This is a genomic window from Nitrospirota bacterium (genome assembly GCA_035873375.1).
In the GTDB taxonomy this organism is placed as follows: Bacteria; Nitrospirota; Thermodesulfovibrionia; order Thermodesulfovibrionales; family JdFR-85; genus BMS3Bbin07.
Genome location: JAYWMQ010000043.1, coordinates 57,672 through 115,342, shown reverse-complemented (window position 1 = coordinate 115,342; position 57,671 = coordinate 57,672). Strand labels below are relative to the sequence as shown.

The window sequence follows — 57,671 nt, the reverse complement described above, 5'->3', positions numbered from 1 at the left end:
AGACGATCAAAGGCCTTGACCTCCTGATAGTTCAGGACATAAGGATTTCAGAGACGGCAAAATTAGCTGATGTAATCCTGCCTGCTGCAAGCTGGGCAGAGAAGGAAGGAACATTTATAAACTCGGAGGGTCTGCCCCAGCCTGTACCAAAGGTGGTTGCAGCCACAGGGGATTCCATAGCTGACTGGATGATACTGCGCAACCTTGCAAGGCTTATGGGAGAGGACCTTGGAAGCATAGACCTTAAAACCATCCAGGAAGAGATAAGCAAAATGCCCGTTGATACCGGGACCCAGAAATGGAGATTCGCCAGCCCTGAGTGGGAACTCAAGGAGAGACCTGATGAGGAGCACCCTATTGTCCTGGTGACAGGCAATATCATGCAGCACTCAGGTGCCCTCTCTGTCATGTCAAAGAGCCTCAGCCATGTACTTTCCGATGCCTTTGTGCAGATAAGCCCTGAGGATGCTGACAAGTTCAGCGTTGAGGACGGTGAGTTCATCAGGATAGTATCAAGGAGGGACTCGGTATATATAAAGGCACGTATATCTGACGAGATACCCGAAGGAATGCTCTTTGTCCCTGTACACTTTGCCCACGCAAGGGTGAATTCCCTGACATTTGCGTCCCCGGAGGGCTCAGCCCATCTGACAGCGGTAAGAATAGAGCCAAAAACATAAGGGGTTTTAAAATCAAACAGGATCGCGAAAGGGCATTGGTTCGTTTACAGCAAACCAATGCCCTTTTGTAGTTTGCGTTTAACTATCGTTTAACCACCGCTTAACAAAAGCCGATGGGGAATTCGATCGATGTGGGACGGTCATTTTTCTTTTTAAACTATGCAACTGTTAACTTCTCTTCGTTTTGAATAATTATCCTGGGATTGGGATTCGGCGGAGGGACTGGCAAGCCTTGTTCTTTTAACAGCTGAACATGTTCCTTCATTCCCCATTTTGCCTTATAGATACAATCTTCAATAGAATGTCCTATCCCTGAAAAACCTTCCAGGTCCGGAGAATAAAACCCAAAATAGTCAGGTTCTTCTGTTGCCTCGATTATTAATGAGTATTCTAACTCAATCATTATAAATGCTTTCCCCTGGAGGGATTTCCAATTTTGCATTTCTTACGTAGAAGGTTGTTCCCACTTTTGTTCGGCTACATTTGCCTTCGACTTTCACACATGTTATCTTTAAGTTATTAAACGCCATTTTCAGCCTCTTTCATATTTGGTTATTCATACGCCTAACGCCTGAATGACTGACAAGCGTTTCTTTGAAAACAGTAACAAAAAATAAAAAAATGAACTATGATCGACTTGAAAAAGGGAGCTGAGATAACCTGTTCAAGTCCATTCCATTATTATGTTTTAATTTCTTTTAATTCCTTACCACCTTCAATAACTTCTCGTGTTGGCTTCTCAATAACAGCTGGATCTCCTGCCTCAATTGGCTGAATCAGTTTAGGTGCTGAAGGCTCCCACTTATACAGATACTGAATAATGCCACTATAAAAATCAATTAGCATGTGTTCTATTAGCTCAACAAATTTCTTAGATGATGCAAATTGTTTGCCGAAATCTTTTATGAGAACAATTTTAAATTCTTTGATTTCTTTGTTTTTAAGGATATCTATCATTTCATCAAAATTTAGAATACTCATCCGCTCAGCTTTGTGACTGTTTTTAATTTTGGTCTCAATTAATACTCCTTTTTTGAGTTTCTCAAAAATGGCTTCATTCTTTTTCTTACAATTTTCAATCTGACGTTTGATCCATCCCAACTGTCCCCTTAATGTTTTGTCATGTGGTGCTTTTAGGCTTACGAACATCTCAACACTTCTTTTTTCTAACAAACCCATAATCTTAATATCAGATACAGCATCCTTAACTCGCAGCGTAGATACAAGCTGTTTTTTGTTGATTAAGGATTTTTTATCATCTTCCAGTCTTGCCTTTAAATTACTTTTATACTTCGTCTCACCTGAGTCAACTAATACTCCGAGATGCCGGCTTAAAATTAATGCCATATCTTTTTCTTCTTGTTGCCAACTATAAACAGCATCACATACATAAGGATCATTAATTTTAAGGTTGGCACCAGCATTTATTTTCTCAATGGTTTCGCTCCAACCTGCTTTCATATGGTTTAAACCAAAAACTCCTGATTTATCATATTCCAAGTAGTTCACAACTTCACGCATTATTTCAACCTGATCCGCATCTTCGATATTAGCGTCATTTTTGAATAACAACACATGAGCTATAGTTAAAAGATAAGACCAAGAGAAATGAAATATATCAACGTTCTTTATAGTTTTAATGTTTACAGGACATTGTGTTGGTTCAGAAACAAATTGATTTGAAATTGTTACAAGCTTTGGAATTGAATATGCTTTAGCAACTTCTTGATAGTGCTCGATTTGTTCTTTATTGAGTATATCGTTCCCATTCTTCATCTCAAATATTGCGGCATCTTTAATTATCCCGCTCTTAACAATTAGCAACAGGCCATCTACTCTATATTCTGGAAACTGAGGAAAAGACACTTCTGTGAAAACGTATATCTGACCGCCACCCATCAATTTACAGTCAGAGAATATTTTTTTTCTAAACTCATTTATCAATCTTATTGAAGATAATATTACCGATGTCAAAGCCATTTCATCCCCAGGCTTGAAAAATGGAAGTAATCGAGCTTTCCTTAGTTTCAGCTCTCCACTTGAAATAAATTCATCAAAGTCATCTTTTTTCAGGCCAACAATTTTTGTTAGTTTTTTGTCCATTTTCCTCTCCCCATAATTTTATATAAGCTTAATTTATTCTTACACAACGTCCAACTTAACTATCGGCAAAATACGGAACGCACCACAGCTTTTTGCCGTCCATGTTGAAGCTGTTGTTAGAAGCTTTATTCATCTTACTCTTGATCCTTCCGATACTCATTTATTTTTTTCAACATTTCTTCTTTATCACTTGGCAAGTTCACATATTTGTCTCCAATGTGGAGGCTGATAGTTACATTCGTGTTTTCCTGACCATCTCGTTTCTTTAGATCAAATATTTTATCAATTAGCTTAGCCAGAACATGGGTTGTCACTCCAGTAATTACTCCTATCCCTATTGTAATCATCACTGTTGTTTCTGGAGGAGCAGAAAACAAACGGGATATCATAAAATATGCCCCTTGTTCTTCAAATTGTAGGGAAAATTCCTTTTCCAAATCTATATAATATTTCCCTTGGGGGCCTAATACCCTTATTTCAACTATATTATCCAGATCCATCATGTCTCTTTTGTTTTATTTGCTTCTAACGGCACGGTATTGGCTCGGCTGAATTTGCATTGTTAGGCATATTTTCCAATCAAGTCTGAAAGCTCTGATGTAACTTTAGACTTATATTCTGCTGATCTGGATAACAGATCATCCATTTGGTTTTCTGTTACCACAAAATCACAATATGGGATTGCAGCCCCCACATAGCACCAATCATTCAAGTCGGATTTTTTGGGTATTAACCCTCCATTTCTGGCCCATTGGTCTCTCAACCACATATCTACTTTCCGGGTGGGCATCATATCAATAAGCCTCTTCATCCCTTCTTCTCCAATACCTACAAATTGTTCTGTAGAAATCCCCAGCTCAACGGTTTTTGAAAAAATGGAATCAAATATATCTTGATATGTAATTGCGTAGATTTGCCGACTCAATTCTTCCTCAGTGGCGGATGAAGCACATCCCTTCCACGTCATAAGGTGATCACAAAACTTAATATCTGCAGATAAATCCATTTTAGGAAATAGATGCTCCACAGATGAACCCTTTATCACACCGCTTAGTAAGGCATTTTCCGCAACTTCAAAAATATCATTTTCTATTTTTTGTTTTATATCTTCCGGCACTTTCTCTGGATTTGGCCATTCTAACCTCATGTTTAGAGATCGTCCAAAGGTATGTTCAAAGCCTTTACCTATGTATGAAACAGGGAGCACTTCGTGATTTAAACTGAACATAGCTACTAATGCCAACTCAATTTCAGAATTAACGATATTCCTTAGTGCACTAACTGTGTACCCACGGGAAAGTTGCCTCATAACTTGAGCGAGTCGTTGTCGCCTTCCTGGATCAGATTGTTTTAGAGTTTCATAATAGTGAGAAATTGATAAAGGAAAAATAGCAATATCCTTTTTACTTAACCCTAATATGTGATTGAGCGCTTCATCGGTTCCTTCTTTCGTATGGTTACCATTTATATGTTTAGCAATTTCAATCCAATGAAGCTGATCTAAATATATTATTTTCAATCTATGGAACCCCGATTTTATAGATGCCTAACGATGTGCTAAGCCAGCCCAGGCACAGACTATAATATAAGTCAGGAACGTTGTTGCATACAATGCATAACTTGTACTTTTTATGAGTTCCTCCCTTCGTGCAATTGGACGTGTGCGAGGCTCCTGATACGTCTAATCCTGGCTGTCATAGCATGATATAAATCCTACAACTTTATCAACTTTATTTTCTTGCCCGTCAAGAATTTTGCATAGTGTGCAACAATGTCACCCATTCTATAATCTGTCTGTTAACTCAAAAAGTCGACCGTCTTTATATCGAGATGCCTTGCTATCAGTTTAAAATGCCTGTCGTGATGAAGGAGCGTGCAGTCATGCGCTTTAGCAAGAGAGGCGATTATTATATCCACCGATGGAACCGTAATGCCTTTCTTCCTGAGGCTATACCCCGCACTGTAACCCATCTCCCAAACGTCTTCGTTAAGAGGCATCAGCTCAAGTGCCTCCAGCCTTGACCGCATTTTTTTATATTCCATGTCATCGCGACACCCCTGAAGAAGTTCCATGGTGATGATATTTGTTGTTACCGCTGACAGGGAATTCAGGGCAGCCACAACTTGCTGTTTCAGCTTCTCATTACCCGATTTCCTGAAACTGACTATCCAGGCGGATGTATCTATCAGAACCCTATCTTTCATCCCGCATCTTCTTCAGGTCGCTTAATGTCAGATCGAAGGCGTCGTAATTACCGACCAGTTCTTTCAGTTCCTCAATTTTTTTGAATCTCAGATAAGCCTTCATGGCCGTTACAATTGCCTCTTTCTTGGTCTTTACTCCAGCCTTTTTCATAACCTCATTAATGAGGTCTTCATTTATATCAATTGTCGTACGCATATTCATCCTCCATTTATGCACAATAATACGTGCTGATTATATATACCATTTTACCATATATCATGCATTAATGTCCTTAACCTTAACCTGACCTTTCATGTTATGAGGTTCTGAAAGAGTGATTTAAGGGATGAGAGTTTGTTTTGTTCGGATTCGATCTTACGGTCTATCCTTATAAAGATATTGCATATCGTTTCTTGTTCCGGGAGAGCAGGTAATGATATTGAAAACCCTTCTCAGGTCTAATCCAGGCTGTCTTAGCATGATATAATCCTGCAATTTTATCAACATTATTTTCTTCTAACCCGTCAATAGTTTTGCATAGTGTGCAACAACATCCCCAAAGTTGCGTTATTTGGTGTTTCCGACAAAGCATTGGGAGTTGAAGTAATAGAAAATGATAGAGAGTAACTGGTAAAAGTTAGAATTATGACAAATACGGCAAAAGAGATTAAGTTTTTCATTTTATATCTTCATGTATAACGCCATAAATCAACGGAGGCAAAAAGCAGAGCTGAAAAACGAGCGGTGCTTTTTACCATCCGAGTGCGTTTGCCTTGTAAGGAAACCTTCAGTAAAACCATGCACTTAGTCAGCAAATAATCTCTCTGTATTTAGATGCACGTTTAAAAATAACGTTTTTTTATTAAGTGGTTAATAGAATTAACTAATCCAAAAGCAACAACACCTTCAATCTTTTTCCCAAATCGCGCACTCGGATGGCAATAGTCGATAACATAAGTATATTTCCTATTACTATCATCCTCCCTATTAACCTTCCAATATCCCACACCATGCGGGGTATAATTTAAAGGCGATCTACCGGAAAATATTATTTTATAAACTATTTCACCAACACCACAGCAAACAATAAAATCAGGGTGATAAATAGCAATCTGCTCCTTTATCTCAAGACTATCCTCTTTGGCAACATCCCACAATGTCCCCGCATTTACAGACCCACCACCAGCGTTCTTCTTTAACTGCATGAACGAAAATGGGGCCAAAGATTCAGCAACATCTTTTTTCTTAACCTCGTCCCACTCTATACGTGGATTAAGTAAGAAAGCACACCAATTCCTGACTCTATTCCACCAGACATGTGGGTTTTTCTCCAAATCCTTTCGTTGATCGTAAGAGGAATCATCGAAGTTTCCAATTTCTTTATCTTCGTCATTTATACCAAAATTCGCATCTTTCAGAATGAACAGAATTCTTGTTTTAGATTTTGAGTATTCATCAGGTGACGGTGAACCATCTTTAATAAATGGCTTTCGGCCTTCTTTTTTCATCCACTTCTCAAAAAGGTTATTTTCTTTATCTCTAATATTCATAAATATTCATAAAAATTCGTTGCAATTCGAACAGCGCTGCTCAGAGGCCGCACAGTTTCAGCGGTTTCTTGCAGCAGCATGGTTATACGTCTTTTTTTATATTTCAGTAACCCATTTAGCGATACGTTCTGGGTATTTTTTCAGAAAATCGATAGTTGGCAACTCTTCATCGGTTAATTCCGAAGCAAGTCCCTCAACCAAGATATCGCCTTCCGCTAATAAGAGGCAAAGATTGTAGAGACGATCAATTCTTTCTTTTAATATTTTCTCTGTTATAGCGTCTATTTGTCCATCTATTCCAAGTGTAATCTCATGTGCAACTTCATTTCTGGCTATTCGTGCTTTGTTTAGAGTATCCCAAGGCTCTGCACCCTTTGTTGTTAAATTGTTAATGTGATCCCATAATTTTTGCTTGGTGATTCTATTAGCAAATTTTTTTAGAACCTTTTCCGATTCAAGAATCTCAGGGGCGTTCTTTATCCCAACCAGTATTCCCAAGGTACGACATCCTGTATCAAAGCGTGTGGCAATAGTAAGTGCCCGTCCAAAGATTGCGAAATATGCATCTGAAATTTCTGTTCTTTCTAAATTTGTGATTAATCTATGTTGGTTGCACATGTTTTTTATGCGTATAACGCCTGAGTGACTGACGAGTACCACTGAATCTTATTAACATGCCTAAAACTGATTTGCATGTCTTAAAATATAGCTATCTAAAAAAACGTCCTGTGGTACTCGTTCAAGTCCACTTTGTTGTTAGCCATTGATTGTGTTAAATTTAAGTCCCATTGATAATGCCTGCTTATTAGAAAGCCACTTGTCGAATTTTCCACAACACGAACAAAACCAACCGTATCGTTCAATTTTCTTGTCAGATTTTTTAACTATATATTCTGGATGTCCGCATATATATGGATGTTCATCTTTAACCTTATGTTCCTGCACGTTAATAAGATAATCATCAAGAGTCATCTTCTTTAAATTCTTATAGTCAAAAATAAATCGATCACTGCAATATCCAGAGCTTCCTTTTGCATGTTTTTGTTTAAATGATGGGAGAGTTACATTCTCTCCATCAAGGTAACACCCAATAACAGAATCACGGTATGACTTGTTGTGAAATATCTTTTTTTCTATTTCTTTTAATGAGAAGATATTCTTTTTTACTTCATTTAAGAAGTCATCCCCGATAAATATATAAACAGTTAAAAGTCTTCTAGCGGAATAGCAATTAATCTTTTGTTCATATTTTGCAAAGCTATAATTTGTTGCCTGTACTTCAAAAGCTATATCACGCTTATTTTCGCGTTTCAAATATATGTCAGCACGTTTGCATCCTAAAAGATACTCCGGACATACTTGTCCTAATTTTAGTTCTTCCAATTTTATAGCAACTAAATCTTTATAATATTCATGTTCTTCGGTCTCTGGCTCATCACCACAATCAGAAGCCACCTGATGTCTGAAATGTTTGACTTTTAATTGAGCATCTACAAAGCTTAAGGGATTCCCACAATCTTCACACGAAAAGTTGAGATTCCTATTTTCTACTTGAGAGGCTCGAATTCTATCTCCATTATGATCAAGTGCAAATAACGCCATATTTTTTTGGATAACCAGTTAGTATACAGTTTTCTGTATAATACCAAAATCACCATAAAAAAACGTCAAACCATAAAAGTCAACAGGCAGGCGGAGACAATAGATTTTTCTTGAAGCTTCGGAAACGTTGTTGCATACTATGCAAAACTATTGACATGCAGGAAAATAAAGTTGCACACCTTGATCACATCAGGACCGATAGTCAAGTCTGACCACCCTGTCGTTCGTATTCAGATTGTCTTATCATGTACAGTGCAGTGCATCCCGTCAGGATTTATTCAAGTTCTTTAATGGCTTTTTCAATCAAAGGTTTGACAGGGGGAATATCCTGTTTTATCGTTTGCCATAAAACTTCCAAATCAACTCCAAAATATTCGTGGATAAACTTATCTCGCATTCCTGCCATTTTCTTCCACGGAACATCGGGATGCTGGTCTCGCAAAGACTGAGGAATGTTCTTGGATGCTTCTCCAATGACCTCAAGGCTTCTTATAACCGCATTTACTGTTTTCTTGTCAAGAAGGAAGTTTTCAAATGACATGCCCCTGACAAAGTCATCAGTCTCAATAATAGAATCAAGAATGTCCTGAAGATAATCTCTGTAGTCTTTTCCGGTCAAACCTGTATCATCTCTTGCAGAATATATTTACCTATTCCGGGTTTTAAAGCCCTTTTTGATACAAGGTCTACCTTTATTCCGAGTATCTCCGTCAGATATTCTTCAAGCTCCAGGAATGTGAAGAAACCAACAGGTTCATAAAACGCAACGAGTATATCAATATCGCTAATCTCTTTCTGCTCCTCTCTGACAAAAGAACCGAAGATGGCAATTTCTCTAACTTTAAATTGTTTTTCAATGATTGACTTGTGTTGCTCAAGAATTTTTTTTATTTCTTCAAGGCTCTTCATCTTTAATCTCCAGAGTTATCTCCAATGAGTTTACTTACTCTATTATACTTAATTTTGAGCGATCCTTACCTCTATATAGGACTCTCTCCCGTCTTCCCCATCAGCCTCCTCAACAGGGCAGGCAGGTCCTCTATCTCCTTGATATCCGACTGACACAGCGATCTCAGCCTGTTCCTTAAGAGGGAAAACTCCTCATAATGTCCTTTCAGATGAGAGGAAAGGCTCTTCTGGAGTGCCTCTCCCCTTTCATCCCAGTCAAGGAGCAGGATAAACCTCTCGTGGAGCTTCAGAATATCTTCGCAGAATTCATAAATTGTCTTTCCACCATGAAGAAGGATGACCTCTCCGGTTATACCGAGGCTCCTCAGGGCCCTGCGGTCCCTTTTACCCTCGACAATGATGGGGACAAACTTATTCACCTCATAGAGGGCCCTTATGACATCAAGTATCTGTCCTGCCCTCCTGTCTTCGATCTCCAAACGCTATGTCCCCTCCGGCAATAACCGGGGCTATTTCACTCAACCGCTATAAATGTTTCCGTCCTTGTTATGCCCCTGATCTTCCTTACCTTCTTCAGGATTCTCGTGAATATCTCATTAATATCATTGGCCTCAAGGACCGCAACAAGATCAAACTGTCCTGTAATAACATCTGCGTTCACCACTCCGTTGATACCCCTTAAGGTATCCCGAATGTCCCTGTCCTTGCCGGGAAGGACATTTGCAAGCATGTATACCCTTGCCATGGTCTCCTCCTTTGGGGCTTGAGCCCCTTATTGACTTTATACACAGACTATAAATAAAGCATACCAGATAATAGCCTTCATGACAACAAATTCCATGTCCAACGTAGTCAATCTGTTGACACCTTGTGTCTATATACTGTAAATTAACTGTATCATGCAGAGTATTCTTGTAATAGAAGACGATATTACTGTAAGAGATGTCCTTAACGAATACTTAATTTCGGAAAAATACAGTGTTGCCCTGGAAGAAAACGGCCTGGACGGACTTGAAAGATTAAGGAAAGAGAGCTTTGATCTTATCTTCCTTGACCTCTCCATGCCTGTAATGGGGGGAATGGATGTCCTGAAGGCAATGAAAGACACCCCGAACTCCGACACCCCTTGCATCATTATTACTGCCTACGGAACAGTAAAAAACGCCGTTGAAGCCATGAGGGCAGGGGCATTCGATTACGTCACAAAACCCTTCAGACTCGATGAACTGGGAATCATCATCAAAAAAGCACTCGAGGTGGCAAAACTCAAGAAAGAGAATATCCGGCTCAAGAGAGAACTCAGGAAGCGTTACGAATTTCACGGTCTTATAGGCTCATCACCAGAGATGCAGCGGGTTTATGACCTGATAGAGAAGATAGCTGATACGGACAGCACTGTCCTCATTACAGGTGGGAGCGGTACAGGAAAAGAGCTTATTGCAAAGGTAATCCATTACAACAGTTACCGCTCCGGCAAGAATTTTGTTCCCCTCAATTGTGCAGCCATACCAAAAGACCTCCTGGAGTCAGAGCTCTTCGGACATGAAAAGGGGGCATTCACCGGCGCCATAAACACGCGCATCGGAAGGTTTGAACTTGCAAGCGGAGGCACGCTCTTTCTTGATGAGATTGGTGAACTCGACCCCTCGTTGCAGGTCAAGTTGTTACGGGTACTTCAGGAGAGGGAATTTGAAAGAATCGGGAGCACAAAGACAATAAAGGTCGACGTGAGGATTTTGGCAGCCACTAACAGGAACCTTGAAGAACGCACAAGAGAGGGCAGGTTCAGGGAGGACCTCTATTACAGATTAAACGTAATACCCGTTCACATTCCCCCGTTGAAGGACAGGAAAGAAGACATACCGGTCTTAATCGAACACTTCCTTGAAAAACATGCAAAAGCAAAGAAGAGGCAATCCCCTGAGATATCAAAACAGTTAATGGATGTCCTTCTTAGATACGGATGGCCCGGGAATGTCCGTGAACTGGCAAACCTGATTGAACGACTTACGATACTCAACCCCGGGCAGCGCATTACCATTAATGACCTGCCGGAAAGGTTTCAAACCCTTGCTACTGCTACTGATAAGCCCAAACCCTCTATTTATTCTACTGAGGATTTATCCCTTCCACCTGAAGGCATAAACCTCAATAACATCATTGATACCATCGAAAGAAAACTCATAACCGAGGCCCTGGAAAAATCCAACGGGATAAAGAGTAAGGCCGCCACACTCCTTGGCCTGAACAGGACAACCCTTGTTGAAAAGATGAAGAAAAAGGGAATCACAACAACGTCAAAAGTCTAACATCCACTTCCCCCTGCCTTTTATTTTTTCCTTGATATTCAAAGAGTTACATTCTGGCATATTAGTTGCTATTTCTCTCCACTAATGAAGCTAACCGTCATATTCCCAACAAATATTATTCAGTGGGTTGTTGTTGCAGGCGTTGTCCTGACACTCTCCCTCACCTGCACAGAGGTTTACGGCTCGGAACCCTTACAAAAGGCTTTTGAGGCAATTGATGAAGGGAGAAACTATGAGGCCATGAGACTACTCTCCCAATACAGGCCTTCTAAAAAGGAACTCCCCCGCTACTACTACCTCAAGGGAAGGGCACTTGAGGGGGCAAAGAGGCACCGTAAGGCCATCGGGTACCTGAACAGGGCCTACATAACAGCAAAGGATACGACCCTTAAGGAAGAGGCACTCTTTGAACGGGGAGTGGCATACCTGATGAGTGGATTCCATTATGAAGCTGCTTCCAATTTCAGACTCTTTATAAACCTCTACCCTGATTCCACACTAATACAAAGGGCATATCTCAATTATGCCCAGGCCTCCCAGAAGACAGGCAATTACGTAGAGGCACTTGCCTATTTCAGAAAGGTGAGTGATACGCCAGAGGCGATCTTCGGCAAGGCAGAGGTATTTCAGAGGCTTGGGCTCTTCAGCGCTGCCCATGAACTCTACAATACCGGTCTGATAAGTTATAAGGACTACATCGAAAAGCATCCGGACATCCTTTACTACTACGCAGAAAACCTCAGGATTATCGGCAAGACCGAACAGGCAAAGTCCCTCTTCTACCTGCTGATGGATACCTATCTCAGGGAGAGGGCATACCTCGGGCTTGGACTGATTGAATATACGAGGAACGACATGGAATCTGCCGGGATGTACCTCAAAAAGGCATCTGAGTCCCCTGACAGGGTAATAAGGAGACAAGCCCTCCTGAATCTCGGTAAGACATCAATAGCAACAGACCAGAAAAACCGTGCCATTGAATACCTCAAGGTCCTCCGGCGAGATTATCCCTACACTCCGGAGTCGGAAGAGGCGCTTTTACTCCTCGCCGGATTGATGCGGGAAAGGAAGGATTATCTTCAGGCAGAAAAATACCTGCGAGAGATACTGTTTGGCAGAAAACCCATGAAGGCGGCACTGAATGAGCTTGAGATCCTGATAAATGAGAGTATAGATAACGATACAAGGGCCTTCAGGAAAATATGGAACAACAGTGGACAATGGCTCTATGCACCATCGAGAGAAGATACACTTCTTAACGTTGCAGAGGCGCTCAGGAATTCAGGTGGTGACTTTATCAGGGTATACACATACCTGATAAAACATGGCTCCAAGAGAATAAGGGCAAAGTCCCTGAGTCAGCTCGCAATCTTCTTCAGCCGCCTTTCGGATGTTGAAAGGGTGGAAGATCTGGTCACGAGCCTTGAAATGCTGAAACCCAAGGGTGATGAAATCCTCAGGGCAAGGGCCTGGCTCGATTACCTCAAAGGAAAGAAAAAGCTTGCCTATTCCGAAATAACAAGGATATCCCAACCTGTTAATGACGACATTGACCTCCTCTGGAGGGTAAAGGAAGGCTCACCTTCTGTAAAGGGTTTCATTAAAAACTATAAATTTATGTCCAGGGCAACCGGGGAACCTCTCAGATACACGGAAACAGGAGAATTACTTGCAGCTAAAGGAATGAAAAAAAATGCCGCAAAATACTTTAACCTTGCCCTGAAGGTTAACCCGGATGATGTGCGGGCAATGTTTATGCTTGCCAGGATCACCAGCAGCGCCACCCTCATGCAGAGCCTCTCAGAAAAAAAGGGACTTTATGGCTCTATGGCAAAGGTGATGATAAAAGAGCAGAAAATAAAAAAACATATCCTGGAGATGTGAAATGGAAGAGCTTAAAAAACTGAACGAAGCATTCATGACCTTTAACCTGGCCTCGGAAACGCTGAGGGAATATTATCAAAATCTCCAGCAACAGGTGACATACCTCTCAGAGGAGGTACAAAGAAAAAACGCAGAACTTCAGAGGACTCTCAGCTTTCTCAATTCCGTCCTGCAGGGGATCAGGGAGGCAATAGTTGTACTGGACAGTGACGGAAAGATATTGATGATGAACAGGGCCGCGGAAGACCTCCTCATGATGGACCTCTCTGCATCAACAGGTCACAGGCCGGAGGAATACGGTTATAACTTCAGCCGGATCGATCAGAACAATCAGGAGATTGAGATAGAGACAGAAGGGGGAAGGAAAAACCTCTTTGTAAGTCTCTCTGATGTGCTCAACGGCGGAGACGGGTTGATAGGATTTGTAATCCTACTGAGGGACATAACCGCCCAAAAAGAGATTGAAGCAGAGAAGGAAAGGAACAAGAGACTCATTGCCATGGGAGAGATGATGGCCAGCATTGTTCATGAATTGAGGAATCCGCTGTGTAGCATCGAACTTTACGCATCAATGTTATACAAGGAATTAGACGATACCCCGCATGCATCCCTTGCAATGGGTGTTTCAACAGGCGTAAGAAACCTGAATAATTCCCTCTCAAACATGCTCTATTTTGCCCGGCCCCGGAATCCGAAGACAACACCCTGCGACATAAGGACACTAACAGACGATGCCCTTGCATTGATCAAGCCCGTCATTGAATCACGGGGCATTGTCGTTGAAAAACAAATCACCAACGCCTCGATAAACGGAGATTCGGGACTCGTAAAACAGGTAATTCTCAATATCCTGCTTAATGCAGTCCAGGCAATGGGAGCAGGCGGCATACTCACCATATATACTGAAACGGACAGCAAAGGGCTCCACCTCAACATCTCCGACACCGGCAATGGAATCACCTCAGAACATATAGAGAGGATATTTGACCCCTTCTTCACTACCAGGGACGAAGGCACAGGGCTTGGCCTCTCCATATCCCTGAAGATAATGCAGGCCCATGGTGGAACAATAAGGGCAAAGAGCCTGCCTGGTTCAGGCAGTGTATTCGTTCTATGCTTTCCTCATAAGCACCTCCTCCCCGAAGCCTCCGGAGACAGGACGGACAGTACGGCCTGCCTGTCTCCGGAGCAATTTTTACAAAAAGACTCCGGCGGGCAGGGGACAGGGGATTCAGACGGGAAAAAGAGCACATCCCGTCTCAAAACACTTAAAACTCAAAAACATCAAACCTGTTAATGGAGGCCGATAATGCAACCCATTGTCGTTGTTGATGACGATCCGGAGATGAGAAACGCCCTTGAAGAGGCCGTAAAGAGGTTCGGTTTTGATGTAATGGTAGCAGAAAGGGCTGCTGAGGGAATAGAGGTGCTTAAAAACCATGATTGCTCTCTGGTTATAACGGATATGAAGATGCCGGGAATGAATGGTCTGGAATTCATCAGACATGTACGAAAGCTTTCCACCACCCTGCCCGTCCTTGTAATCACAGGGTTTGGTACGGTTGAAAACGCAGTTGAGTGCATGAAACTCGGAGCCTCCGACTATCTTATGAAACCCTTCTCTTTTGATAACCTCAGGCAGGCAATAACCGGCCTTATTGAGCCGGGGCCTGCAAATGGCGAGATCATTACCGAAGATGAGTCAATGAAGAGACTCCTCAGGATTGCTTACGAGGTGGCGAGGACAGACACCACAATCCTCATAACCGGAGAGAGCGGCACCGGCAAGGAGCTGATTGCAAGGTATATACACAGGCAGAGCCTGAGGAGGGAAAAACCCTTCGTTGCCGTTAACTGCGCTGCAATACCCGAAAACCTGCTTGAATCCGAACTCTTTGGTCATGAGAGAGGCGCCTTCACAGGTGCATTGGAGAAAAAGATTGGAAAATTTGAAATAGCAGACGGAGGCACATTCCTGCTTGATGAAATCGGCGAGATGCCGCTCCCGCTTCAGGCCAAGCTCCTGAGGGTCCTGCAGGAAAGGGAGATAGACAGGATTGGCAGCAAAAAATCCCTGTCCGTAAACATCAGGGTGATAACAACCACAAACAGGGACCTTGCCGAAGAGGTCGAAAAGGGAAACTTCAGGGAAGATCTCTTCTACAGGATAAGCGTCTTTCCCCTTGAGCTGCCGCCCCTCAGAGAACGGACCGGTGATGTGCGTATTCTTTCAGAATTCTTTCTGAAAAAACATGCATCTCAATACGGAAAGTACATCTCGGGATTCTCGGAAGATGCCTTTAATTATCTTTATACCCAGGCCTGGAAGGGAAACATCCGGGAACTGGAAAATGTTATCCAGAGGGCAGTGCTACTCAGCCGTTCAGACTTTATAGAGAGCGGGGACTTTATGATTGAAAAGAGCAGAAACGTCAGACAGGACAGCAAGACCATCAAGAATATGGAAAAAGAACTCATACTCAGAACACTCAGGGCAACCAACGGAAACAGGACAAGGACGGCAGAGTGCCTGGGAATAACCGTCAGGACATTGAGAAACAAGCTGAATGAATACAGGCTTAATGCCTGATTCCGGAGGGAGGAAAAAATTTCCTCTCCGGGTAAAAATCAGCTCTACCCTGACACAGAGATAACGTAGAGCAAAGGATAATTGCCACGGCATGAAACTTGCTGCTCTAATCAGGTTAAAGATAACAGGAGGTTACTATGGACTTCACACTTAAGAGACTTGAGGAGATGATAAAGTTCACCATGCAGAGGCACAGTGTACTCCTGAGCAATCTCGCAAACAGCGACACACCGCAGTACAGGGCTAAGGACATAAAATTCGAGTCCGTTTTTGACGAGGAGAGGCTGAGGCTTAAAAACACATCTCCTACCCACATCAGGGCACTTGAGATCAGGGGGGATACCGAGCTGACGATGGATACCGAATCTCCATGGCTTGACGGAAATAATGTAGAGGAGGATGTCGAGATGGCAAAGATTACTGAAAACGCCCTCCTCTACCAGACGACCCTTAGACTTATCAATGACAGGTTTAAAATGTATAGAAATCTTATTAGCGGGAGGTAGACCATGAATATCCTGAAGGCATTTGATGTGAGTGCATCAGCACTCGTTGCACAGAAGCAAAGAATGAATACCATTGCCTCCAATATGGCAAATCTGAACACCACAAGAACACCCGAGGGTGGTCCTTACAGGAGGAGGGATGTGGTCTTCAGCTCCTACATGCTTGATGAGGAGGGAAGGCTCGAAGGTGTCGGGATATCCGATGTTGTGACCTCCAACACGCCGCCCAAGGCAGTTTACGACCCCAGCCACCCGGATGCAGATGATAAGGGCTATGTGCTTATGCCTGATATAAACCTGATTGAGGAGATGGTTAACATGATGATGGCAACGAGGGTGTATGAAGCTAATGTAAATGCCTTCAACATAACAAAATCAATGTATCTGAAGGCACTTGAATTGGGGAGATAAGCGTCTAACAATGAATGATGAATCCGGAGGTATAAAAAATGTCAGTTAATCCAGTCAACGGAAGCCCCCCGGGGGCGGAAGGAATAGGCAATATAGCAGGAAATCTTAAACCTTCCGGCGAAGACAAGACCGGAGGGAGTTTTGAAATCCTTCTTGATGAGACCATCGGGAAGGTGGCCTCCCTGCAGAAAGAGACGGAGAAGGCAATTGCAGAGATCGGCAATGGAGGAGGAGACATAGTCGAAACCATGGTTGCCATGCAAAAGGCTGATCTCTCTTTTCAGGTGATGCTCGAGGTGAGAAACAAGCTTGTGACAGCCTATGAAGAGATAATGCGGATGCAGGTCTGAGATACATGGCGAATATACTGGATATTGTCAACAAGTGGGATACAAAGAGGAAGATTACATTGTCCATCCTCCTTGTACTCACAATTGCCTCAATAGTGCTACTGATCACATGGGCACAAAAACCAGAGTACCAGATGCTTTATTCAAACCTCCGGGCAGAGGATGCCGGACTCATGGTGCAAAAACTGAAGGAGATGAAGATACCTTACAAGACAACCCCCTCAGGCATCCTTGTACCCTCCGACAAGGTTTACGAAGTGAGGATCCAGCTCGCTGCCATGGGGTTACCTCAGGGTGGAAGCATGGGATACGAGATATTTGATAAAACGGGGCTCGGCACAACCGAATTTGTCCAGAAGGTGAACCTGAAAAGGGCCTTGCAGGGAGAGCTCTCAAGGACCATACGGTCTCTGCAGGAGGTCTCCGACTGCAGGGTGCACCTCTCCATGCCGGAAAGATCAATATTTACCAGCACAGACGAGCAACCAAAGGCATCTGTCCTACTCAAGCTCCGTCCCGGTGTAACTTTGAGCAGGTCTCAGATTCGGGGAATTGTACACCTTGTTTCAGGCAGCGTGGAATCGCTCACTCCGAACAACGTAACTATTGTGGACAACAGGGGCAACGTTCTCACCACCGAAGAGGACGAAGGCCTTCAGATTAACAATACCCAGCGTGATTACCAAAAAGGGCTTGAGATGGACATGGAGAAGAGAATTATCAGCATCATCGAACCCGTTGTGGGCAAGGACAAGGTAAAGGCAAAGGCGAGTATGAGCATAGACTTTACAAGGACGGAAGAGACTCAGGAGACCTATGACCCTGATGGACAGGTTGTCAGAAGTCAGCAAAAATTAACGGAACAAAAGACCGGAGGGATGGTTGCCGGGGTGCCGGGGGTACAGTCAAACCTGCCCAACAAACGTGTTGGAAGGTCCGCTGCCAACAAAACGGGATTGAGAAAACAGACGGAAACAGTAAACTATGAAATCAGCAAGACTGTAAGTCATGTTATAAAACCCACAGGGACAATAAAACGCCTGACGGTTGCAGTTCTGGTCGACGGAACATACCTTAAGGACGAGAAATCAGGGGAGATAAAATATGTGGCCCGGTCAGAAGAGGACCTTAAGAGTTACGAAGAGATTATCAAGAAGACCGTAGGATATTCAGAGGAGAGGGGTGACGAGGTGAAGGTTATAAATATGCCCTTTCATGCACAACCGGAGGTCCTTGAAACACCGGAGCAGGTGGATTATACAAAATACATTATGCCGGCAGCACGTTACGGCACAATACTTATACTGTCGATCCTTGTCTTACTGTTCCTCATAAGACCTCTGCTTGCCTATCTCAAACAGCAATCCACTCCTCCTCCATCATCCCCCACCCAGACCCTCACACCGGAACTCGAGGGGAAACCGGCTCTCAGGGAGATACCCCGGGACGAGATAGTTGAATGGGCCAGAAACAATCCCCAACAGGCTGCTACACTCATAAAAAAATGGACGGGAAGCAAATAAATGCCTACCCTGAAAGGTCATGAAAAGGCAGCTATCATGCTCAGCTATGTAGGAGAGGAAACAGCGTCCGAGATACTCAAGGCACTTGACAAGAAGACTATCGAAAAAATAACCTCTGCACTTTCAGAGTTAAAAACACTGAAGAAAGAAGAGATGCAGACAGTGCTGGATGAGATAAAGAAGAGTATCGATGAAAAGGTTGTCGCCATAGGAGGAGAGGATTATGTAAAAAGAATCCTCTACAGGGGGTTGGGTGATGAAAATGCAGAAGAAGTCATTGAGTCTGCCAGGCGTGCCAATCCCATAGAGAAGCTCAACACGGTAGATACGCGCCTTATTGTGAAATTCCTCTCCGGTGAGCATCCCCAGACCACGGCCTTTGTATTGTCACTGCTTGAACCAAAAAAGTCGGCGGAGGTGCTTTCAGAATTGCCGGAGCACCTTAAGGGTGACGTTGCAATGAGGATTGCAAACCTGGAAAAAATACCTGAAGAGGCTTTAAAGGAGATCGAAGAGGTTCTGAAAACACAGCTCAGCATTGGTGAATCCAGGGGAAGAAAGGTTGACGGAGTAAAAACAGTGGCAGACATCCTCAATAATGCCGCCAAGGAGACGGAACAGACGATCCTGGAGCTGATAGAAGAACAGGAACCCTCAAGGGCTGAATCCATAAGGTCCCTGATGTTTGTATTTGATGACCTTGCCTCGATTGATGACAGGGGTATGCAGGCAATACTCAAGGAGATCAGCACAAATGACCTTGCACTCGCACTGAAAACCGCATCAGACGAAGTCAAAGGCAAGATTTTCGGGAATATGTCCAAACGGGCAGTACAGATACTTAAAGAAGAGATCGAATCCATGGGACCTGTAAGGGTCTCGGATGTTGAAACAGCCCAGCAGAACATTGTAAAGGCGGCACGGAAACTGGAAGAGGAAGGCAAGATTATTATTGCCGGCAAGGGAGAGGAGGAACTCATTGTCTAAAGCCAAAGTCCTTCGGGATCGGAACATCACGGAATTCGGCATGCCGTCCCTTGAGCATAAACACCGCGGCATCACAGAGGAGAATTTCAACCAGGACATAGCTGTGATTGAAAGAACTGCATATGAAAAAGGTTTCAGTGCAGGTGAACAGGCCGGCTACACAGTTGGAGAGGAAAAGGCATTGATGCTTCTGGAGAGGCTTGAGGATATCCTCACAGAGATGACGGAGCTGAAAAAAAAGGTCATGACGGAAGCACAACCACAGGTCTTTGCCCTGTCAGTGGCTATGGCAAAAAAGATACTCAGGGATGAAATCAGACAAAACCCTGAAATAATAATCAACCTCATAAAGGCTGCAATGGAAAAAATAGAGAGAACAGGGACAATAACAATAAAGATAAACCCTGCCCTTAAAGAACTCATCTCAAATCACAAACCTGAACTGCTTGCCATACACCCCGAGATAAGATTTAACACAGACCCGTCCATACCACTGGCCAGCCCTTTGGTGGTTGGACCTGAAGAAGAGGTAATCACTGACTTTGAATCACAATTAACAAACCTGGTTGAGGACCTTGGAGAAGAGATTGGAAACAGTAACGCTTGAGAGATATATAAACGGCCTCGAGAGTATTGACCCGATGCGGGTCTATGGCAGGGTGGTTGAAATCACCGGTGTTATCCTCAAGGCCACAGGCATGAAGGCAAGTATCGGAGAGGCCTGCAAGGTATACTCTGAAGGGGGGGCAATAGTTGATGCTGAGGTAGTGGGTTTTAAGGACGACAAGGCTCTGCTTATGGCCGTCGGTGATATACAGGGGATAAAATCGGGCAGCAGGGTGCTGCCGGTGGGCAGGAAGCTCTCTGTAAATGTATCGCCCCACCTCGTTGGCAGGGTGATAGATGCACTCGGAAACCCCATAGACGGAAAAGGAAGGATTGAAGGCCGGATGTATCCGCTCTTTGGAAGACATATCAACCCGCTTGAAAGGAAGAGGATATCAGAACCAATCGACCTCGGTATCAGGGCCATAAACGGACTGCTCACCTGCGGAAAGGGTCAGAGGGTGGGAATCATGGCGGGAACCGGAGTTGGCAAGAGCGTGCTGCTTGGCATGATTGCAAGATACACCGAGGCAACGGTGAATGTAATAGGTCTTATCGGTGAAAGGAGCAGGGAGGTAAGGGAGTTTATAGAGAGAGACCTTGGAGAGGAGGGGCTGAGGAAGTCAGTGGTGATAGTCTGTACAGCCCAGGAGCCTCCCCTGGCAAAGGTGAGGGCTGCCTTCACCACAACGGCCATTGCAGAGTATTTCAGGGACCAGGAGATGGATGTGCTCCTGATGATGGACTCTCTGACAAGGGTCTCAATGGCACAGAGGGAGGTGGGCCTTGCCATTGGCGAACCACCTACTACCAAGGGGTACACTCCTTCGGTCTTTACCCTGATGCCAAGGCTGCTTGAAAGGGCCGGAACCTCTTCAGACAACGGGAGCATCACAGGACTCTATACCGTGCTCGTTGAAGGCGATGACCTTACCGACCCTGTGGCAGACGCTTCCATGTCGGTCCTTGACGGACATATAGTCCTGTCAAGGGAACTTGCAATGGAGGGCGTTTACCCTGCAATTGATATATTAAGGAGTGTCAGCAGGGTAATGCTGGACATAGTAGACGAAAGACACAGGGAGCTTGCAATGATGTTTATTGAAAACCTCTCCACGTACAAGAAATATGAAGACCTCATAAGTATCGGTGCATACAAGGAGGGCACAAACCCGAAGGTTGACAGGGCCATAAAGATGATAGACAGACTGCGTGGCTACCTGAAACAGGGAATAAATGACAGACGTGACATGGGAGACAGCCTTCAGGGGCTATATCTCCTGTTTGAGACAGAAGAACTATGAAATCGGATTCATTAAACAACCTCCTGAAATTAAAGGAGTGGCGGAAGGAAGAGATCGAAATGGAGATAAACCGTCTCCAGGGCATCATTAATCAGGAAGAGGCACGCCTGAAAACCATGGAAACAGAACTTTCCGGTAATCTTGAAACCTTTAAAAACCATCAGGTACAGGATATCATAGATCCCGGCTCCCTCAAGACCTTCCATTCCTATTTCTCACAGATGAATATAAGAATGGGCCAACAGAGGGAGGCAATTATAAAAAAAATAGCAGAGCTTGAAGAAACGCAGAAGCTGCTGATAGAGGCATACAAGGAGAAGATGCTCGTTGAAAACCTCAGGGGAAAGCTCTGTTTGAATGAGACAAGGGAGAATAACCGCAAGGAACAGAAAGAATTCGACTTCATATTCACCACAAGGATTAAGAGATGAAAAAAGCTGGATTCGTCCTGATATCATTGCTGATTATAATTATTGCAACGCCCTCCCCTGTTTATTCACAGGATGATCTCCTTCAATATCTTCAAACCAAGGGGGCTGAACTTGATCAGAAGGAGCAGCTGCTGCAGAGAAGGGAGAAGGCACTTCAGGAACTGGAAAAAGATATCATGGCAAGGATAAAGGAATACGAATCCATCCTTGAGAGAGTTGAAAAGATTCTTGCAGAGATAGACAACACAAAAGAAGAAAAAATTCAGCATGTGGTAAAGACATACGAGAAGATGCAGCCGGAAGAGGCGGCAATAAGGCTGGAAGAGCTTGATGAAAAGACGGCCGTAAAGGTCCTTGCATTTATGAAACCGAGAAAGGCCGCAAATATCCTCTCCATGATGGCCCCGCGAAAGGCTGCAAGGCTGACCAAGAAGATCACGGAGATCCCAGGACTTGAAAAATTGATTGCAAAGATGAAAAAGAGACGATAAAGAACACCCCCCCTGAGAAAAAAATTCCCCTCCAAAGGAAAAATCTTCTTATACCGGCAATACCGTAACCCTGAAGACATTGAAAAGACAGGGTTTTATCCGGCCGGAAGGTCTGCCCGGGCCTGGCATATCACTTGCTATACATAACGACGTAATGCTGCTTCCATCGATAAACATAGTCCCGGGCACGTCGGACACTGAAAAGAAAGGCCCCTCCTCCGGAGAGAAAGGCGTGGATTCAGCAACAGCCTTCTCCGTATTTCTGCCCTTTTTTATGTCCACTATCTCCACCCCGAACCCAGAAAACGCTCTGGGAGGCCGGAACAGTGCTGAATCAGGGGGGATAGCTCTAACCCCGGACACCACTGGGCAGCAGCAAACCGGTATCAGAGAAAAACAATCGCCGGTACTGTCAGATATTATTAAAGCTGCCCTCGGTGCTGATGCAACCCAAGGCCGGGAAAACTCTCAGGACAAAACAGGGGTTACGGATACCCCAAACCCGGCAAACATTATAGGCAAGGCCGGGAATAAGGCACAGGAAACCTCAGCTGAAACAACTACTGAGGACGGCAAGGCAACCACAACTACATCGCTTCCGACACAGAAAGAACTCCCAGGCACGAACGCCTCTAATGCAATCTATAAGCTTAAACCTGCAAACCCTGAGGAACCAGCCCTTATCAACAATACCACAGGCCGGCAAAGAACACCTCCGAAAACAGAAGTAGAAGTACCCGGCAAAAACAATGCAACACCGGGAAAAGCGGCCTCGGTCAATCCAATGCTAAATGGCAAAACACCTGAAGATGCTTCCGGGCTTGAACCAGGACTTCACCAGAACAGGAAAGATACAGATATATCCTCCCGGACGGAGAACAGACCTAACAATGAAAACTCTTTCCTTTTTCAAAAAATTGATATTCCTGAAACAGAATCCCAACACTTAAACCGTAACTCCAGCCCCCACAAAACAGGAGAGACCATCCTTTCGGAAAAACTCCCGGAAACGTCCGGCACGCAGATAAACAAGGCAACTCCTACTCATAAAAACCCCTCCATTGAACTCACCATAGAGCCCGAAGGCCTCGGGAAGATAGATATCGAGGTCTCTGTACATGACGGCGAGGTAAGGGCTGAGTTGGGAGTTGAGAAGCTAAAGAGTCTGATGGATTTGCAGAACAACATGCCCCAGCTCTTTGACAGCCTTGCAAAAGTGGGGTTAACTCCCGGAGGCTTTTCACTCTTCCTGAAAAACAGGGGCAACAAAAAATGGATGAAGGCCCAGTATAACCAGAAGACTATAAAGGATATAGCAATAAATCCACAGAAATCAAATCATGGTAACCAGAGTCTGTACACGGTCAGTATCCGCGTATAGACGAGGACAGAAGGAGGCAGATAATGAATCCAGTGACAGGAACAGTTGGAAAGGACGATTTCCTAAGGTTATTTACTACCCAACTGAGATACCAGAGCCCGCTAAACCCTATGGACAGCACCGACTTTACTGCACAACTTGCACAGTTCAGTTCACTTGAACAACTTATAAGTATGGGAGACACCCTTGATGGCATCCTCTCTTATCAGGACTCCCTTAATAATGCCCTTGCCACAAACCTTATGGGTAAAATGGTAAGGGTAGAGGGCAATCGTGTAAACCTGAAGGGTTCTGCGGCGATCTCCTATCAGGTCTCACAGAACGTGGAAAAGATGACCCTGAACATCAACAACTCCTCTGGTGAGGTAGTCAAAACCATCGAATTCGGGAAACAGCCTGCCGGTGACAATAAATATACCTGGGACGGAACGGACAACAACGGCAATCCCCTCCCCGACGGCTTCTATACGGTAAACTTCACTGCCGCTGACGGTAACGGCAATTCCGTGCCTGTCTCCACAGAGACACTGTCAATGGTTACAGGCATCAGCTTTGAGGACGGTATCACTTATCTTGAACTTGACAACGACTCGAGGGTTTCCCTCGGTGAGATTAAAGAAATATGGGAAGGAGGTGTTTAAAAATGTTAACCGCCCTTTTTTCAGCAATAAGCGGACTTAATGCAAACGGGACTTCTTTATCGGTAATAGGTGACAATGTTGCAAACATGAACACAATTGGTTTCAAGGCAAGCAGGGTAGCCTTTGGTGATGTCCTGAGCCAGACCATTACAGGGACCTCAGGCAACTCACAGATTGGAAGAGGCGTAATAGTGAGTGATATCTCCCCCCTCTTCACACAGGGTTCTTTTGAGGCAACGGCAAGTGCACTTGACATGGCAATTGACGGCGATGGGTTCTTCATGGTCAAGGAGGATAATACAAACTTTTACACAAGGGCCGGTCAGTTCACCCTTGACAAGGATGGATATCTCGTAACAACCGATAATCTGAGGGTTCAGGGTTACCTCTATGACGCAGGAGGCAGTGCTACAGGTGTGGTAGGTGACATCTCGGTTGCGTCCCTCAACAGTGCACCACAGCCAACAGCTAACGCCGAATTCTCGGTAAACCTCGACTCAAGGGATGCAGTGACAGGCCCCTTTGACCTTACGAACACGGCCGACACATCCAACTTCTCCACCTCCCTGACGATCTACGACAGCCTCGGCAATGACCATCTACTGACCACATATTTCACGAAAACAGCCGCAAACCAGTGGGAGACAAACGTTGTTACAGTTACCGACCCGGCAACCGATCCCCCTACATACTCCATAGTTGAGACACAGGCCCTTCAGTTTGACGATACCGGGGGCCTCATAATCCCCGACCCGCCGGAATTTACAGCCACCTTTGACTTTTCTCCCTGGGGTGCAACCGGCGCACAGAGCGTCACGTTTGACATAGCCGACATGAGCCAGTATGGTTCCACCTCTGCCACGGTCTTTCTCAGTCAGGACGGCTTCACTGCCGGTTCACTCAAGACACTCAGCGTATCAGAGGACGGCACCATCACAGGGATATTTACAAACGGACAGACAAAACCGGTAGCCCGTCTTTCCCTCGCAAAGTTTACTGCCCCAACGGAATTGACCAAGATAGGCAGAAACCTCTACGCCGAATCCTTTTCATCAGGACAGCCGATAATAGGAGAGCCCGGCACAGCCGGAATCGGCAGGGTACTGAGTGCCTCTCTTGAGCTGAGCAATGTTGACCTTGCAGAGGAGTTTATAAAAATGATAGCTGCACAGAGGGGTTTTCAGGCAAACTCAAGGATAATCACGACCACTGACGACCTCCTTCAGGAGGTTGTAAACCTGAAGAGATAGTTTTAAATGGGCTTGCAGGCTGACAGGCTTGTCAGCTTGCAGGCTTGTCAGCTTGTCGCAGACACAATCCTGTCTTTCCACTGCCCGGCCTTATAAATTATCTCATCTTCCTGCGTGATGTTTAATTGATGACCATTTACAAGTAATCTGCCGTTAACCATCACGCTCTCCACATCAGAGGCCTTTGCTGAATATACAAGGTGGGAATAGATATTATAAATTGGGGCAAGATGGGGTTTGTTAAGGTCAATTATCACTATATCGGCAAGTTTACCCTTTTCAAGACTCCCTAACCGATCCCCAAGGCCAAGGGCTTCCGCACCCCGGCGGGTGGCCATCAACAGGGCGGTACGGGCAGAGAGTGCAGTGGGGTCGTCAGAGACTGCCTTGTGCAGTTTTGCCGCTGTTGACATCTCACTCATCACATCAAGGTCATTGTTGCTGGCTGCACCATCAGTGCCAAAGGCAACCCTTACTCCCGCGTCAAGCATCTTTACCACCGGGGCAATACCCGAGGCAAGCTTGAGGTTGCTCTCAAGGCAGTGCGACACGCTTACACCACGTTCAGCGAGTATCTCTATCTCTCGCACTGTGGGCCAGACACAATGGGCGGCAACAACACGCGCATTGAGCAGTCCATGGGAATCAAGGTGCTCAATTGGGGTCTTGCCGTAAAGCTTTTTTATTTCTTCCACCTCCCAGCGGGTTTCACAGAGGTGCGTATGAACAGGAATGTTGTATTTCTCCCCTATATCAAGAGCCCTCCGGTATGTCCCGGGACTGCAGGTATAGGGGGCATGCGGTGCAATAGAGGGGGTGATAAGTTCATCTCCAATCCATCTCTTTATAAAATCCTCAGCCCTGTCAAAATACTCCGCAGTATTCTGAGCAGTAGCAGTCGGAAAATCCAGAATGCCGGCTCCAAGAACAGCCCTCATCCCGAGCCTCTTTATCCCCTCAGCAGAGGCATCCTCAAAAAAATACATATCATTGTAAAGTGTCACACCTGCCTTCAGCATCTCAAGGCAGGCCAGTTCAGTTGCATCCCTGACAAAATCAGGGCTCAGCCACCTGGCCTCTGCAGGCCATATGTTATCCTCAAGCCAGACCCTGAGAGGAAGGTCATCAGCCATTCCCCTGAAATATACCATGGCAGCATGGGTATGGGTGTTGACAAGACCCGGCATTACTGCCTTACCACTGCCGCCAAGGACTTCTTCCGGTAAATATCTGCCCTCTATAGCTGCCGACAGCCCAACATCAACAATAACCCCGTCCCTTACAGCCACAGCACCGCCGGACAAAGGCCCCCCGGTATCCGTCATGGTCAGAACGTAGTCACCCTTTATAACAAAATCGACCTCTTCCTTACCCATATACCTTTACCCCCTGCTATGGTACTCCTGTATGGATAGAATGGTCAGCCGTTTTTCCTTCAGTCCCTTAAGCGCCCTTGCCACGGCCCTGGCACCGGAGATCGTCGTAGTATAGGGAACCTTGTACTCCAGGGCACTCTGTCTTATGTAGAAGGAATCCTTCCGGGATGCAGCACTCTCAACAGTGTTTATAATGAAACTTATCTCCTTGTTCTTAATCAGGTCAACAACATTCGGCCTACCCTCCTTGAGCTTGTTCACAACCCCTACATTAAGACCATGCTCTTTCAGAAAAGAAGCGGTGCCCCTCGTAGTTACAACCTTAAGACCCTGTTCAATAAATGTCGTGGCAATCGGCAGGACCGCAGGTTTGTCCTCATCCCTCACGCTTATAAAGACCTTACCCTCAAGGGGTATCCGGTTGTTTGCCGATGCCTCGGCCTTGGCATAGGCAAGCCCGAAATCCCTGTCAATGCCCATGACCTCACCGGTAGACTTCATCTCCGGGCCCAAAATGGTATCCACTCCGGAAAACCTGTCAAAGGGAAAGACTGCTTCCTTTACTGCCACATGCCCCAATACCGGCTCAGAGACCAGGCCGAGTTCTTCCAGTCTCGTGCCGGCCATCACCTTTGCTGCTATCTTTGCAAGGGGAACACCGGTTGCCTTGCTCACAAAGGGAATGGTCCTTGATGCCCTTGGATTTACCTCAAGGATATATATGTCGCTGCCCTTTACTGCAAACTGGATATTCATGAGACCCACAACCCCGATCTCCCTGGCAAGTGCCCTCGCCTGCCGCTTTATCTCACTGACTATCTCCTCAGAGAGCGAAAAGGGAGGGAGGGAGCAGGCTGAATCCCCTGAATGAATTCCAGCCTCCTCAATGTGCTCCATCAGCCCGCCGATAACAACAGCATCTCCATCAGAGACCGCATCCACATCCACCTCTATGGCGTCCATTATATATTTGTCAATAAGCACAGGGTGTTCAGGCGAAGCCTTCACCGCCCTCTGCATGTAATCCTGCAGGGAGGTCTCGTCATAGACGATCTCCATTGCCCTGCCTCCAAGCACATAAGAGGGTCTTACCATCACAGGGTAGCCAATCTCCTCTCCCACCCTGACAGCCTCCTCAGGGCTCATGGCCGTTCCACTGTTGGGCTGCCTCAGACCGAGTTTATGCAGAAGCTCCTTAAACCTCCTTCTGTCTTCCGCCCTGTCAATGGCATCCGGAGGGGTACCAAGAATCCTTACCCCTTCTCTCTCAAGTGGAACAGCTAATTTAAGAGGGGTCTGTCCCCCGAACTGTACGATAACGCCTTCCGGCTTCTCCACCTCGATTATATTCAGGACATCTTCGAGTGTGAGGGGCTCAAAATACAGCCTGTCTGATGTGTCATAGTCAGTGCTGACGGTCTCTGGATTGCAGTTCACCATTATGGTCTCATACCCCATCTCTTTAAGGGCAAAAACCGCATGGACACAACAGTAGTCAAACTCTATCCCCTGACCAATACGGTTAGGGCCGCTGCCGAGGATCATGATCTTCCTGCGGCTTGAGGGGTTAGCTTCACATTCCACCCTGGCAACGGATAATGAGGCCTCTTCTCTGTCCCCTGAGTCCTGACTTCTGTCTTCTAACTTATAAAACGGCCTTTCATAAGTAGAATACAGATACGGTGTATATGCCTCAAACTCTGCAGCACAGGTATCAACCATTTTATAGACAGCCCGCATACCGAGTTTTTTCCTGATCTCCCTGATATCCGCCTCTCTGAGGCCTGCAAGCCCGGCAATTCTCCTGTCTGAAAAACCCCAGGATTTGGCCTTGTAAAGGAGTTGCGGGTCAGGGGTTGCGGGTTGCGAGTTGCGGGTTGTGAGTTGTGAATTTTTAATCTCGTTTTCCAACTCGACTATCTCTCTGATGTTATTCAGAAACCATGGATCGATCCACGTTATCTCATGAATATCCTCAACACTCAGTCCCTCCCTGAATGCCTGGGCTATGTACCATATCCTCTCACAGTTTGGCGTCTTCAGCTTCTCCCTTATCTCATCAATTCCTGCAATCCTCTCCTCCAGGCCATAACTGTCTGCCTCCAGACTCCGCAGGGCCTTTTGCAGGGACTCTTTAAAAGTCCTGCCTATTGACATGACCTCTCCGACAGACTTCATCTGGGTTGTAAGTGTGGAATCCGCCTCCGGGAACTTTTCAAAGGCAAACCTCGGGATTTTTGTCACTACATAATCAATCGTGGGTTCAAAACTGGCAGGGGTCTCTCTCGTTATATCGTTTGGAATCTCGTTAAGATTAAGACCAACCGCGAGTTTTGCAGCAATCTTTGCTATCGGGAAACCCGTAGCCTTGGAGGCAAGGGCTGATGAACGAGAAACCCTCGGGTTCATCTCTATGATAACCATCTTCCCGTCTTCAGGATTCAGGGCAAACTGGATATTGCTGCCCCCGGTGTCAACACCTATCTCCCTGATTACTGCAATCGATGCATCCCTCATCCTCTGATACTCCTTATCGGTTAAGGTCTGTGCCGGTGCAACAGTAATGGAGTCCCCTGTATGGACACCCATGGGGTCAAGATTCTCTATGGAGCATATAATCACCACATTGTCATTGCCATCCCTCATCACCTCAAGCTCGTATTCCTTCCAGCCAAGCACTGACTCTTCAACAAGCACCTGACTCACCGGACTCAATTTGAGCGCATTCTCAAGGAGTGCCCTGTATTCTTCCACGTTGTATGCCACAGCCCCGCCTGTACCGCCAAGGGTAAAGGCAGGTCTCAGAATTGCCGGGAAACCAACATAGCCCACAACGTCAAGTCCCTCTTTTATGTTCTTGACGGCACTGGAACGCGGAACATCAAGACCAATCCTGGCCATGGCATCCTTGAAGAGCTCACGGTCCTCAGCCTTCTTGATGGCATGGAGCTTTGCACCAATCAGTTCAACCCCGTAACGATCAAGAATTCCTGCTTCAGCAAGTTCAACAGTAAGGTTCAGGGCTGTCTGTCCACCCATGGTGGGAAGTAGAGCATCGGGCCTCTCCCTCTCAATGATCAATTCAATTATCTCGGCTGTCAGCGGCTCGATATAGGTAATATCCGCCATTTCAGGATCCGTCATAATGGTGGCTGGATTGGAGTTGACAAGTACCACCTCATAACCCTCCTCCCTGAGGGCCTTGCATGCCTGGGCTCCCGAGTAATCAAACTCACACGCCTGTCCAATCACTATAGGGCCTGAACCTATCAGGAGTATCTTTTTAATATCGTCTCTCTTTGGCACAATCACCTCACTGGTTGTTTATTATGAAAAAAGAGTCTTATATATCCGCAGATTTCTCAGATTACACAGATTCTTGTATTCAGCCATATGACTAATGTTACAAAGCAATAATATTCACACTGATTCAAGCCCTTGTAGACGCACATATTTTCTCAGTTTATCAACAACCGCCCTGGCCTCTGATTCTGTTTTTGTGGTTAATATGATGAACCCCTCACCGTCAAATCTTAATTCTACGTTATAAAAGTCCTCTATCTGTCCAAACCCCGGAATAACGGTACCATGCTGCAGGGCTATCTTCTTTACAAAGGCTACTCCATCGGGGTTCTCGGGTTCCATCCGTAAGTGACTTATCCTGATATCATCAAGTGAGCCCAAAGGCTTTTTTATGCTTCTGCTTCCAAAGGGTTTTCTGAGGGTTATGCTCACACTTCCTGCATCCAGGTCAAAGACCGTCTCAAGGCAGGGTTCTTTGAAGAGGTAGAACCTGGCAAGGGGAAAGACTACAACAAAAACCGCCACTGCCATCACATAATGAAGTATCTGCAATTCGTGTCTGAGGGCAAAAAAGGCAAGCACCGCCGCTGAAACTGTAACAGCAACAAGACTCGAGGAAAACTCCCTGTTGTATATCCCGCTATGCAGGACACTGCCCCGTTCCGCTTTAAAGGAGGTAGTCCTCAGCACAACCCTGCTGTCTTCTATCTCCACCCTGTATGCCCCGGATTCATTCATCTGTTGTTTTCAATCATCTCCCCGAATCTCTTAAACAGATGTACTGAATCATTCGGCCCAGGACCTGCCTCCGGATGATGCTGGACAGAAAAGACCGGGAATTCCACATGCTGCATTCCCTCTTCAGTACCATCATAGAGGTTTTTATGGGTAAGCCTTACCTGCGTGCCAAGGCTGCCGATATCCACACAGTAATTATGATTCTGGGATGTAATCTCAACCTTTTCTGTCAGCAGGTCCATTACAGGATGATTGCCGCCATGATGGCCGAACTTGAGTTTATACGTCTTTCCACCCAGGGCAAGTCCCAGTATCTGGTGACCGAGACATATTCCAAAAACCGGTTTCCTGCCAAGAAGTTTCCTTGTATTCTCAATACCGTAAACCACTGCCTCGGGGTCTCCGGGCCCGTTACTCAGAACTATTCCATCAGGGTTCATTTCAAGCACCGCCTCTGCAGGCGTCTCAGCAGGCACAACCGTTATATCAAAACCTGCATCTGCAAGATTGCGGAGTATATTGAATTTGACGCCAAAGTCGTAAACAACCACTTTTTTGAGCGGGAACACCTTCCCTGATTTTGAATTATCTTCCCATCTCCAAACCTTTTCGGTCCATTTGTACTGTTTATCCGTGGTTACATACCTTACAAGGTCAACGCCGCCAATGCCGGGATGTACCCTCACCTTCTCATACAGACTCTCCGGGCTCAGGTCTTCAGTTGAAATAATTCCCATCCGTGCCCCGAAGTTCCTTATATGTCTTGTAAGCGCCCTTGTATCAATCCCCTGGATTGCAACCACGCCGTGTCTTTCAAGATACCCGTTAAGTGAGATGATTGAACGCCAGTTGCTGGAATAATCCAGACACTCCCTTGCAACAAAGCCTTCGATCTTTGGGCCCCCTGCTGACTCATTATCCTCTTCATTCACACCATAGTTGCCCATCTGCGTATATGTCATGGTGACAATCTGCCCCTTATATGACGGGTCTGTAAGTATCTCCTGATAGCCTGTCATGGAGGTGTTAAAGACCACCTCACCTTTTGTTTCCCCGTCAGCGCCAAAGGATTCACCTTCAAACACCATTCCGTCTGAAAGAACAAGTAAAGCCTTTTTCATTCAGCCTCCGTGAGCATTTTATTTCCATGTTTGCCGTTAATTATATCACAGAACCCTATATATAAATCTCCTCATCACCCTTGAACCCAAAGTGCCCGAAGAAAATGTGTCAGGGACTGGTCAGAACATGATATGTTACCAGGATTGATGAACAAGGAAAACAATAAATGAAACAATACAGGAGAGAGGGGTCCGTTCCCTCTGAGACGGGACTCACATGATCTGAGTAATCAGAAGAGGGAACTTCCACCAGTCCGTATTAAAAGAGCGGGGAGATGTGCACTCCCCGCTCCGGCAAGAAACTCTGCAAAGACTTGGTTAAAATGCTGCTGATATCTGGACGGTAAGACGGTTGTCCTTATCTACTGTATCAGGGACATCCACCTGAGTCCAGAACTCGGCTATTGCCTTAATATTCTGGGTAAAGTAATATGAAGAGTTGAGGGTGAGTTCACTGTACTCAGCAGCCCCGTCATTCTTTTCATAACTGTCAACCCGGATAAGAGGCACAATCCATGGACTTGAATTCCTTGACACGACATACAAAGCCTGTAGGTACCATGCATTGTTCTCTTCCTTCACACCAATCGAATTATCATCCTCAGCACTGAGGAAGACCCCCATAAACCTGAAGTCATTATAGTCTGCCTGAAAATCAAGGCCGAGACGCCTGAAGTCACGTGTCAGACCAGCATCAGGGTCATCCCATTCTCCACTCACACCAAAGAGTCCCACCATTGTATTGGGGAGTACATCCACAGCCACCCTTGCATGTAGGTTCTTGGCGTTTTTGCCCTCTGCATCCCCTGCAATACCACTCAGTCCCACGGTATAGAAGACATTGTTAACTGGCCTTCCGTATACAGAGAGCACCTGGCGTGAACTGCGAAGCTTGCCTCCACCGTCAGCCCCCCCAAATACCTGGTCAATAACCGAATATTTGCCCCTCGTCAGCACACGGGAAGAGTAGGTATCGTATGGATCGGCCAATAACATGTCGGAGTATGAAAACTGCAGATTGAATAAACCTGAATAGTGGTAGCTCAGAGACGCAGTTGGTATTTCAACATTAAACCCGTTCTCATCTTCCGCCTCAAGCTCAAGGAATCCGGATACATTCTTATAGAGAATACCCGCAGCCATAAGTTCTGCCTCATGGATCGCTCTCATCTTTGTACCATTACGCCTCTTCTCATCATACGGTCTTGCAGTAAGTACCGCTGAAACCGGAAAGGTCTTATCCACATACAAGTCATCAGAGATTGCCCTGTCCTTATCTGTAACCCCCGGGAACCTGTAACCGTTCTCCTTAAACGACCTGCCCGTGGCATTCAGCATGGGCCATGTTGAGTGACATGCGCTACAGTTAGTTCCATATTTCCTGGCAAATGATGGAACGGCATCAGCTTCCTGAACTGATATCGGAATAAAGCCTGCAACAATTAACAACGTCATAAAAACATTAATCACACTAAAACGTTTTCCCATTTAATCCTCCTCAATTTTTAAAACCCTACAGTTTTCTTTGATAGCAACCAGAGCAACCCCGATTATTTACATGAATTAAGTATACGACCTACCCCAAAGCACCTCCTTCCCCTGATATAGAGATTAAAAATCTAAATTATATTATCTCAAAACTATACATGTCAAGCACAGAAACTGCACTGCCCCTAAAACAGAGAGGAAAAGGCTGAACAGGGGCACCAATAGAAATTATAGCTCCTTGACAATTCCGGCATCCATGTTATAAATCCTTCCCTTACACGTAACAACAGCAGGTACACCCTTTAATTGCCAGCCTTCAAAAGGCGTGTTTTTACCCATGGAGATAAACTCTCCGGAGTTTACAGTAAACTCCTTGTGGGGGTCTACTAAAACAATATCTGCCGTTGCGTCTTTTCTCAGACTGCCTTTCTCCATTCCGAGAATCCTTGCCGGGTTCAGCGCCATCTTTTTAACAAGCTCACTTAAGGACAAGACTCCCTCTTCAACCAGTCTGAGGCATAGCGGCAGTGCTGTTTCAAGACCTGATATCCCGGGGGCTGCCCGGTCAAACTCGCAGAGTTTCTCATCCATGTGGTGTGGGGCATGATCGGTGGCAATAACATCAATCGTACCATCAGAAAGTCCTTGCTTTACAGCTTCAACGTCTCCGTCTCTCCTCAGTGGAGGATTCATCTTTGCGTTGGTATTATAATCACGTACCGCCTCCTCTGTAAGGGTAAAGTAATGTGGGCAGGTCTCTGCCGTAACTTCTATCCCGGCCTTCTTTGCCTCCCTAATGGCCCTGACACCGCCGGCAGTGGAGACATGGGCGATATGAAGTCTTCCACCTGTAAGTGCTGCAAGCTCTATATCACGCATTATCGCTATCACCTCTGCCTCTGCAGGAATCCCCCTGAGTCCAAGCATAAGTGATAAAGGACCTTCATTCATCACCCCGCCTGAAGACAGGTTCAGGTCTTCTGCATGCGAGATTATGGTCACACCAAAAACTTTTGAGTATTCAAGTGCCCTTCTCATCAGGAGACTATTCATTACAGGAAAGCCGTCATCTGAAAATGCCACACACCCAGCCTCTCTCATCATGCCCATCTCGGCAAGCTCCTCGCCCTTCTGACCCTTGGTAATGGCACCAATGGTATAGACATAACATGCACCCTCAGCATAGGCCTTTCTCAGGATAAACTCGGTAACTGTTTCATTGTCATTAACCGGCTTTGTATTCGGCATGCAACATACACTGGTAAAGCCACCCCTTACAGCAGCCATTGTACCGGTCTTTATGGTCTCCTTGTACTCAAACCCGGGCTCTCTCAGGTGAACATGCATATCAACAAGCCCGGGCAGGACATAGAGACCAGTGGCATCAATAATCTCATATATTGAGTCATCCTGAATCCTGAATCCTGAATCCTGAAAGACTTCCTTTATCTTCCCCCCCTCAACCAGCAGGGCTCCCTTACCGTCGATCCCTTGTGAGGGGTCAATTATATGCCCGTTCCTGATTATCAGGTTCAAATCTTTTCTCATCATCTATCCAGGCTCCTCTTTATCCGTCCCTTTCAGAACCACCGGATTCAGCCTCTCCTGCCCGAAAGCAGGTAAAGCACCGCCATTCTTGCGGCAATACCGTTTGTCACCTGCTCAAGGATTACGGATTGTGGACTGTCGGCAACATCCGAGACTATCTCGATCCCACGGTTCATTGGACCGGGATGCATCACTATTGCCCCGGGCTTTGCAAGGGAAAGCCGCTCCAGGGTCAGTCCCCAGAGTCTGAAATACTCATCTGTTGTGGGGAAAAACCCCCTGTCCTGCCTCTCCATTTGTATACGCAGCATCATAACAACATCAATATCCCTGAGTCCCTCCTCCATATTATGAAATATCTCGATATCGGGATCAATAAGCCCCTCAGGAATCAGGGTTGGCGGACCAATCAGTCTGACTTCCGCACCCAGGGTCCTGAGACAGTAAATATTGGACTTTGCAACACGACTGTGCAGTATATCTCCGACAATGGCAATTTTAAGTCCCCTTATCCTGCCATATTTCTCCATAATCGTGAAGGCATCAAGAAGCGCCTGGGTAGGGTGCTCGTTAATGCCGTCACCTGCATTAATCACTGAGGCATTCAGGTGTCTTGCAAGGAGGTGAGGGACCCCTGAGGAGGAGTGCCTGATGATAACAACATCAGCACCAAGGGCCTGTATCGTCATGGCTGTATCGATCAGGCTCTCACCCTTTACCACGGAGCTGGCTGAGACGGAGAAATTTATTACATCCGTGCTGAGCCTTTTGGCTGCAAGCTCAAAAGAGGTCCTCGTCCTCGTTGAGGGCTCAAAAAAGAGATTAACCACGGTCTTTCCCCTGAGGGTCGGAACCTTCTTGATGTCTCTCCGCAGGACATCCCTGAAACCCACCGCAGTATTCAGAATCAATTCAATCTCATCACGGGACAGGTCTTTTATGCCTACAATATCCTTGTTCCTGAGTTGCTGGCCTGTCTCACTCACTTATTGTTTCACCCCGTACAAGTTGCAAGTTTCGGATTATACGTAATCCCTTACTCTCCTATTGTCTCATAACGTTTTTTCTCAATCCTGGTTAAGGACAACCCTGTCTTTACCGCCCTCTTCCAGAAATTCAACCACTATGTTTTCTTCATGGGAAGTTGGAATATTTCTTCCCACAAAGTCCGCACGTACAGGCAGTTCCCTGTGCCCCCGGTCTATAAGGACTGCAAGTTCAATCCTTGCCGGCCGCCCTATATCCATTAAGGCATCCATTGCCGCCCTTATTGAACGGCCGGTAAACAACACATCATCCACCAGAACAACCACCTGTCCGGTTATCTCAAAAGGTATGTCTGTTTTTCTTACCGCAGGATATTCCTTGCGGATATTGAGGTCATCCCTATACAGGGCAATATCCAGTGCACCAACAGGCACATCCCGTCCCTCTATCAGCTTGATCTTCTCGGCAAGTCTTTTAGCCAGGTAAACTCCGCCCCTCTGAATACCCACAAGACAGACTCTTTCCACTCCCCTGTTCTTCTCAAGAATCTCGTGAGCCATTCTTGTAATGGTCCTGTCCATATCCTTGCTATCAAGAAGTTCCTTAGGCATGACATAAAAAAACCTTTCCCCCTGCTTTCAGGAGAAAGGTTTTCAATACATTAATTGCGGTTTTTAGAGTAATCTTCAGATCCCCCTGCCTTACCGGCCTCACCGGGTCAGTTTAAAGGCAGCAATATTAAAACATGAATCTGCAACTTTTTTCAACTACAGGGATTTTTGATGTCCCTTTTTTTCAGCAAGCTGCACCCTTATGATCGCCCTGTCAAGTGCAGCCTGTGCACGGGCAAAGTCAATCTCTTCCTGCTTTCTCAACCTCTCCTCAGCGCGCTTCATTGCATTTTTTGCCCTTTCCACATCTATATCCTCTGCACGTTCGGCACTGTCTGCAAGGATCAAAACCCTGTCTTCATTAACCTCTGCATAACCGGAATTAACAAAGACATAACTTACTGTTCCACCCTCTTTGCACACAAGCATCCCGATCTTGAGGGTGGTTACAAGGGGTACATGTCCCGGCAAGACTCCAAACTCACCCTCCGAACCGGTAGCAACTACCTCATCAACCTCTTCTTTCAGAACCAAACCGTAAGGTGACACCACCTCAAGGGTTAATTTTTCAGCCATTTAAAACTCCATTCTGTAATTTCTATCACCATAATCTTTAATTCAGCATTACCCGTTAAGTGCTTGGATTATCAGGCCTTGCTCCATCCAAGCTTTGCAGCCTTCTCCTCGGCTTCTTCAATGGTACCGACCATATAAAATGCCTGTTCCGGCATGTCATCATATTTACCGTCAATTATAGCGTTAAAGCCCTTTATTGTATCTTCCAGTTTCACGTACTTTCCAGGGGTGCCCGTAAATGTCTCTGCAACATGGAATGGCTGGCTAAGGAATCTCTGTATCTTTCTTGCCCTGGCAACCGTCAACTTGTCATCTTCTGAAAGTTCCTCCATACCAAGAATTGCAATGATATCCTGGAGTTCCTTGTACCTCTGCAGAATTATCTGGACACCACGTGAGACATTATAGTGTTCATCGCCGACAACCCTTGGATCAAGAGCCCTTGATGTAGAGTCAAGGGGGTCAACGGCAGGATAGATACCGAGCTCGGAAATCTGCCTCGAAAGAACAACCGTCCCGTCAAGATGTGTAAATGCCGTGGCAACTGCAGGGTCTGTAAGGTCATCGGCAGGGACATATATAGCCTGCATGGATGTAATGGAGCCCTTTTTCGTTGTTGTAATCCTCTCCTGAAGCATTCCCATATCAGTTGCAAGGTTTGGCTGATAACCCACAGCAGAAGGCATCCTGCCGAGAAGGGCGGAGACCTCGGAACCTGCCAGTGTGTACCTGAATATATTGTCTATAAAGATAAGGACGTCCTGTCCCTGGTCTCTGAAATACTCTGCTGCTGTAAGCGCTGTAAGGGAGACCCTCAATCTTGCGCCAGGGGGCTCGTTCATCTGTCCATAAATAAGTGCTGCCTTGTCAATAACACCTGATTCCTTCATCTCAAGATAGAGGTCATTGCCTTCCCTTGTCCTTTCACCAACACCGGCAAAGACGGAAACACCACCGTGAACAAGGGCGATATTATGAATCATCTCCATGATAACAACGGTCTTGCCAACCCCTGCACCACCAAACATTCCCATTTTGCCACCCCTGACAAATGGAACGAGGAGGTCAAAAACCTTAACGCCTGTTTCAAATACCTGGGTTGTCGGCTCCTGCTCATCAAACTCAGGTGCCAGCCTGTGAATCGGCCACCTCTCATCCGTCTCGATGGGACCAGCCTGATCATAAGGCTCACCGATAACATTGATTATCCTGCCGAGTGTTGCCTCACCTACAGGAACGGTTATCGGCTGACCCGTATCTGCGACACTCATACCGCGAACCACTCCATCCGTGGGTCCCATAGCGATTGCCCTGACTATATTGTCCCCAAGATGGGACGCCACCTCAAGGGTAAGCCGGATATCCGAGGTGCCTTTCTCAGGGTCTGCGGGTTGCTCTATTTTCAGGGCATTCAGTATCGCAGGCAGTTCTGTCTCAAATTCCACGTCAAGCACTGCACCTATCACCTGAACAACCTTTCCTTTATTCATCCTTATACCTCCTGTATTGATTGTCTATTTGATAAATGAATAATCCCTTTTTATTTCCAATTGTCAATAATCAATCCTGTCAATCGTCAATCATTAATCGCCTCAGCTCCACCGACTATATCCATAAGTTCCCTGGTAATAGTTGCCTGACGCGCCTTATTATATTCAAGGGTCAATCTATCGATCATGTCTTCTGCGCTCTTTGTGGCATTTTCCATCGCCGTCATCCTCGCAGCCTCTTCTGAAACACGGGACTCCAGCATGCTTCTGTAAATCTGAATCTCAACACTCTTCGGCAGCAACCTGTTAAATATCTCTTCCTCGGCAGGTTCAAAGAGAAAATCCTTCATCTCCTCTTCCTCTTTATGCTCCACTTCACCTAATGGAAGAAGACGCAGTTTGGTAACCTTCTGGGAAGCAACTGACTTGAATTCGTTGTATATGAGATACAACTCATCAAATGTCTCATCGATATACTCGTCCATTAAATCAACTGCTATTTCCTGAGCTGATGTATAGGATATCTTTCCGGATAGCCCGGTCCAAACCTGTCTTATCGGAGTGTTTCTACGTTTAAAATAATCCTTGGCCTTTCTGCCAATAGTGCTTATACTTACCTCAAAACCCTCTGTTCTAAGGTCTCTGACAAGACTCTCCCCTGCCTTTAAGACATTGGTATTAAAGGCTCCACACAGGCCCTTGTCACTTGTAAGTATTAAAACCTCAACGGTCTTCCTCGGTCTTACCTTAAGCAGGGGGTGCCTGTCCTGGCCTCCCGGCTGTGCAAGTGACAACAGAACCTCCCTCATCTTGTCCGAATAGGGTCTCAGGGCAAACATCCTATCCTGCGCCCTCCTCAGCTTGGCGGCAGAGACCATCTTCATCGCCCTCGTTATCTTGGACGTACTCTTGATGGAGGTTATTCTTCTTTTTATATCTCTTAAGGTTGCCATCTATCCCTCTTTATTTATTGACTATTGACTATTGAGAAGTCTCATTTACATTCATTCATCAATCGTCTTTTGATTAACCATTCCTGATTTATGCCTTTCGCATTTTTCAATTGTCAATCTTCAATTTTAAGGCTGAAACGTTGATTTAAAGGCAGATATTGCCTCATTAATTTTATTCTTAAGCTCCTCATCAAGGGCTTTTTTAGTCATTATCTCCTCTTTTATTTCAGGTTTCTGACTCCTGAAATAACTGAGAAGTCCCTGCTCAAAGCTGCCTATAGCCTCAACCGGGAGGTCATCAAGGAACCCCTGAGTGCCCGCATAAAGCACTATTATCTGCTCATCCATCGTGAGTGGCTGATACTGGCCCTGCTTCAGCAGCTCCACCATCCTCTTCCCACGTTCTATCTGCATGAGCGTTGACTTGTCAAGGTCGGAGCCGAACTGGGCAAAGGCTGCCAGCTCCCTGAACTGTGCAAGGTCCAGCCTCAGGGTTCCTGCAACCTGTTTCATTGCCTTTGTCTGTGCAGCGCCACCAACACGGCTGACTGAAAGGCCGACATTAACAGCAGGTCTGATACCGGCGTAAAAAAGATCAGGTTCAAGATATATCTGGCCGTCTGTAATGGATATAACATTGGTCGGGATGTATGCCGAGACGTCACCAGCCTGTGTTTCAATTATTGGAAGTGCCGTCAGGGAACCTCCACCAAGCTTGTCCGAGAGCTTTGCCGCCCTCTCAAGCAATCTTGAGTGCAGATAAAAGACATCTCCAGGGTATGCCTCACGTCCTGGCGGACGCCTCAGTAGAAGCGAGAGCTGCCTGTAAGCAGCAGCCTGCTTACTTAAGTCATCATATATTATAAGTGCGTGTTTGCCGTTATCCCTGAAGAATTCACCCAAGGCACAACCCGAATAAGGGGCAATATACTGCAGTGGTGCCGGCTCTGAAGCTGTAGAGGCAACAACGATTGTATAATCCAGCGCCCCATTCTCTTCGAGTGTCTTGACTACCCTCGCAACTGATGCCCTCTTTTGACCGATTGCAACATAGATACAGAAAACATCGGTGTCCTTCTGATTGATAATGGCGTCTATTGCAATGGCTGTTTTTCCTGTCTGACGGTCACCAATAATAAGTTCCCTCTGCCCCCTGCCTATCGGAATCATTGCATCTATCGCCTTCAAACCCGTCTGCAAAGGCTCACCAACAGGCTGTCTGTCCACTATGCCGGGTGCAACAATATCGACATGCCTTGTGTCTTTTGTATCAATCGGACCCTTGCCGTCAATGGGCTGGCCAATGGCATTGACAACCCTGCCGAGCATTGCATCACCAACAGGAACTTCCATGATCCTGCCGGTACGTTTTACGATATCTCCTTCCTTAATGAAGGTATCCTCACCAAAAAGCACCGTACCAACCATGTCTTCCTCAAGGTTCAGTGCCATGCCGAAGACATTATTAGGAAACTCCAGAAGCTCACTCGCCATGGCATTTTCCAGACCATAAACCCTGGCAATACCGTCACCAACACTCAAAACAGTCCCGATCTCGCTGACATCAACCTTTTTTTCAAAGTCGCTAATCTGCTTTTTAATCAGCTCGCTGATTTCTTCAACCTTGATTTCCATCATATCACCCCTTTATTAACTCTTCTTTTAATAGCCTGAGCTGACCCTTCAGGCTACTGTCGTACATCGTACTGCCAACCTTCACTACAATACCGCCAAGCAGTTCCGGATCATAAAGATACTCAATATCAACATCCCTGCCTGTAAGTTTCCGGAGAGATGCTACAAGCCTGTCCTCATACTTCCCGTCAAACTTAAACGGTGTTACTACAGTGGCCTTCGCCTTCTTCTTTTTCTCAAAATATATATTAACAAAATGCCTGATGATATCCGGAAGGGCTGACACCGCCTTGTGCTGAGTGATAAAGACAAGAAAGTTTCTTGTCACCTCAGAGAATCCAAGCTTCCCGGAAAGAGCCTCAATCGTCTTCTGTCTCTCTTCCTCTGCAAATAGTGGGCTCAGAAAAAAGTTCTTTATCTCCTTGCTTCCGTTCATCAGGTCATTGATAATATTCAACTCGGCAATGGCCCTTTCGGCAAGATCCACACCTGTAGTATTAAAAAACATCCTCGCATATTTCTTTGCAAATCTCTTCTCTTTACCTGCCATCCTAACCCTCTAACCTCTTAATGGATTCTTCAAGGAGCCTCATCTGTTCTTCTTCCGTGAGCCTTTCCCTAAGCCTCTTTTCTGCCAATTTCAGTGCCAGCCCTGAAGCCTCTGCCCTCAGAGCTGCCTTGGCATTCTTCAGTTCCATCTCTATATTCGTCCTGACCTGCTGTCTTATCTTCTCGCTCATCTCTTTACCCTGCTCAATCAGATTATCATGCTCCGCCTGGCCGGACTGTTTTGCAGATTCAATTATCCTCTCTATCTCCTGGTCTTTAAGCGTCAACTTTTCTTCCACTTCCTTAAGGGCCTTCTGTGCCAGCTCCTTTGCTTCTCTTGCCTCGGTCAGCGACTTCTCTATCAATTCGGTCCTTTGTTTAAAATAGTCCTTCATGGGTTTTTTGAGAAATTTCAGAAGGATAAACAGAAGGATGGCGAAATTGACTATCTTCCATAGCCAACTCTGCCAGTCACTGCCGCCCTCACCCTCTCCTTTCATGGCAAAGACTGCTGCTGCATGAGACAGTGAAAGGACAAAGACTATAACAAAACTGATAAAAGGGGAAATAGACTTTCGATTTTTGATTTTCGATTTTTGATTTTCTTTATTGCTCACGTTCTTATTCATACCTCATTTAATTATTAATAAAAGGTTTTTGTATTTATACTTCTACTTCAATAAGCTTTTCAACAATCTCTTCCGAGAACCTTCTCACATCATCACCAAGGAGTCTGCGGACTTTCTCGGTCTCTCTTCTTATCTCTGCCTGTGCCGCATCTATCTCCTTCAGGGCTTCCGCCTGGGCCTGTGCAATCATCTCTTTCTGTTTCAGGAGACCTTCCTGCCGCAAAGAGTTGTAGAAATCTTTTGCCTTCTCTCTTGCATCAGATAGTTCCTTATTAAACCTGGCTAATTCCTCATCCTTCTTTTCGTTAAGCCTCTTCGCCTCCTCAATGGCACCGTCTATATTTTCCTTTCGCTCTTTAAAGAGATTCAGGAGTGGTCTGAAAAGCAGGATATTAAGCAGAAACAGTAAAATAAGAAAATTGGCTAACTGGACAAAAAACCATTTGTTTAATTCGAGCATCTTCTCTCCAGGGGTTTAAGTTTTATATAGTTATGTGAAATCGTGGTGAACTTTATCACAGATATTTGTCCTTTGTCAAGAATGTAGAGAAAAAAAATTCTTATAGAATCAAAAGTTTTTTAAATTGACCTGCTCTTGCAATATGCTATAATGCTATAATTAGGGCATGATTTTAAAAAAACATGGCAAGGAGGACTTATGGCTTTTTGGGATAAGCTGAAAAAAGACATCAAGAAAGGCTTTGATGAGGGATTACACGCCTTCAAGGAAGGAACAACTGTTATCAAGAAAAGGGCTGGAACCCTGTCTGACGACGTTAAGAAAAAGGTGAAGGTATTTGAACTAAAACAGAAGATTCAGGTTCTCCTGACAGACCTTGGCGGAAGGGTCTACGAAGTTGCGTCCGATAAGAGAAGAAACCCCATGACCAATGAAAAAATTACCGCTATTGTCGAAAAGATCAGGAAGATAGAGGGTCAGATCGAAAAGCTTGAAGCCGGAATACCAAAAAAAGTGACGAGGAAAGCCAAGCCGGGGAAAAAGACCGCCAAAAAGGCTACAAAAAAAGTAACTTCTAAAAAACCTGCTGGAAGGGCCGTTTCCGGAAAACGTTCTAAAAAGGCATAAAAACAGAAAAACAGAATATCAGGAAAGGGGGAGGGATAAATGCCCTCCCCGCCTTTCACTAATCTTCCATTTTAATAGCTTCAGTCGGACAGACTTCAACTGCCTCCTGACAGTCACAGGTATCACAGGCATCAGGATTCTTCACATGAGCCTTGTCATCATCCTGCATCTCAAAGACATCAGGGCATATTGCCACACATGACTCACATCCCTCACATAAATCCCAATCAATTACAGGTTTTGCCATAACAAACAACCTCCTTTCAAAGATATTCACCTGCTATGCAGGTAAGTACATGCTAATCATTCGCCGCTCTGTCTTTTTCATAATTTCTTCATCAATTAGAGTATATAATACAGTATAGAATAATAGTATAATATTTCAAATAATAAATTAAATGAAAGACAAAAAATCCATAAGGCATCCTGAATGAGAATAACCTTACCTGTAAAGGGGATGACGTGTGCCTCCTGTGTAAAGGCAGTGGAGAGGGCCCTGAGTAAAATCGAAGGGGTCACGGAAGTGTCAGTAAATTTTGCCTCTGAAAAGGCATCAATTACCGCAAGTGATTACATTCCAATTGAAAGTCTGATTCAGGCTGTTAAGGCAGAGGGATACGACGTAGCAACTTCAAGGCTGGAATTTGCAATAAGGGGAATGACATGTGCTGCATGTGTGGCAGCAGTTGAGCGGGCCTTAAAGAAACCCTATGGTGTGGTGAGTGTCAATGTCAATCTCGCGTCCGAAAAGGCGGTGGTTGAGTATATTCCAACGCTCACCGGGTTTGAGGATTTCAAGAAGGCAGTAAAGGCAGAGGGATATGAGGCAGAGGCAATAACAGAGGAGTTCACAGACAGGGAAAAGGAGAGCCGGGAAAGGGAATACAGGAACCTCCTGCTGAAGTTCAGGGTCAGTGCCGTCATTTCAGCTCTGATTCTCCTCGGAAGCTTTACCAGCATACCCCTCCTGTCAAGCTGGTATACCCTCTTCCTGCTTGCCACTGTAGTCCAGTTCTGGGCAGGCATACGGTTTTACAGGGGTGCATGGGTGGCTATAAAGCATCTCTCAACAAACATGAACACCCTTATTGCCATGGGCACATCTGCAGCCTACCTCTATAGCGTAACAGCAACCTTCTTCCCCGAAATATTTGAAAGTGGTGGGCTGAAGGCACATATTTATTTTGATACCTCATCAATAATAATCACTCTCATACTCCTGGGGCGTCTTCTTGAGGCAAGGGCAAAGGGGAGGACATCCGAGGCCATAAGGAAACTCATCGGACTTCAGGCAAAGACGGCAAGGGTGGAGCGCAATGGAAGAGAGTCGGAAATACCCATTGAAGAGGTTGTGGCAGGTGATACGGTTATTGTACGGCCAGGAGAAAGGATACCTGTGGACGGAATTGTGACAAACGGTTATTCCTCAGTTGATGAATCCATGCTGACAGGCGAAAGCCTCCCCGTTGAAAAGGCTGCAGGCGATACGGTCTTTGGCGGAACGATTAACAAGTTCGGCAGCTTTAAATTAAAGGCAACCAGGATCGGCAGGGAAACAGCCCTGGCACAGATAATCCGTTTGGTGGAGGAGGCACAGGGAAGCAAGGCACCCATACAGAGGCTTGCTGACAGGATTGCCTCCATATTTGTACCCGTTGTAATCATAACAGCAACCATCACTTTTGTAATATGGTATTTCTTTGGGCCGGAGCCGGCATTTACAAGGGCCTTGATGAATTTTATCGCTGTTCTGATTATTGCCTGCCCCTGTGCCCTTGGGCTTGCCACGCCTACGGCGATAATGGTGGGAACCGGAAAAGGAGCAGAAAAGGGTATCCTCATCAGGAATGCAGAAGCACTTGAGACAGCCCACAGGATACAGACCATTGTACTGGACAAAACAGGCACCATAACAAAAGGAGAACCTGAACTGACTGATATAATAAGCACGGACGGCTCTGATAAAAATGCGGTCCTGCAGCTATCTGCATCAGCCGAGAAGGTCTCGGAACACCCTCTGGCTGAAGCCATTGTCAGGAAGGCTAAAGAACTCGGACTTGATCTAAGAGAACCTGAAAAGTTTGAGGCAATACCCGGAGGTGGAATACGAGCAAGGATTGGCACTGACAATATTTTTATCGGCAACCTCTCTCTGCTTGAAAAGGAAGGTGTTGACCTGACCGGAGTCCCGGATATGGTTGAAAGACTCTCATCAGAGGGTAAGACAGCAGTCCTTGTATCAGTCAACAATAAGGTGAGGGGTGTTTTCGGAATAGCTGACTCAATAAAAGAGGGCTCGGTCGAGGCCATCTCGGAACTGAAAGAAATGGGAATTGAAGTTGTCATGCTGACAGGAGACAATGAACGGACAGCTGCCCGCATTGCCGAGATGGTTGGAATTGACAGATTTTTTGCAGGGGTTTTACCGGAAGGAAAGGTTGAGGCTGTGAAAAAACTGAAAGACGAGAAAAAGATAGTCGCCATGGTAGGTGACGGGATTAATGATGCACCTGCCCTTGCAGAGGCACATGTGGGGATAGCAATTGGAACAGGAACCGACATTGCAATGGAGGCATCAGATATAACACTCATTAAGGGAGACCTCAGAAGCGTGGTTGAAGCCATCAAGCTGAGCAAACTCACCCTCAGGACAATAAAACAGAACCTCTTCTGGGCTTTTTTCTATAACGTTGTTGGAATCCCGATTGCTGCCGGGATTCTTTATCCCTTTGGAGGACCGCTGCTGAACCCTGTGTTTGCCTCTGCAGCCATGGCCTTCAGTTCAGTCTCTGTTGTAACCAACTCCCTGAGGCTGAGAAAAAAGAGACTTTAAAAAACAACCAGAAGGGAGAAGAACTAAAAATTATGATTATTGACCGAAAAGACGGGAATGAAAAGATTCTCCTTGCCCACGGCAGTGGCGGCAAGGCAATGCATTCCCTGATACGGGATGTACTCGGTCCGCTCATCAGTATAGAGGACTTCAATGACTCTGCCGTAGTCCCGTTAGAGATAAAAGACGCTGACAGGGGAACAATGAACGGAAGGCTCGTTTTTACTACTGACAGCTACGTTGTCTCACCGCTCTTCTTCCCGGGCGGAGATATTGGTTCCCTGTCAGTCAACGGCACCATCAATGACATCTCCATGACAGGTGCCTCCACACTCTGTCTGTCCCTGAGCCTCATCATTGAGGAAGGCCTTCCCATGGATGCACTCGTGGAGATACTCGGCTCTGTAAAGAATGCCTCAGAGGCAGCAGGTGTCAGGATTATTACCGGAGACACAAAGGTGGTCAACAAAGGAAAGGGTGACGGAATATTCATCAACACCTCGGGTATCGGGTTGGTACGCAAAGGGATATGCCTCTCACCTAAAAATGTCATACCCGGCGATGTGGTAATTCTGAGTGGTCCCATCGGCAATCACGGTGTGGCTGTTATGGCTGAACGTAACGGACTCACCTTTGAGCCGCCTGTTCTGAGTGATACGGCAGCCTTAAACGGACTGGTAGATACCATGCTTTCACACACACCTGATATTCATGCCATGAGGGACCCCACCCGCGGTGGACTTGCAACAACCCTTAAAGAGATAGCCCTTGAGGCTGGTGCATGTATAGAGATAGATGAGGAGAAAATTCCCCTGACCGCACGGATCAGGGGTGCCTGTGAGTTGCTGGGGATAGACCCCCTGTATGTGGCAAACGAGGGTGTGCTTGTTGCTTTTGCAGGCAGAAATGTGGCAAAATCTTTATTAAATGCAATGAAGGAGCACCCTCTTGGCAAAGACTCGGCAGTAATTGGAAGGGTAACAGGAGGGCCGGAAAGGACTGTCCTGCTTAAAACCCTGATAGGTGGAACCAGGATTGTAGACATGCTCCATGGCGAGCAGCTACCACGCATATGTTAAAGAGCAGGAGGGTATCCAAAATTCAGGCATAACCCGATACAAACCAATGTCAGAAAAAGTAGTGCTACGTTTTCAGGATGGTTCAACAATTAAAGGCAGCCTCAGGGATTTCTCGGAGATTGCCAAAGAATTCACTATTGAAGAGCACCCTTCCGGCAACATTTTAAATGTCAGGATTGACCTGCTTAAGGCTATTTTCTTTGTAAGGTCCTTTGAGGGCAACCCTTCCTACAGGGAGATTAAACGCTACGGAATCTCAAGGGAAAAAGGCAGGAAGGTTTATGTCAGATTTAAAGACAAAGAGAGCCTACTTGGTTATCTTGAAGGGGAGCTTCCTTGGCAAAAGGGTTATTTTCTCTCAAAATCAGATAACGACAAAACAGGGTTCTTTCTTATTCCTGTTGATGAAGGGTGCAATAATATAAAGATTTTTGTTGTTGGTGCAGCGATTGAAGATATCACCCTTATGTAAAAATAATGACAAAACTAACAGAATACGGAAAAGTGGCTAAGGTAAGGTTTCTCCACCTCATTACAGGATTAACAATTCTAATGCTATTTACGGCATCTGCTTCAGCAAGCATACTCCTTGACAGGGTCGTGGCGGTCGTGGACAGAGATGTGATTACCTGGAGTGAGTTATACAAGGCCATGGAATTCGAACTTTCGGGCAAACTCGCAGGGCTCTCTCCTGAAGAAAAAGAAGAGCAACTCAAGAGATATGAAAAGGACTTTCTCGATATGCTCATTGACACGAAGATACAACTCAATGAGGCAAGCCGGTTGAACATAGGTGTATCCGAAAAAGACATAAACTCTGCAATTAACCGGATCCGACAGAAATACGGCCTCAGTGAGAAAGAGTTTCTTAAGGCACTGAAGAATGAGGGCTTCACGCTACAGGAATACAAAAAGAAGGTGACGGAACAGATAACCCTAAGCAAACTGGTCAACATCGAGATAAGAAGTAAAATAATCGTTACAGAAGGTGAGATAGAGGAATACATAAAAACAAGCGGCGATAGTTTTGATTTATCCGAAAGTTACAGAATCCGCCACATTATCTTCCCGGCCGGAACGAATGAAGAAAAAGCTGATGCAAGGAAAAAGGCAACAGAGGTAATTAAACTACTTGACAGTGGTGAATCGTTTGAAAGTGTTGTAAGAAAATTTTCCGAAGGATCGGATGCTTCAAAAGGCGGTGACCTCGGTTTCATAAAGAAGAAGGACCTTGCAAAGGAATTTCTCCAGGTAATAGAAGGAATGAAAGTTGGAGAGTATAGCCAACCCTTCTGGTCGGGCAAGGGATTTCATGTTATTATGCTTGAAGGAAAAAGCCTGCCGGATTCGCAAGCAGCCCTTAGGAAAAAGGTGCGCGAGATACTCATAGAGAAAAAACTCAGAAAGTCTTTAAAAGAGTACCTCCGTTCCCTCAGAAGCAGGGTCTTTATTGAGGTAAAACTCTGACCATATGAAGACGGCCCTCACTATAGCTGGCTCTGATCCAACATCCGGTGCAGGGGCACAGCTTGATATCAAGGTTTTTCAGCGTATCGGAGTACACGGCCTCTCTGTACTTACATCAATTACAGCACAAAACAGTGCAGCCGTCAAATCCATCCATCCCGTTGAACCCCATGCAGTAAAAGAACAGCTTGCAGTACTGCTTGAAGATGTCAGGGTGGATGCACTCAAGACAGGCATGCTTTACAGCAGCTCAATAGTGGAAGTAGTATCAGGAATACTTAAAAAATACGGGATAAAAAAGGTTGTGGTAGACCCTGTAATGGTATCCTCCTCAGGTATGCCCCTCGTTGAAGAGGGGACAGTTGAGAAGATGATGGAGATACTCTTTCCCTTAACCACCATTATAACCCCAAACATATATGAGGCATCCCTCCTGAGCGGAATCAATATCGAGGGATTTGACGCATTATACGAGGCTGCCGGAAAAATCAAGGATATTGGGCCTGAAATAGTGATTATAACAGGAGGACATTTCTCTGCTACCGAACATGCTACTTCAAGGGGCAGCAGAGATGCGGTTGTCGATCTCTACTATGACGGCTCAGAGTTTCACCGGATTGAGTCGGAAAGATTTGCTGGAGAATATCACGGCACAGGCTGTGCTTTTACCTCTGCGCTAACCGCATACCTCGCACTTGGTAATTCAGCCCTTGAGGCATCAAGGACGGCAAAGAAATTTACAGTTGATGCCATCAGAAATGCCTATTACATAGGCAGCGGCATGAGGATGCTCAGGGTTTAATCGGAATGATGGAGTGATGAGCAAGACAAAGACAGTTTATACATGCCAGGCCTGCGGCTATACATCCCTTAAATGGCTCGGAAAATGCCCTGACTGTGCTGCCTGGAATACCTTTGTTGAGGAGGTCACCGGCAGGAAATCAGGTAGCAGGTCACTTCCTGCAACAAGCCCTACCCCCCTCTCCGAAATCATTCTCAATACCGACAACAGGATATCAACACATATTGGAGAACTCGACAGGGTTCTCGGGGGAGGCGTAGTAGCGGGCTCGGTTGTACTCATTGGTGGTGATCCGGGGGTAGGAAAATCAACCCTTATACTCCAGGCAATGGCTCAACTGCTCAGGGACGGGAGCGAAAAGTGCCTCTACATATCAGGAGAGGAATCTGCATCACAGTTAAAGCTGAGGGCATCAAGGCTTGGAATTGACTCCGACAATATCCTTGTCCTTTCCGAAACCTCTCTCGAGATGATTCTCGGGGTAATAAAGGAAACAGAGCCGGCCGTTGTGGTCATTGACTCCATACAGACGACCTACAGCGAAGAACTCCAGTCAGCCCCCGGCACAGTAGGCCAGGTAAGGGAGTGCTCTGCAAGGTTAATGATCTTTGCAAAAAAACATAATATTCCGACCTTTATTATAGGCCATGTTACAAAAGAGGGAGCAATAGCAGGGCCTCGGGTACTTGAACATATCGTTGATACGGTCCTGTACTTTGAAGGGGACAGGTCACATTCGTTCAGGATACTGAGAACAGTCAAGAACCGTTTCGGTTCAACAAACGAGATAGGTGTATTCGAGATGACCGATTCAGGCCTCATGGAGATAGAAAACCCCTCGGAGCTTTTTCTAAGGGAAAGGCCTGCAGATGCAGCCGGCTCTGTAGCCACTGCAACGATAGAGGGCACCAGACCTTTGATCGTCGAGATTCAGGCACTCGTATCACCCACTACATTCGGTGTCCCCAGGAGGACATCCATCGGGGTTGATAGTCAAAGGGTCAACCTCCTTATAGCCGTCCTGGAAAAGATAGGAGGCCTGCACCTCGGCCTCACGGATATATATGTAAATGTGGTTGGGGGTCTCAGGATAGCAGAGCCCGCAACCGACCTCCCCATCATCCTCTCCATAGCATCCTCTCTGCGTGAAATCCCCCTGCCCAACGACCTGTTTGTCTTCGGAGAGGTAGGGCTTTCCGGAGAGATAAGGGCAGTAAATCAGGCTGAGGTCAGGCTTAACGAGGGCGAAAAAATAGGGTTTAAAAAGGCAATCATACCCGAAAGCAACCTGAGAAGGCTAAAACACAACACATCACTACAGGTTACAGGGGTGGGAGATATACATGAGGCCATAGAGGCTGTCTTACATCAATAATTCACGAATTCAGCAATAATTAGTGGTAAATATATCAACTTCAGATATTTTATTGGTTATTATGTTTCGGATTTCAAGCCAAGGTCAACTGCTACGGTATCCATAATACTTTCATCAATCTTTTCTCTCTTCATCAGATAACCTTCAAGAAGTGCATTGTCACAGATCGTGTTGATAAGTCTCGGGATTCCCCTTGAGAAATAATAGACCCTGGACAGGGCCTCATCAGTGAATATATCGTCAGCGCCGGCAACATGAAGCCTGTAACGGATATAATCGATAGTGTTGTTTTCAGAAAGGGAATGAAGCCTGATCCTCATAGCGACCCTCTGTTTCAGGGGCTCATCCAGTGCAAGCACATCTTCAAGCTCCGGGAGACCGAAAAAGACAAAATTCGCCATCTTGCCATCAGCCATCTCCATATTCAGCAACCCCCTGAACTCCTCCATTATCTCCCCGGAATTCAACATCTGAACCTCATCAATCAAGACCACAGCTTTTCTTCCTGACTCGTTGATCTCCAGAAGACGCCTGTATATCTGGCCGAGCACCTCCACCTTATCTTCTTTCACCTTTTCCACTCCAAACTGTATTGCAAACTTCTTGAGCAACCAGTCCGAGCTGACAGCAGAATGAATCACCACAAGCAGGGTTGCCTCAAAGTGTTCCTCGTCGAGTTCCTCAAGCAATCTTCTTGCAAGTGTGGTCTTTCCCGTCCCGATATCCCCTATAACCACCGCAAGCCCTTTCTTGCTCTCCATCGCATATTTTAACTTGGTAAGGGCATCGGCATGCTGGACACTGTTATAGTAAAACTTGTTGTCCACAACATTTGAGAAGGGATGCTCTTTAAGCTTATAGTATCTAAGATAATCCATATACTTTATTTCTCAGAAGGTTTTGAGTCTATACAATCAAGATCCATATTATTATAGTACACGCTGCTTAATCCCAATTACAAGTATGAAATCCTGTCTTTCCCCTGTTTGAAAGTATCCTCAATTACTGCAGCCTCCGATTTATCAACACCCAACCTTTCTTTCAAGGCAGTTACCTTTTCGCCAATATTTCTGAACTTCGAATCCCATCCGTAAATCTCTACATACATCTCCAGGGCTCGTTCAATATCATCGTTTTTTTCATATGCCTCTGCGAGTTCAAACTTTGTACTCCAATAGGCCTCGTCCCTCTCTTCTATATTCTTCAGCGCCTCCCTCAAGGCATCAATGGCAAGGGGATAGAGTTTCTTCTCCATAAAACAAAGCCCTAGCAAGCTTGCAGCCTGCACCCTTCTGTTCGGATCTCTCCTTGCAGTCTGAAATTCCTTTATAGCATCATCAATAAGCCCCATCTCTTTATAGGCTATACCGAGATTATAATGAGTCTCCGAATCCTCCTCCTCAAGTTCCTCGGAAACCCCCCGCTTGAATTCTTCAAATATCTCAAGCACCTCGCTATCAAGGCTTGGCTCAGGCACATCCTCCTCAACAGGTTCTTCAGTAATGATTCCACCTGTGACAGGTCCGGTTTCAGATGCAATATCAGGAGGCATATCCTCTGAGAAACTCTTACTATCATCCTCCGCCTTTGTTGAAACCGGAGGCTCTACCGCAGAAAGCCTGCTTTTGATATCCGAAACCTTTGCCAAAATCTCTTCATTGTCAGGAAATGCCTCAAGTACCCGGGTATATGCTGAAAGGGCTTCCTGATGTAGCCCCTGACGCAGATAAAACTCTGCCTCTGAAAGGTCGTCTTTAAAATCCTCAATAGATGGTGTCCCTACTGAAGTCTCATAGACCTCCGTCATCTCCGGCTCTGCTCTCGGTGCCTCGGTCTCCTCCTCAAATCCTATAACCTCTACCCCTTCGAACTCGGAATCCGGAGACGGTGAAGTGCTGACTGTCTCAGTGGCAGCGGAGAGTTCCAATAGTCGTGGATCCTCCGGGTCTATCTCAAAGGCCTCTTTCAGTGCTTGCTCCCTTTGTTCAATTCGACCCTCTTTTTCATGTATCCTGGCAAGGATAAGACATTCAGTCACTACTCCCTCTTTATCGTTCATCTCCAGATAGATATTTTTTAACCTTTTATGAACTTCCATATTCTCAGGCTCTTCAACCTTCAGTTTCTCCAGGATATCCACAGCCTCATCCATCAGGCCATATCTTAAAAAGATATCCACATCAACAAGTTTCTCGTCAGTTGCCTTCTCTTCTATCTCAGATGGAAAAGCAATGCCAAGTTTCTTTTCCAGGTCCGCTATGCTGGAGAGTACAGCTTCAGAGTCAGGCCTGACCTTCTTCGCTTCAATGTAAGTGCTAAACGCATCTTCTAAAGCCCCCTGCCCTGATTGCATCTCAGCAAGCGTTAAGAGTTCATCAAAGAGTTCGTCCTCTTTACCGAGTTTATTGTAAACCTCGATAAGCTTTTCTGAGCACTCAAGCGGGGCTATATCCCTGAAGTTCTTCAGAAATCCTACAGCCTCCTCATACAACCCTTTCTCCAGATAGTCATCCAACACTGTTTTATAGGTACGCCAGGCGAGTTCTTTTTGACCCTCTTTAAGATAGAGATCTCCAAGAAGCCTGTTCGCCTCAACAGCAACCTCGTCGCCTGACCCTGAGGGAGAAGTGGAGAGAATCTTGAGGAGCAGATCCTTTGCAGTGGCAATGTCTCCTTCCTTCAGGAGCAGCTCTGAATAAAGCAGCTGTATTTGCATATTGTCAGGATATAACTCGATCCCCTTGGCGAGGAGTTCTTTTGCATTTTCAGTAAGTCCCTGAGAAATATAAAAATCAGCCAAACGTTTATAGATATTTTCCTGTCGTGGATATAGCTCTAACGACCTCTCATAATACTCCCGTGCTTTAGCAACATCGCCTTTTTCGTCAGATATCCTTCCTACATCCAAATATTTTCTGGCTGCCTCATCAATATAGCCTTCTTTCTGAAGATATTCCGCAAGCTTTACCCTCAAGGAAAGGTTGGAAGGGGCAAGACTAATTATTCTTTCACATATGGGGATGAGTTCATCCCTGACTCCATGTTTGATATAGGCATCAATAGAGGCAAGATAATATTTGATGGCATCGGTAATCAGACCCCTTTCCTCATTCAGTCTGCCAATGAAGAACAAAGCTTTCGGGTCAAGGGAATCAATATTAAGAATCTTTTTATAGAGGGCCAGCGACTTGGTTACAAAACCTTCTTCTTTAAAATACTCAGCTGCCTTATGGAAGTATTCAATTGCCTTGGAACGGTTTCCGCTCTTAAGGCAGAGATCCCCTATGGTATTATATATATTGCCATCCGGATTCTGGTTGACATACTCCTGCCATATCCAGATAGCCTTATCTATCTGACCTTTTGAAAGAAATCTCTGTGCTTCTCTGAATACTGCAGACTTATCTGTCATTTATCCTACCGTTAACCATAAGATCATTAAACTCAGCCCCTAAACATAAGGTATCAATAATTATCCTTATATGTCAATAACTTTGAGCAGGAAATCCGCAACCCTTTAAAAAAAACTTCTATGAGGAGACAGATTACGCCCGTTTTTTTGGGCCGGGCAGACAATATGGATTTTTTTACGGCCATGATGTAAAATAGTTTTTTATCAGGAGGTTTCGTGAAAATTGCCTATTTTGATTGTTTCTCGGGAATAAGCGGCGATATGTGCCTTGGAGCCCTTGTGGATGCAGGGGTCCCTCTTCAGAAACTGAGAGAGGGGCTGAATGCCCTGGACATGGTCTCTTATGAGATAAGAAGACGGAAGGTGAAACGTGGGGGTATTTCAGCAACAAGGATTGAAGTCATTGTCAAAAAAGACGAGCCAACCCGTAGACTTGACGACATCTTAACCATAATTAAAGACTCAGCCCTTCCTCCAAACATTAAAAAGAGAGGGCTCAGAATGTTCAGAAGACTGTTTCAGGCGGAGAGAAAGGTTCACGGTGGAAGACTAAAAGACCTTCATCTCCACGAGCTATCTGCAACAGACTGCATAGTAGACATTATAGGAACACTCATATGCCTGGAGATACTCGGAATAAGAGAGGTCATATCTTCCCCTCTGAACCTTGGTGGAGGAGCTGTTTCAAGCGAACATGGACTATTGCCCGTCCCTGCACCTGCCACAAGCCAGCTCCTGAAGGGCAAACCCGTCTTCTCTACAGGCATACAGAAGGAGCTGACCACCCCGACAGGTGCTGCCATAATTACAGAAACAGCCACATCCTTTGGTCACTTTCCGGAAATGACGATTGATAGCACCGGAACCGGGGCAGGCAGTCATGGCCTGAAAGAACAACCCAATATACTCAGGGTATTCATAGGAGACAAGACAATAAAACCACACAATGGTCATCATAAAAGGGGATCGAATGAACTGGTAACAGTGATTGAGACCAATATCGATGATATGAACCCGCAGGTTTATGAATACCTGATGGAGAGACTCTTCAAGGAAGGAGCCCTTGATGTCTTTCTCAGCACCGTGATAATGAAAAAAAGCAGACCGGGAATTCTGTTGCAGGTACTCGCTTATCCTGCCTCAAGGGAAAGGCTCATCAATATCCTCTTTGAAGAAACGCCAACCCTCGGGATACGTTTTCACGAAACGGAAAGGGTATACCTTAAAAGGAAGATAAAAAAAATAGATACAGAGTTCGGACCTGTCAGATTCAAGGTCGTCACTACCGATGGTTACAGAAAGGCAGTCCCTGAATACGAGGACTGCCGCAGGATCGCAGAAAAAACAGGTCTTTCACTCATTGATGTCATGAAAATGCTGAAATCTTAGATTTTTCAGGAATTTGCAGGGAAACAAATAAAACAGAACAAACCACAGAGACACAAAGGCACAGAGAAATCCACATTTCATTCGGTCTCTTAGCTCCAAAAGCATTGTTCAGTCAGAATATGTCATAATATAAAAAATATTTTAAGGAGGTTTTCATGTTTTCAACTGAAAAATACAAGATAAAAGAGGCCCCGACCTGTCCGCACTGCAAGCAGAAGACGACCAAAACAGTGCCACCGCCGTATAGTATTGGAGAGGGGTTTGGATGGGGAGTAAGTTACCTCTGGATATGCTTTAACGATGACTGCTCCCTGTTTGTGAAGGGGTGGGAACACATGAAAGAAAACTATGGAAAGTCAGCTTCATACCGTTTCATGTGTCTTCCTGATAACGGCCTGACGGAAACCATTGCTGTCTTCTCCCATGATGGGCTCAAGGGTGGCATCGTTGAGGAGGATAAAGGGGAGGAGCAGGACTAATTGATTGTAATAGTTGATTATGGAATGGGAAATCTCCGCAGTGTTGAAAAGGCCTTTCTGAAAGTCGGGGTAGATGCAAAGGTTACATCCAGCCCCCTTGATATTGAAGATGCTTCAGCCGTAGTACTGCCCGGAGTCGGGGCATTCCGTGACTGTATGAAGAATCTCGACAATCTGAACCTTCTTGCCCCTGTGCTCAGGTCAATAGAGAAAGGCAAGCCATATCTTGGCATCTGTCTTGGTCTGCAGATACTTTTTACTGAATCCATGGAATTTGGCCTTTGCAGGGGACTCGGTGTAATTAAAGGCAAGGTGGTAAGGTTCCCCCAGATGGGGCTGAAGATACCCCATATGGGATGGAATACTGTAAAGTTAAGGAAAACCCCTCCCATATTTGACGGCATAGAGGATGAGAGCTATTTCTACTTTGTCCACTCCTACCATGTGGCCCCGGACAAAGACGAGTTTATTGCTGGTACCACCATGTACGGGATAGAGTTTACCTCCATGATCTGGAAAGACAATATCATCGCCACCCAGTTTCACCCTGAAAAGAGTCAGCAACTCGGGCTCAGGGTTTTGAAGGGGTTTGGTGAATTCGAAAAAAGGGCATAAATGCCTAAACCTCTGACAACATCTCCCTGACTGTCTTCTTCAATAAAGGATGTATCGCCTCAGGGGCTATCTCTGAGAGGGGTTTAAGGACAAAATCCCTCTCATGCATATGTGGATGGGGGATTCTGAGGTCGGGTTCATCTACAATGAGGGCATCATAGAGCAGGATATCAATGTCAACTGTCCTTGGCCCCCACCTTAGGGTTTCTTTCCTGCCGAGATTCTTCTCTATCTCCTGAATTACCCTTAAAACTTCTCCAGGCGTCAGGTCTGTATCTGCCTCTGCAGCCATATTTATAAATTTTGGCTGATTCTTTACTCCCCAGGGCTCTGTCTCATATTGGGAAGACTTTTTTGTAACCTTTATCCCCCTCTTCTCCAGTTCTTCCAGGGCCTTAAGACAAGCTCCTTCACGATCCCCAAGGTTTGATCCGAT

The 57,671-nt window shown here is 45.6% G+C and carries 59 protein-coding genes (2 of these 59 cut by a window edge); 27 read left to right on the top strand and 32 right to left on the bottom strand.

Features of this window, described 5'->3' with window-relative positions:
- On the top strand, window positions 1–680 hold the 3' end of the coding sequence (gene nuoG, locus VST71_09500; protein MEC4685950.1) for an NADH-quinone oxidoreductase subunit NuoG. Its footprint begins 1,765 nt before the window's first position; the window shows 680 of its 2,445 coding nt (coding positions 1,766–2,445); its start codon lies off the left edge, out of view; the stop codon is at window positions 678–680.
- A gap of 157 nt (window positions 681–837) precedes the next feature.
- Here nuoG and VST71_09495 read toward each other — a convergent pair whose 3' ends face one another.
- From VST71_09495 to VST71_09435, 13 genes are all read right to left on the bottom strand, one after another.
- The gene (locus VST71_09495) at window positions 838–1,083 is read right to left on the bottom strand and encodes a type II toxin-antitoxin system HicB family antitoxin (protein MEC4685949.1); all 246 of its coding nucleotides are present in this window, start codon (window positions 1,081–1,083) and stop codon (window positions 838–840) included.
- Between the two features lie 278 nt (window positions 1,084–1,361).
- Window positions 1,362–2,783 (bottom strand): hypothetical protein, encoded by a 1,422-nt coding sequence (locus tag VST71_09490; protein ID MEC4685948.1) that lies wholly within the window; start codon window positions 2,781–2,783, stop codon window positions 1,362–1,364.
- Between the two features lie 134 nt (window positions 2,784–2,917).
- Window positions 2,918–3,286 carry a hypothetical protein gene (locus VST71_09485; GenBank protein MEC4685947.1) on the bottom strand — a complete coding sequence of 123 codons (369 nt, stop codon included), beginning with the start codon at window positions 3,284–3,286 and terminating at the stop codon, window positions 2,918–2,920.
- A 59-nt stretch (window positions 3,287–3,345) separates the two neighbouring features.
- Window positions 3,346–4,302: a hypothetical protein gene (locus tag VST71_09480; protein ID MEC4685946.1), complete on the bottom strand. Its 957-nt coding sequence runs from the start codon at window positions 4,300–4,302 to the stop codon at window positions 3,346–3,348.
- 278 nt (window positions 4,303–4,580) lie between these two features.
- The gene (locus VST71_09475) at window positions 4,581–4,988 is read right to left on the bottom strand and encodes a PIN domain nuclease (protein ID MEC4685945.1); all 408 of its coding nucleotides are present in this window, start codon (window positions 4,986–4,988) and stop codon (window positions 4,581–4,583) included.
- Window positions 4,978–5,184, bottom strand: a complete 207-nt coding sequence (locus VST71_09470; GenBank protein MEC4685944.1) for a type II toxin-antitoxin system VapB family antitoxin — start codon at window positions 5,182–5,184, stop codon at window positions 4,978–4,980. The genes VST71_09475 and VST71_09470 overlap by 11 nt, the downstream gene beginning before the upstream one ends.
- A 626-nt stretch (window positions 5,185–5,810) precedes the next feature.
- Window positions 5,811–6,476, bottom strand: coding sequence for a hypothetical protein (locus VST71_09465; protein ID MEC4685943.1), 666 nt, complete (start codon window positions 6,474–6,476; stop codon window positions 5,811–5,813).
- Window positions 6,477–6,614: 138 nt separating this feature from the next.
- Window positions 6,615–7,016 carry a hypothetical protein gene (locus tag VST71_09460; GenBank protein MEC4685942.1) on the bottom strand — a complete coding sequence of 134 codons (402 nt, stop codon included), beginning with the start codon at window positions 7,014–7,016 and terminating at the stop codon, window positions 6,615–6,617.
- Window positions 7,017–7,274: 258 nt separating this feature from the next.
- Window positions 7,275–8,120: a competence protein CoiA family protein gene (locus tag VST71_09455; protein ID MEC4685941.1), complete on the bottom strand. Its 846-nt coding sequence runs from the start codon at window positions 8,118–8,120 to the stop codon at window positions 7,275–7,277.
- A gap of 274 nt (window positions 8,121–8,394) precedes the next feature.
- Window positions 8,395–8,739: a DUF86 domain-containing protein gene (locus VST71_09450; protein MEC4685940.1), complete on the bottom strand. Its 345-nt coding sequence runs from the start codon at window positions 8,737–8,739 to the stop codon at window positions 8,395–8,397.
- A complete protein-coding gene (locus VST71_09445; GenBank protein ID MEC4685939.1) occupies window positions 8,736–9,029 on the bottom strand; it encodes a nucleotidyltransferase family protein in 294 nt (97 codons plus the stop codon). The genes VST71_09450 and VST71_09445 overlap by 4 nt, the downstream gene beginning before the upstream one ends.
- A gap of 71 nt (window positions 9,030–9,100) precedes the next feature.
- On the bottom strand, window positions 9,101–9,508 hold the full coding sequence (locus tag VST71_09440) for a toprim domain-containing protein (GenBank protein MEC4685938.1): 408 nt from the start codon (window positions 9,506–9,508) through the stop codon (window positions 9,101–9,103).
- 35 nt (window positions 9,509–9,543) lie between these two features.
- Entirely contained in the window at window positions 9,544–9,774 is a 231-nt protein-coding gene (locus tag VST71_09435; GenBank protein MEC4685937.1) for an Lrp/AsnC ligand binding domain-containing protein, read from the bottom strand.
- 154 nt (window positions 9,775–9,928) lie between these two features.
- Here VST71_09435 and VST71_09430 point away from each other — a divergent pair, with 154 nt between their 5' ends.
- From VST71_09430 to VST71_09355, 16 genes are all read left to right on the top strand, one after another.
- Complete coding sequence (locus tag VST71_09430) at window positions 9,929–11,338, top strand: sigma-54 dependent transcriptional regulator (protein MEC4685936.1); 1,410 nt, start codon at window positions 9,929–9,931, stop codon at window positions 11,336–11,338.
- 84 nt (window positions 11,339–11,422) lie between these two features.
- On the top strand, window positions 11,423–13,222 hold the full coding sequence (locus tag VST71_09425; GenBank protein ID MEC4685935.1) for a tetratricopeptide repeat protein: 1,800 nt from the start codon (window positions 11,423–11,425) through the stop codon (window positions 13,220–13,222).
- Window position 13,223: 1 nt separating this feature from the next.
- On the top strand, window positions 13,224–14,519 hold the full coding sequence (locus tag VST71_09420; protein ID MEC4685934.1) for an ATP-binding protein: 1,296 nt from the start codon (window positions 13,224–13,226) through the stop codon (window positions 14,517–14,519).
- 12 nt (window positions 14,520–14,531) lie between these two features.
- Window positions 14,532–15,812, top strand: coding sequence for a sigma-54 dependent transcriptional regulator (locus VST71_09415; protein ID MEC4685933.1), 1,281 nt, complete (start codon window positions 14,532–14,534; stop codon window positions 15,810–15,812).
- 137 nt (window positions 15,813–15,949) lie between these two features.
- Window positions 15,950–16,318 carry a flagellar basal body rod protein FlgB gene (gene flgB, locus VST71_09410; protein MEC4685932.1) on the top strand — a complete coding sequence of 123 codons (369 nt, stop codon included), beginning with the start codon at window positions 15,950–15,952 and terminating at the stop codon, window positions 16,316–16,318.
- A gap of 3 nt (window positions 16,319–16,321) precedes the next feature.
- Window positions 16,322–16,729 (top strand): flagellar basal body rod protein FlgC, encoded by a 408-nt coding sequence (gene flgC / locus VST71_09405; protein ID MEC4685931.1) that lies wholly within the window; start codon window positions 16,322–16,324, stop codon window positions 16,727–16,729.
- Between the two features lie 38 nt (window positions 16,730–16,767).
- Window positions 16,768–17,079, top strand: a complete 312-nt coding sequence (gene fliE, locus VST71_09400; GenBank protein ID MEC4685930.1) for a flagellar hook-basal body complex protein FliE — start codon at window positions 16,768–16,770, stop codon at window positions 17,077–17,079.
- 5 nt (window positions 17,080–17,084) lie between these two features.
- Complete coding sequence (gene fliF, locus VST71_09395) at window positions 17,085–18,602, top strand: flagellar basal-body MS-ring/collar protein FliF (protein ID MEC4685929.1); 1,518 nt, start codon at window positions 17,085–17,087, stop codon at window positions 18,600–18,602.
- Window positions 18,603–19,589 carry a flagellar motor switch protein FliG gene (gene fliG / locus VST71_09390; GenBank protein MEC4685928.1) on the top strand — a complete coding sequence of 329 codons (987 nt, stop codon included), beginning with the start codon at window positions 18,603–18,605 and terminating at the stop codon, window positions 19,587–19,589.
- Window positions 19,582–20,196, top strand: coding sequence for a FliH/SctL family protein (locus VST71_09385; protein ID MEC4685927.1), 615 nt, complete (start codon window positions 19,582–19,584; stop codon window positions 20,194–20,196). The genes fliG and VST71_09385 overlap by 8 nt, the downstream gene beginning before the upstream one ends.
- Window positions 20,177–21,499: a FliI/YscN family ATPase gene (locus tag VST71_09380; GenBank protein ID MEC4685926.1), complete on the top strand. Its 1,323-nt coding sequence runs from the start codon at window positions 20,177–20,179 to the stop codon at window positions 21,497–21,499. The genes VST71_09385 and VST71_09380 overlap by 20 nt, the downstream gene beginning before the upstream one ends.
- The gene (fliJ, locus tag VST71_09375; GenBank protein ID MEC4685925.1) at window positions 21,496–21,930 is read left to right on the top strand and encodes a flagellar export protein FliJ; all 435 of its coding nucleotides are present in this window, start codon (window positions 21,496–21,498) and stop codon (window positions 21,928–21,930) included. The genes VST71_09380 and fliJ overlap by 4 nt, the downstream gene beginning before the upstream one ends.
- Window positions 21,927–22,421, top strand: a complete 495-nt coding sequence (locus VST71_09370) for a hypothetical protein (GenBank protein ID MEC4685924.1) — start codon at window positions 21,927–21,929, stop codon at window positions 22,419–22,421. Before fliJ ends, VST71_09370 begins: the two co-directional genes overlap by 4 nt.
- A gap of 79 nt (window positions 22,422–22,500) precedes the next feature.
- Window positions 22,501–23,802 (top strand): flagellar hook-length control protein FliK, encoded by a 1,302-nt coding sequence (locus VST71_09365; GenBank protein MEC4685923.1) that lies wholly within the window; start codon window positions 22,501–22,503, stop codon window positions 23,800–23,802.
- Between the two features lie 23 nt (window positions 23,803–23,825).
- On the top strand, window positions 23,826–24,443 hold the full coding sequence (locus VST71_09360) for a flagellar hook assembly protein FlgD (GenBank protein MEC4685922.1): 618 nt from the start codon (window positions 23,826–23,828) through the stop codon (window positions 24,441–24,443).
- Between the two features lie 2 nt (window positions 24,444–24,445).
- Window positions 24,446–25,693 (top strand): flagellar hook protein FlgE, encoded by a 1,248-nt coding sequence (locus VST71_09355; protein MEC4685921.1) that lies wholly within the window; start codon window positions 24,446–24,448, stop codon window positions 25,691–25,693.
- Window positions 25,694–25,740: 47 nt separating this feature from the next.
- Here the strand turns inward: VST71_09355 and VST71_09350 are convergent, their stop codons facing one another.
- From VST71_09350 to VST71_09280, 15 genes are all read right to left on the bottom strand, one after another.
- Entirely contained in the window at window positions 25,741–27,069 is a 1,329-nt protein-coding gene (locus VST71_09350) for an amidohydrolase family protein (protein MEC4685920.1), read from the bottom strand.
- 6 nt (window positions 27,070–27,075) lie between these two features.
- A complete protein-coding gene (carB, locus tag VST71_09345; protein ID MEC4685919.1) occupies window positions 27,076–30,375 on the bottom strand; it encodes a carbamoyl-phosphate synthase large subunit in 3,300 nt (1,099 codons plus the stop codon).
- Between the two features lie 114 nt (window positions 30,376–30,489).
- Entirely contained in the window at window positions 30,490–31,110 is a 621-nt protein-coding gene (locus VST71_09340; protein ID MEC4685918.1) for a hypothetical protein, read from the bottom strand.
- Entirely contained in the window at window positions 31,107–32,231 is a 1,125-nt protein-coding gene (carA, locus tag VST71_09335; GenBank protein MEC4685917.1) for a glutamine-hydrolyzing carbamoyl-phosphate synthase small subunit, read from the bottom strand. The genes VST71_09340 and carA overlap by 4 nt, the downstream gene beginning before the upstream one ends.
- Before the next feature lie 318 nt (window positions 32,232–32,549).
- Window positions 32,550–33,719, bottom strand: a complete 1,170-nt coding sequence (locus VST71_09330; protein MEC4685916.1) for a hypothetical protein — start codon at window positions 33,717–33,719, stop codon at window positions 32,550–32,552.
- Between the two features lie 228 nt (window positions 33,720–33,947).
- Entirely contained in the window at window positions 33,948–35,255 is a 1,308-nt protein-coding gene (locus VST71_09325) for a dihydroorotase (protein MEC4685915.1), read from the bottom strand.
- A gap of 59 nt (window positions 35,256–35,314) precedes the next feature.
- Window positions 35,315–36,253: an aspartate carbamoyltransferase catalytic subunit gene (locus tag VST71_09320; protein MEC4685914.1), complete on the bottom strand. Its 939-nt coding sequence runs from the start codon at window positions 36,251–36,253 to the stop codon at window positions 35,315–35,317.
- Between the two features lie 81 nt (window positions 36,254–36,334).
- A complete protein-coding gene (gene pyrR / locus VST71_09315; GenBank protein MEC4685913.1) occupies window positions 36,335–36,865 on the bottom strand; it encodes a bifunctional pyr operon transcriptional regulator/uracil phosphoribosyltransferase PyrR in 531 nt (176 codons plus the stop codon).
- Between the two features lie 156 nt (window positions 36,866–37,021).
- On the bottom strand, window positions 37,022–37,441 hold the full coding sequence (locus tag VST71_09310; GenBank protein ID MEC4685912.1) for a F0F1 ATP synthase subunit epsilon: 420 nt from the start codon (window positions 37,439–37,441) through the stop codon (window positions 37,022–37,024).
- 71 nt (window positions 37,442–37,512) lie between these two features.
- Window positions 37,513–38,937: a F0F1 ATP synthase subunit beta gene (gene atpD, locus VST71_09305; GenBank protein ID MEC4685911.1), complete on the bottom strand. Its 1,425-nt coding sequence runs from the start codon at window positions 38,935–38,937 to the stop codon at window positions 37,513–37,515.
- Window positions 38,938–39,017: 80 nt separating this feature from the next.
- Window positions 39,018–39,884, bottom strand: a complete 867-nt coding sequence (gene atpG / locus VST71_09300) for an ATP synthase F1 subunit gamma (protein MEC4685910.1) — start codon at window positions 39,882–39,884, stop codon at window positions 39,018–39,020.
- Window positions 39,885–40,010: 126 nt separating this feature from the next.
- A complete protein-coding gene (atpA, locus tag VST71_09295) occupies window positions 40,011–41,519 on the bottom strand; it encodes a F0F1 ATP synthase subunit alpha (protein ID MEC4685909.1) in 1,509 nt (502 codons plus the stop codon).
- Window positions 41,520–41,523: 4 nt separating this feature from the next.
- Window positions 41,524–42,069 (bottom strand): ATP synthase F1 subunit delta, encoded by a 546-nt coding sequence (atpH, locus tag VST71_09290; protein ID MEC4685908.1) that lies wholly within the window; start codon window positions 42,067–42,069, stop codon window positions 41,524–41,526.
- A gap of 1 nt (window position 42,070) precedes the next feature.
- Window positions 42,071–42,697: a F0F1 ATP synthase subunit B gene (atpF, locus tag VST71_09285; protein ID MEC4685907.1), complete on the bottom strand. Its 627-nt coding sequence runs from the start codon at window positions 42,695–42,697 to the stop codon at window positions 42,071–42,073.
- A 34-nt stretch (window positions 42,698–42,731) separates the two neighbouring features.
- Window positions 42,732–43,157, bottom strand: coding sequence for an ATP synthase F0 subunit B (locus VST71_09280; protein ID MEC4685906.1), 426 nt, complete (start codon window positions 43,155–43,157; stop codon window positions 42,732–42,734).
- Between the two features lie 198 nt (window positions 43,158–43,355).
- On the opposite strand from VST71_09280, the gene VST71_09275 reads away from it, so the two are divergent.
- Window positions 43,356–43,784 (top strand): hypothetical protein, encoded by a 429-nt coding sequence (locus VST71_09275; GenBank protein ID MEC4685905.1) that lies wholly within the window; start codon window positions 43,356–43,358, stop codon window positions 43,782–43,784.
- Between the two features lie 58 nt (window positions 43,785–43,842).
- On the opposite strand, the gene VST71_09270 is transcribed toward VST71_09275, so the two are convergent.
- Window positions 43,843–44,031 (bottom strand): ferredoxin, encoded by a 189-nt coding sequence (locus VST71_09270; protein MEC4685904.1) that lies wholly within the window; start codon window positions 44,029–44,031, stop codon window positions 43,843–43,845.
- Between the two features lie 183 nt (window positions 44,032–44,214).
- On the opposite strand from VST71_09270, the gene VST71_09265 reads away from it, so the two are divergent.
- The 6 genes from VST71_09265 to radA are packed head-to-tail and all read left to right on the top strand — an operon-like array spanning window position 44,215 to window position 51,340.
- Window positions 44,215–46,617: a heavy metal translocating P-type ATPase gene (locus tag VST71_09265; protein MEC4685903.1), complete on the top strand. Its 2,403-nt coding sequence runs from the start codon at window positions 44,215–44,217 to the stop codon at window positions 46,615–46,617.
- Window positions 46,618–46,649: 32 nt separating this feature from the next.
- On the top strand, window positions 46,650–47,696 hold the full coding sequence (hypE, locus tag VST71_09260; GenBank protein MEC4685902.1) for a hydrogenase expression/formation protein HypE: 1,047 nt from the start codon (window positions 46,650–46,652) through the stop codon (window positions 47,694–47,696).
- Window positions 47,697–47,742: 46 nt separating this feature from the next.
- Complete coding sequence (locus tag VST71_09255; GenBank protein ID MEC4685901.1) at window positions 47,743–48,168, top strand: hypothetical protein; 426 nt, start codon at window positions 47,743–47,745, stop codon at window positions 48,166–48,168.
- A 5-nt stretch (window positions 48,169–48,173) separates the two neighbouring features.
- Complete coding sequence (locus VST71_09250; protein MEC4685900.1) at window positions 48,174–49,163, top strand: peptidylprolyl isomerase; 990 nt, start codon at window positions 48,174–48,176, stop codon at window positions 49,161–49,163.
- A 4-nt stretch (window positions 49,164–49,167) separates the two neighbouring features.
- Entirely contained in the window at window positions 49,168–49,965 is a 798-nt protein-coding gene (thiD, locus tag VST71_09245) for a bifunctional hydroxymethylpyrimidine kinase/phosphomethylpyrimidine kinase (protein ID MEC4685899.1), read from the top strand.
- Between the two features lie 16 nt (window positions 49,966–49,981).
- Complete coding sequence (radA, locus tag VST71_09240) at window positions 49,982–51,340, top strand: DNA repair protein RadA (protein ID MEC4685898.1); 1,359 nt, start codon at window positions 49,982–49,984, stop codon at window positions 51,338–51,340.
- A gap of 59 nt (window positions 51,341–51,399) precedes the next feature.
- On the opposite strand, the gene VST71_09235 is transcribed toward radA, so the two are convergent.
- A complete protein-coding gene (locus tag VST71_09235) occupies window positions 51,400–52,218 on the bottom strand; it encodes an AAA family ATPase (GenBank protein MEC4685897.1) in 819 nt (272 codons plus the stop codon).
- Window positions 52,219–52,295: 77 nt separating this feature from the next.
- Window positions 52,296–54,752: a tetratricopeptide repeat protein gene (locus tag VST71_09230; GenBank protein MEC4685896.1), complete on the bottom strand. Its 2,457-nt coding sequence runs from the start codon at window positions 54,750–54,752 to the stop codon at window positions 52,296–52,298.
- A 216-nt stretch (window positions 54,753–54,968) separates the two neighbouring features.
- Between VST71_09230 and larC the strand changes: the two genes are divergently transcribed.
- The 3 genes from larC to hisH all read left to right on the top strand — a co-directional run bounded on the left by larC (window position 54,969) and on the right by hisH (window position 57,235).
- On the top strand, window positions 54,969–56,141 hold the full coding sequence (larC, locus tag VST71_09225; protein MEC4685895.1) for a nickel pincer cofactor biosynthesis protein LarC: 1,173 nt from the start codon (window positions 54,969–54,971) through the stop codon (window positions 56,139–56,141).
- Window positions 56,142–56,296: 155 nt separating this feature from the next.
- A complete protein-coding gene (locus VST71_09220) occupies window positions 56,297–56,620 on the top strand; it encodes a hypothetical protein (protein ID MEC4685894.1) in 324 nt (107 codons plus the stop codon).
- Window positions 56,621–57,235 carry an imidazole glycerol phosphate synthase subunit HisH gene (gene hisH, locus VST71_09215; GenBank protein ID MEC4685893.1) on the top strand — a complete coding sequence of 205 codons (615 nt, stop codon included), beginning with the start codon at window positions 56,621–56,623 and terminating at the stop codon, window positions 57,233–57,235. It begins immediately after the preceding gene.
- Between the two features lie 4 nt (window positions 57,236–57,239).
- Here the strand turns inward: hisH and folK are convergent, their stop codons facing one another.
- On the bottom strand, window positions 57,240–57,671 hold the 3' portion of the coding sequence (gene folK, locus VST71_09210; GenBank protein MEC4685892.1) for a 2-amino-4-hydroxy-6-hydroxymethyldihydropteridine diphosphokinase. Its footprint extends 21 nt past the window's final position; the window shows 432 of its 453 coding nt (coding positions 22–453); its start codon lies beyond the right edge, outside the window — the gene reads right to left on this strand; its stop codon occupies window positions 57,240–57,242.

Excerpts from the sequence above, each read along its gene's own strand:
- VST71_09495 (MEC4685949.1), bottom strand. The coding sequence starts at position 1,083 with ATGATTGAGTTAGAATACTCATTAATAATCGAGGCAACAGAAGAACCT.
- VST71_09490 (MEC4685948.1), bottom strand. The coding sequence starts at position 2,783 with ATGGACAAAAAACTAACAAAAATTGTTGGCCTGAAAAAAGATGACTTT.
- VST71_09485 (MEC4685947.1), bottom strand. The coding sequence starts at position 3,286 with ATGATGGATCTGGATAATATAGTTGAAATAAGGGTATTAGGCCCCCAA.
- VST71_09475 (MEC4685945.1), bottom strand. The coding sequence starts at position 4,988 with ATGAAAGATAGGGTTCTGATAGATACATCCGCCTGGATAGTCAGTTTC.
- VST71_09470 (MEC4685944.1), bottom strand. The coding sequence starts at position 5,184 with ATGCGTACGACAATTGATATAAATGAAGACCTCATTAATGAGGTTATG.
- VST71_09465 (MEC4685943.1), bottom strand. The coding sequence starts at position 6,476 with ATGAAAAAAGAAGGCCGAAAGCCATTTATTAAAGATGGTTCACCGTCA.
- VST71_09455 (MEC4685941.1), bottom strand. The coding sequence starts at position 8,120 with ATGGCGTTATTTGCACTTGATCATAATGGAGATAGAATTCGAGCCTCT.
- VST71_09445 (MEC4685939.1), bottom strand. The coding sequence starts at position 9,029 with ATGAAGAGCCTTGAAGAAATAAAAAAAATTCTTGAGCAACACAAGTCA.
- VST71_09435 (MEC4685937.1), bottom strand. The coding sequence starts at position 9,774 with ATGGCAAGGGTATACATGCTTGCAAATGTCCTTCCCGGCAAGGACAGG.
- VST71_09430 (MEC4685936.1), top strand. The coding sequence starts at position 9,929 with ATGCAGAGTATTCTTGTAATAGAAGACGATATTACTGTAAGAGATGTC.
- VST71_09425 (MEC4685935.1), top strand. The coding sequence starts at position 11,423 with ATGAAGCTAACCGTCATATTCCCAACAAATATTATTCAGTGGGTTGTT.
- VST71_09420 (MEC4685934.1), top strand. The coding sequence starts at position 13,224 with ATGGAAGAGCTTAAAAAACTGAACGAAGCATTCATGACCTTTAACCTG.
- VST71_09415 (MEC4685933.1), top strand. The coding sequence starts at position 14,532 with ATGCAACCCATTGTCGTTGTTGATGACGATCCGGAGATGAGAAACGCC.
- flgB (MEC4685932.1), top strand. The coding sequence starts at position 15,950 with ATGGACTTCACACTTAAGAGACTTGAGGAGATGATAAAGTTCACCATG.
- flgC (MEC4685931.1), top strand. The coding sequence starts at position 16,322 with ATGAATATCCTGAAGGCATTTGATGTGAGTGCATCAGCACTCGTTGCA.
- fliE (MEC4685930.1), top strand. The coding sequence starts at position 16,768 with ATGTCAGTTAATCCAGTCAACGGAAGCCCCCCGGGGGCGGAAGGAATA.
- fliF (MEC4685929.1), top strand. The coding sequence starts at position 17,085 with ATGGCGAATATACTGGATATTGTCAACAAGTGGGATACAAAGAGGAAG.
- fliG (MEC4685928.1), top strand. The coding sequence starts at position 18,603 with ATGCCTACCCTGAAAGGTCATGAAAAGGCAGCTATCATGCTCAGCTAT.
- fliJ (MEC4685925.1), top strand. The coding sequence starts at position 21,496 with ATGAAATCGGATTCATTAAACAACCTCCTGAAATTAAAGGAGTGGCGG.
- VST71_09370 (MEC4685924.1), top strand. The coding sequence starts at position 21,927 with ATGAAAAAAGCTGGATTCGTCCTGATATCATTGCTGATTATAATTATT.
- VST71_09360 (MEC4685922.1), top strand. The coding sequence starts at position 23,826 with ATGAATCCAGTGACAGGAACAGTTGGAAAGGACGATTTCCTAAGGTTA.
- VST71_09355 (MEC4685921.1), top strand. The coding sequence starts at position 24,446 with ATGTTAACCGCCCTTTTTTCAGCAATAAGCGGACTTAATGCAAACGGG.
- VST71_09350 (MEC4685920.1), bottom strand. The coding sequence starts at position 27,069 with ATGGGTAAGGAAGAGGTCGATTTTGTTATAAAGGGTGACTACGTTCTG.
- VST71_09340 (MEC4685918.1), bottom strand. The coding sequence starts at position 31,110 with ATGAATGAATCCGGGGCATACAGGGTGGAGATAGAAGACAGCAGGGTT.
- carA (MEC4685917.1), bottom strand. The coding sequence starts at position 32,231 with ATGAAAAAGGCTTTACTTGTTCTTTCAGACGGAATGGTGTTTGAAGGT.
- VST71_09330 (MEC4685916.1), bottom strand. The coding sequence starts at position 33,719 with ATGGGAAAACGTTTTAGTGTGATTAATGTTTTTATGACGTTGTTAATT.
- pyrR (MEC4685913.1), bottom strand. The coding sequence starts at position 36,865 with ATGCCTAAGGAACTTCTTGATAGCAAGGATATGGACAGGACCATTACA.
- VST71_09310 (MEC4685912.1), bottom strand. The coding sequence starts at position 37,441 with ATGGCTGAAAAATTAACCCTTGAGGTGGTGTCACCTTACGGTTTGGTT.
- atpG (MEC4685910.1), bottom strand. The coding sequence starts at position 39,884 with ATGGCAACCTTAAGAGATATAAAAAGAAGAATAACCTCCATCAAGAGT.
- atpA (MEC4685909.1), bottom strand. The coding sequence starts at position 41,519 with ATGGAAATCAAGGTTGAAGAAATCAGCGAGCTGATTAAAAAGCAGATT.
- atpH (MEC4685908.1), bottom strand. The coding sequence starts at position 42,069 with ATGGCAGGTAAAGAGAAGAGATTTGCAAAGAAATATGCGAGGATGTTT.
- atpF (MEC4685907.1), bottom strand. The coding sequence starts at position 42,697 with ATGAATAAGAACGTGAGCAATAAAGAAAATCAAAAATCGAAAATCAAA.
- VST71_09280 (MEC4685906.1), bottom strand. The coding sequence starts at position 43,157 with ATGCTCGAATTAAACAAATGGTTTTTTGTCCAGTTAGCCAATTTTCTT.
- VST71_09275 (MEC4685905.1), top strand. The coding sequence starts at position 43,356 with ATGGCTTTTTGGGATAAGCTGAAAAAAGACATCAAGAAAGGCTTTGAT.
- VST71_09270 (MEC4685904.1), bottom strand. The coding sequence starts at position 44,031 with ATGGCAAAACCTGTAATTGATTGGGATTTATGTGAGGGATGTGAGTCA.
- VST71_09265 (MEC4685903.1), top strand. The coding sequence starts at position 44,215 with ATGAGAATAACCTTACCTGTAAAGGGGATGACGTGTGCCTCCTGTGTA.
- hypE (MEC4685902.1), top strand. The coding sequence starts at position 46,650 with ATGATTATTGACCGAAAAGACGGGAATGAAAAGATTCTCCTTGCCCAC.
- VST71_09255 (MEC4685901.1), top strand. The coding sequence starts at position 47,743 with ATGTCAGAAAAAGTAGTGCTACGTTTTCAGGATGGTTCAACAATTAAA.
- VST71_09250 (MEC4685900.1), top strand. The coding sequence starts at position 48,174 with ATGACAAAACTAACAGAATACGGAAAAGTGGCTAAGGTAAGGTTTCTC.
- thiD (MEC4685899.1), top strand. The coding sequence starts at position 49,168 with ATGAAGACGGCCCTCACTATAGCTGGCTCTGATCCAACATCCGGTGCA.
- radA (MEC4685898.1), top strand. The coding sequence starts at position 49,982 with ATGAGCAAGACAAAGACAGTTTATACATGCCAGGCCTGCGGCTATACA.
- VST71_09235 (MEC4685897.1), bottom strand. The coding sequence starts at position 52,218 with ATGGATTATCTTAGATACTATAAGCTTAAAGAGCATCCCTTCTCAAAT.
- VST71_09230 (MEC4685896.1), bottom strand. The coding sequence starts at position 54,752 with ATGACAGATAAGTCTGCAGTATTCAGAGAAGCACAGAGATTTCTTTCA.
- VST71_09220 (MEC4685894.1), top strand. The coding sequence starts at position 56,297 with ATGTTTTCAACTGAAAAATACAAGATAAAAGAGGCCCCGACCTGTCCG.